Origin of the sequence: Clostridium sp. BSD2780061688st1 H5 (assembly GCF_005845155.1) — a bacterium.
Taxonomy (GTDB): Bacteria; Bacillota; Clostridia; order Lachnospirales; family Lachnospiraceae; genus Claveliimonas; species Claveliimonas intestinigallinarum.
Map to the genome: position 1 here is coordinate 1 of NZ_SPGT01000021.1, position 55,499 is coordinate 55,499.

A 55,499-nucleotide genomic window follows, 5' to 3' on the forward strand; every position below is an offset into this window, starting at 1 on the left:
GATGACTCCTCTATACCATTAAAAGTGAATAATCCCACCCCTGTATATCTGGGGTACAGGCTTATTATACGAGGAGAAAACGGCATAGTTGACAATCACTGTTTTTTCATTCTATACTTTATCTGTTGCCGCGGGGCCGGACGCGGACAGTCCCGGGAAAGGGCAGCCGCCCGTCCGCCCCGCATTTTGTGAGACGAGGAGAATACATATGGAAAAGATCACGACTGTTTTATTTGACCTGGACGGGACCTTGCTCCCCATGGACCAGGATCTGTTTGTAAAATCATATTTCAAAAGGCTGGCTGAAAAGATGGCCCCCAGAGGCTACGACCCGGAGGGCCTGATCAAGGCCGTGTGGGGCGGCACCGCCGCCATGGTACAAAACGACGGCAGAGCCACCAACGAGGAGGTATTCTGGGACTTCTTCAGCAGCGTCTACGGTGAGAAAGCCCTAAAGGACATCCCCGTCTTCCAGGAGTTTTATGAGGTGGAATTTCAGGAGGCCAGACAGGTGTGCGGCCACAATCCGCTGGCGGCCCGCTCCGTGGCACTCTGCCGGGAGCTGGGACTTCGCAGGGTCCTGGCCACTAATCCCCTCTTTCCCTCCATCGCCACAGAGAGCCGGATGAGGTGGGCCGGCGTCTCGCCGGAGGACTTCGAATACTACACCACCTATGAGAATTCCGTCCACTGCAAGCCCAACCCGGACTACTACAGGGACATCCTCGCCCACTGTGGCCTGCGTCCCCAGGAGTGCCTGATGGTGGGAAACGATGTATCAGAGGACATGATCACGGAAACACTGGGAATGAAGGTCTTTCTTCTTACGGACTGCCTGATCAACAAGGAGGGACGGGATCTGTCCGGCTATCCCCGGGGAGGCTTTGAGGATCTGATTTCCTATTTGGAAAAACTGAGATAAGGAGGCGTGCGGCTTTGCAGACAACAATCAACAATCTCTTTTCATTCATCCGGCTCTCTCCCACCAGCTTCCACACGGTGGACACTATGAAGGCCGCTCTGCAAAAAGAGGGCTACATGCAGCTGGAGGAGAGCCGCCCCTGGGCACTGGCTCCGGGAGGAAAATATTTTGTCACCCGCAATCTCTCCTCCCTCATCGTCTTCCGTGTTCCGGAGGGATCCCCGGACAGCTTCCACATCATCGCCAGCCACAGCGACTCCCCTTCCTTCAAGATCAAGGAGATGCCGGAGCTTCCCTCAGCCGGGCTCTACGTCCGCCTGAATGTGGAGCGGTACGGCGGCATGCTGATGGCTCCCTGGCTGGACCGGCCGCTCTCCGTGGCGGGGCGCATCCTTGTGGAGGAGGACGGGAGGCTTCGGACAAGACTTGTGAACATAGACCGGGATCTCCTCCTCATCCCCAACCTGGCCATCCACATGAACAAGGAGGCCAACGCCGGCTTCAAGCCGGATCCCCAGAAGGACATGCTGCCCCTCTACGGAGACATTGCCCGGAAGGACACCTTCCTCCGCTGCGTAGCGGAGGCTGCCGGGACAGTACCGGAGCGGATCGCAGGCCATGACCTGCTGCTCTACTGCCGCATGCCGGGGATCTGCTGGGGCGCGGCAGGGGAGTACATCTCAGCTCCCAGACTGGATGACCTGCAGTGCGTCTTCGCCTCCCTGACCGCCTTTCTAAAGACGGAGAGGGAAAGCGGCAGCACCTCTATCCCCGTCCACTGCGTGCTGGACAACGAGGAGGTAGGCAGCGGCACAAAGCAGGGCGCCGCCTCCACCTTTCTCAAGGACACCCTCCGGCGGATCTGCCTTTGTCTCGGAAAAACGGAGGAGGACTATCTTGCCATGCTCTCCTCCAGCTTCATGCTGTCGGCAGACAACGCCCACGCGGTGCACCCCAACCAGCCGGAGAGATCGGACGCCGTAAACCGTCCGGCCATGAACCAGGGCATTGTGATCAAGTACAACGGAAACCAGCGGTATACAACGGACGCTGTCTCCGCCGCCCTCTTCAAGACTATCTGCCGCCGGGCAGGAGTTCCCTTCCAGACCTTCCTGAACCGCTCCGACATGGCAGGAGGCTCCACTCTGGGGAACATTTCCAATGTCCAGGTAGCCCTGAACACAGTGGACATCGGCCTGGCCCAGCTCGCCATGCACTCTCCCTTCGAGACGGCCGGAGCCTCGGACACAGACAATATGATCCGGGCCATGGAGGAATTTTTCCGGTGCGGTATCCGGTGCCTGGGCGACGGCTCATACGACATCATCTGATCAAATGCCTGGTTTTTCCAGGCATTTTTTATTATTAACAAATCATTCAAAAAATTCACAATTTATTTACTGAATAATAGTGGTTTTTCACAACAGAAGTGCTATAATAGGTCTCAAATCGTTATTTTTTCAATACAGGAATGGAGGAAAGATCAAATGGACAATCAATTGGCACTACTGACACTTTGCGGATCGATCATTGCTCTTCTTTTTGTGGCAAGCCGAGCGAAGAGAGTCCTGGGCTTCTCTGAGGGCACTGACCAGATGAAAAAGATCTCCGCATCCATCCACAACGGGGCTATGGCCTACTTAAGGCGCCAGTACAAGATCCTGGTGTGCTTTTTTGTCGTCATGTTCGTCATCCTCTTTGTCATGTCAGCTCTGGGACTTCTGACATGGTTCGTTCCCTTTGCCTTTGTGACAGGAGGATTTTTTTCCGGCCTCTCCGGCTTTGTAGGCATGCAGATCGCCACCAGGGCTAACGCCCGGACGGCGGCCGCCTGCCAGAGCAGTCTGAACAAGGGACTGAATGTGGCCTTCTCAGCCGGGTCTGTCATGGGCTTCACGGTGGTGGGACTGGGACTTCTGGATATCTCCATCTGGTACCTTCTGCTCCGCCTCGTCTTCCATCTTCCGCTGGAGGACCTTACAAGCACTATGCTGACCTTCGGAATGGGAGCTTCTTCCATGGCTCTGTTCGCCCGTGTGGGCGGCGGCATTTACACCAAGGCAGCCGATGTGGGCGCCGACCTGGTCGGAAAGGTGGAGGCCGGCATCCCGGAGGATGATCCCAGAAACCCGGCTGTTATCGCGGACAACGTGGGCGACAATGTGGGCGACGTAGCCGGCATGGGCGCTGACCTCTACGAGTCCTACGTGGGCTCCATCCTCTCCGCCTGCTCCCTGGGCGTCATCGCCTTTGACAAGGTGGCCTCTGTGGACAGCGTCAACGCCGTGGTAATCCCCATGGTCCTGGCCGCTGTGGGCGTGCTGGCATCCATCATCGGCTCCCTGCTGGTAAAGACAGGGGAGAGCACAGACCAGAGCACTCTTCTTAAGGCTCTGCGCCGCGGAACCAACACGAGCGCCCTGATCATCGCGGTCATCGCCTTCCCGCTTGTATGGTTTATCCTTGGAAGGGAGTTCATCGGCGTGTACTTCGCCATCCTGGGCGGACTGCTGGCAGGCGTGCTGATCGGCTTCTTTACCGAGTACTTTACATCTGATACATACAAACCGACCCAGAACCTGGCAGACAAATCCGAGACCGGCTCCGCCACCATCATCATCGGCGGGCTGAGCCTTGGCATGCTGTCCACCGCGGTTCCCATCATCATTATCGCCGTGTGCGTCATGGCTGCCTACGCCTTCTCCGGCGGCTTTATCGAGTCCACAAGAGGCCTCTACGGCATTGCCCTGGCAGCTGTGGGTATGCTCTCCACGCTGGGTATCACGCTGGCCACAGACGCCTACGGTCCCATCGCTGACAACGCCGGAGGAATCGCCGAGATGGCAGGTCTGGAGGAGACCGTGCGCCAGCGCACCGACGCCCTGGACTCCCTGGGCAATACGACGGCCGCCACAGGAAAGGGCTTCGCCATCGGAAGCGCTGCCCTCACCGCCCTGGCTCTCATCGCCTCCTATGTGGAGAAGGTGCAGGAGGTAGGCGGCAGCGATGTGGTTCTGGACATGAGCGTCATGAACCCCACCGTTCTTGTGGGCATCTTCATCGGCGCCTGCCTGCCCTTCGTCTTCGCAGCACTCACCATGTCCTCTGTAGGCCGCGCGGCACAGAGCATCGTTGTTGAGGTGCGCCGCCAGTTTAAGGAGATCAAGGGCCTGATGGAGGGGAAGGCTGACGCGGACTACGAGACATGCGTGGACATCTGCACAAAGGCCAGCCTCCACGAGATGATCCTCCCCACTCTGCTGGCCATCGTGACCCCTGTGGTGACGGGACTGATCCTTGGCTACAACGGCGTTATCGGCCTTCTCACAGGCTCCACGGCAACCGGCTTCCTGATGGCCATCTTCATGGCGAACGCGGGCGGCGCCTGGGACAATGCCAAGAAGTACATTGAGAGCGGAAAGCACGGCGGCAAGGGAAGCGAGCAGCACAAGGCCGCTGTAGTGGGCGACACAGTAGGCGATCCATTCAAGGATACGTCAGGGCCCTCCATCAACATCCTCATCAAGCTGCTGTCCATGGTTTCCATCGTGTTTGCAGCGCTTGTTGTAAACTATCATATATTCTGACAGAGACGAAAAAAAGACCGGGCGGAAATGCCCGGTTCTTTCATGTCTCTTTCACTTATCTTGTCTGTGAGATCAATATACCAGTGGAAGATTAAAGAGAAAAATATTTTTTATTTCCAGATCCAGCACATGCCGTTGTAGAAGTACTGCTGCGCATACTCCCCGCTGTGGGTGCCGCCTCGCCTAAAGTAACTGGCTCGCTTGCTGTGTCTGACTCCTCAGCCCGGGGCTGCACCTTCTCTATATCCTGCTCCTGACTCCCGCCAGGGAAAGAGAGGACATAGAGAACAGGAAAATACAAAGCGCTGTCTTTTGCATGGAACATCCATCTCCTTGCCTGCATTGTATTTTCCTTCACTCCACAGTCTCCAGGGTGACAGAGCCGCTGCCCTCAATCTTCAGCTCCCGCTCTTTCTTTTCAAGATACAGCCTCGTGGTGAACACCATCTCACCGCCGTTGACAAAGATCTCGGCGATGGAGCTGTCCACCAGGATGAGGAGCCGATCCACAGGTTCCTCCAGACGCCCGGTGCGGGCTTTACGGCCGCCTCCGCAGGCGGAGGGCTCTCCCTCTTCATTTATATAGGATAGTGTCACTGTGTCCCGGTCCGCCTGTATGGCAAGTCCGTTCCCGGGTGTCCCAAGGAGGACTCCCGCGCTTCCGCCGCTAATGTCCCTGATATCCAGCCGGACTGCCCGGCTGCTCCAGCGAAACGGCTCTCCGCCGCTTGGGTCTTCTTTCCTCCAGGGGAGACCAAAAATCTCCCGGACCGGCCGCTGGATGACCCGGCCCCTCTCAAGGGTCAGCTCCCTTGGCAGGGTGAGGCAGTGCTGCCAGCCGTTTTTTACAGACAGGTTTGCGTGCTCCTCCTGGGTATCCGGGACACCGGCCCAGCCGATCAGAATGCGTCTGCCGTCCTCCGCCTGAAAGGTCTGGGGCGCGTAGAAGTCAAATCCCATATCCCACTCTGTGAATGTCTCCTCCGGTCTGCCGCCGGACAGGAAGCCCCATCCGGACTGGTATCTGTTCTGGAACCGCTCTTTTTCATGGGCCAGCCCCTGTGGGCTGAAGGAGAGGATTTTCCTCTCTTCCTCCCCCTCTCCGAGGGAAAAGATGTCCGGGCACTCCCACATGTAGCCGAAATACTGCTTCGGGAAGATCTCCCGCTCCAGCGACCAGCTGTGCATATCTGCCGAGGAGTAGACAAGGACTCCCCCCTCGTCCCGGCGCTCTCCGTCTTCCTTCCAGGCTCTTCTCCTTGCGCCCAGCACCATGTGATACCGGCCCTCCTCCTTCCACACCTTGGGATCCCGGACATGCTGGGTGATGTCCGCCGGGTAGTCCTTCATCTCAAGGACCTTCTCCTTTTGGGACATGTGCTGTCCGTCCGGGCTCTCCACCAGGATCTGGGTGGAAATCCTCCCCGCGTCAATGTAGTCGTAGTCCCCGGGGAGCTTCACGTTTCCCGTGTAGAAGAGGTACAGCCTGCCATCCTCCACCAGCGCGGAGCCGGAGTAGACGCCGCCTGCGTCCTCCGGGATGTCTGTGGTCAGGACAGGCTCTTTGTACTCCCAGTGGAGGAGATCCTGGCTCACACAGTGGCCCCAGAAGCCGCCTCCGCCGTTTACGCTTAAAGGGGAATACTGAAAATAGGCGTGGAAGATGCCCTGGAACTGGCACAGTCCGTTGGGATCGTTGATCCAGCCCACCGGGGGCATGATGTGAAATCTTGTCCGGAAGGGACAGCTCTTCACTGTCCCTTCCATAGACTGCTCCTGCTCCCGGGCCTTTTCCATCATTTCCTTTGTCTTTTCATTCATAGTCATTATCCCTGCATAGCGACAACCGCGATCCTGTCGCCTGCCGCCACGGTCCTTTCCGCGTCTCTTACCAGCTGGGTGCCCTCCACAGGCTCTGTGAATATCAAGCAGGCGGCTGTGTCATACCCCTCCGCTTTGATCTTCTCCATGTCAAAGTCCAGCAGATAGTCGCCCTGTTTCACCTGCTGTCCCTCGGTCACATGGGCGGTGAAATATTTTCCTCCCAGATTGACTGTGTCAATGCCCACATGGATGAGAAAGCCGCTGCCGGCCTTCGTCCGCAGGGCAATGGCGTGCTTTGTGTCCATGACCATCTCCACTGTGCTGTCCGCAGGGGCGTAGATCTTCCCCTCCGCAGGCAGGATAGCCACCCCGTCTCCCAACACCTTCTGGGCAAAGGTGGGGTCGTTCACCTTCTCAATGCCGACCAGCTCGCCCGGCACGTAGGCCTTTATCTCCTCCGGGAAATCCGCCGCCTTGTCGGATACAGGCTGCCCGGATACCTGCTGGGCAGATGTCTCCTCCGCCGGCGATGCCGCTGCACCAGGCGCCGTCTCCTTCGGTGCCGTCCGTGCGGGTTCCTGGTTTGCCTTTCCCCTGAAGCCTATGCTCAGGAGTATGGTGAAGAGGAAGCCCGCTGCCAGAGCCACCACGTGGGCGATGATATAGTTGATATAGCCGTTGTGGGCCGGGTCCGCCAGGGCAAGTCCGGGCACCACAGTGGTTCCGAAGCCGAGGGCTGCCAGGTCTGTGACGTAGACGATCACGCCGCCCACTGCTCCGCCCAGGCAACCGCCGATGATGGGGTAGCGATACCGCAGGTTCACACCGAAGAGAGCCGGCTCGGTGATGCCGAACAGTACAGAGATAAAGCTGGGTATACAGAGCTCCCTCGTCTTAGCCTCCTTAAAGTGCCCCGCAAGATAGCCGAGGACAGCGCCGCCCTGGGCGATGATGGCCACAGACATGAGGGGATTTAGGAAGTTTCTTCCCGTATCCACCAGGAGCTGAGACTCGATGGCACCGAACACATGGTGCAGTCCGGTGATGACGATGAGCTGCTGCACGCCGGAGAAGGCGGCGTAGCCAATCACGCCCAGATTTTCCGTCATCCACACGAGCACGGCCGTAATCCCGTTTGCCAGCCCCCGCCCGATGGGCCCGATGATCATGAACAGCAAAAACGAGCTGACCAGGGTGGTCAGAAGGGGCGATACGAGAAGACGGATCACCTCCGGTATCTTCCGCTCAAAGAAAATGTCCAGCTTGGCTGTCACGATGCCGATGAGCAGGGCCACGATGATGCCGCCCTGGAAGCCGATGAGCTCCACCGGCAGTCCGAAAATGTGCAGGGTCGTGACCTCCACTGTCCCCTGGGCCGCCGCGCTGGCGTCCGCCAGGCTGTTGGTCAGCATGATGCAGCCAATGACAAGTCCCATGATGGGCCGGCCGCCGAACCGCTTCACTGTGCTGTAGGCCACGCAGAGGGGCAGGAACCCGAAGATGGCGCCGGATGAAATATTGATCAGCCTGGACAGGCCATAGAGCGTGTCGTTGTTCTGCACAAACTCAATATTTCCAAGCACACTGGAAAGACCGGTCAGAAGAGCCGCCGCCAGGATGCCCGGCATGATCTCGATAAACACATCCGATAGGGCCTTGACCGCTCTCTGGAGAGGGTTCATCCTCTTGTTTGCCTTTGTCTTCAGGTCTCCCAGGCTCATGCTGTCCATGTGCAGGTACTCCGCCAGTACCTGGCACACATCGTTGACCAGGCCGGCTCCGAAGATGATCTGCAGCTGGTCTCCCGCCACAAACACACCCTTTGCCAGGTCCACCTCCTCGATGGCCTTTGTGTCCGCCTTGTCGTTGTCCTCCAGCACGAGGCGCAGCCTGGTGGCACAGTGGGCTATGCCCAGGATGTTGCTGCGCCCGCCGCAAAGGCGGACAATGTCTTCCGCTATCTTCTCATAGCGCTGTCTCTTTTCCGCATCCATTACTATTCCTCCTATTCCCTGTATCATGCGTATGTTTCCGCGAACAAACATCTTGTCGAGAGCTCTCTTCCATTTGTTCTTGTAATTATGATTATAGTTGGATATACTAAAGATAATATAGACAAATGTTGTATATCTATGTTATTTTGTTGGTTCTTTCCACAGAAGGAGGCTCTATGAAGGATTACATTTTTTCCAACGACTTTTCCAGAAACCTGGACGCCATGATCTACACCTGCGGCTACGAGACGTGTCGGCCCTCCCACAGCTACGGCCCCGCCGTGCGCAGCGGCTACATGATCCACTATATCCTGAAGGGGAAGGGCGTCTACAAGACCGGCGGACATATCTATCCCCTGTCGGAGGGGGACGCTTTCCTCATTTGCCCCAACGAGCTGATCTACTACGAGGCGGACAAATACAATCCATGGACCTACACCTGGATCGGCTTCCAGGGCGTGAAGATGGAGCAGTACCTGAAGCGCACCTCCCTCCTCGACACCCCCTGCTTCCACTACGGGAAGGACGACCGGGTCCGGCTCTGCCACGAAAAGATGTTCGAGGCCTCCAAGCTGCCCCACAACCGGGATCTGATGATGAACAGCGTCATGTACGAGTACCTGTACCTGCTGGCCAGCAAATTTCCCCGGACCTACATTCCCCCGAAGGAGAAGAAGATCTCCTACGTGGAGGAGGCCCTCCGGTATATTGAAAACAATTACGACGGGGATGTCAACATCCAGGTCATCGCTGACCACCTGAACATCGAGCGCACCTACCTGTACCGCCTCTTCAAGACCATCACCGGGGTCTCACCCCAGGAGTACCTGCTGGACTTCAGGCTCCGCCGGGCCTGCAGCCTTCTGGAGAGCACGGACCTGTCCGTCAGCTACATAGCCCGTTCCGTGGGGTACGAGGACGCCCTCTATTTCTCCCGCCTTTTTAAGCAAAAAAAGGGGCGCACCCCTATCCGATACAGGCAGGAGTGCACCCGCGAGAAGCCTGCGCCTTCATCAGACCCACAGACCCCCGCTAAAGAGCGCTGAAAGGTGCAAAAAATGCACCGAAAATACTACAGCTCGATCAGCTCGTACTCCCGGGAGCCAACTCCCAGGTCTGCGGCCGCCTCGATGGTGTGGATGCCATTGCGGCTGTTCACCCGCTCCATAAAGTGGTCGCGCCCCGGATCATCGGAGTTCATGACCAGATCAATGCAGGCCTGGTCTATGGCCACCGGGTCTGTGGAGGCCAGGATGCCGATATCCTTCATGCACGGATCCTCCGCCACAACGCAGCAGTCACAGTCCACAGAAAGATTTTTCATGACATTGATGAACGCGATCTTTCCAGCAAAATGATCCACCACACTGGAGGCTGCGTCCGCCATGGCCTCCGGGAAGACAACGCTGGACGCGTGCTGCTTCCATGTCTCAAACCGGTCGTCTGTCTTTCCGGCAGAGTGGATCAGCGCCTTGCCCGCCCGGGATGCACAGCCGATGGCGAGCTGCTTGAGGGCTCCGCCGTAGCCTCCCATGGGATGTCCCTTGAAGTGGGCCAGCACAAGCATGGAGTCGTAGTTCTCAATGTGCTTCCCCAGCTTGTTCTCCTTCAGGATCTTTCCGCCCGGAACAGGCCATACCACATCCGGCCCCTCCGCGTCCATCAGATCCACGTCAAAATATTTTGTCCAGCCGTGCTCCTCCAGCAGCTGAAGATGAGAGGGAGTATTGTCACGCACGCCGCCTGCCGCGTCGCCGTAGGCTGTATTGCACTCCACAATGGTTCCCTTGATCTTGTCCACCATAGGCTTCCAGAATTCAGGGCGGAGGAAATTCTGGTTCCCCTTCTCCCCGGAGTGAACCTTCACAGCCACCTTTCCGGGAAGCTCCACGCCCAGCGCATTGTACATTTCAACCACCTTCTCAGGTGTGATCTCTCTTGTAAAATATACTTTTGATTTCATGATCTCATTTCCCTCGCTTTCCTGCCGTCCGCACATGAGATGGCATCCGTATTCTGTTTTTATTCTAGCACCTAAAGTTAGCTTAAGGTCAAGCTCTTTCCAGGCAAAATTTTATCCAGGGATAAGAAGATGTGATATTCAGAAAAAGAATACCTTCCAGGCATAGAAGAGGATAAATTATAAGCATTAGACATCTCGCCTTCTCCATACTACAATGAAAACATCCAGAAAGGAGGCGTCAAATGACCATTGATGAAGTGAGCAGGTGCTGCGGCATCCCCCTCAAAGTCCTGCAGGAATATGACAACACGGACCCGGAGCGTCTGAGCGTGCTCATCACCCTGCACCAGATCGGCTTTGAGAGCGCCGAGATAGAAGCCTACATGAAGCTGCTGGAAAAAGAGGACAGCGATGGCCAGCGCCTCCGGATACTTGAGCGGAAGCGGCGCAGACTTCTCGATGAGATCCATTTCCAGGAAAAGCAGCTCAGCCAGCTGGACTATCTCCGCTACAGCATCCGCAAAAAGCAAAGTAAAAAAACAACTATTTAAGGAGGCATTTTTCATGAAAATTCAGGACAAAGAGACTTTTGACAAGGCGAATGTATTCGGGCAGGGTCAGGCAAACACCGCCTACGCCCAGTATTTTATCGGAAATTCCTATTTAAATCCGCTGACTGACCCAAAGGAGTGCGGCGTCGGCCTGGCCAACGTCACATTTGAGCCGGGATGCCGCAACAACTGGCACATCCACCACGCAAAGACAGGCGGCGGACAGATCCTCGTCTGCACAGCTGGCAGCGGCTGGTATCAGGAGGAGGGCAAGGAACCTGTCAGCCTGGAGCCCGGCACGGTCATCGTCATCCCGGCTGAGGTCAAGCACTGGCACGGCGCCAAGGCTGACAGCTGGTTCTCCCACATCGCCTTTGAGGCTCCCGGCACAGAGACAAGCAACGAGTGGCTGGAGCCGGTGGACGACGAGACATACGCCAACCTGGGCTAAACTGAGCAAAACGGAAATAACTTGGTGATTGCCTTACAGCGGGATTTATCTTATACTTAACTGTGTTGAAAAAATATTGGGAAACACAGTTGAAAGGAGACTACTCACATGAATTTTATATATCCCGCTGTCTTCCGCAAAAGGGAAGACGGAAAGTACCACGCGACCTTCCCGGACCTGGCGTGCTGCGAGGCTGTCGGCGACACCCTGGACGACGCCATCGACAATGCCAACGAGGCGGCCCGCAATTGGATCTCCGTGGAACTGGAGGAAGAGGAGCCGGACATGCCCTGCGTCTCCGACCTGGAGGACATCCCCGTCGGGGAGGGCGATATCGTCCGCAACATCTCTGTCAATATCCGCTTCTACGAGGGCTGGGACGAGTAGAGCCGGCCGGACAGGAAGCTGTACAGGTTCCGGTTTGTCGTCTGGTTGATCCTGCTGTCCTCCAGGAATTCCCGCAGGGGCTCCTGGAGGCTGCACTCGCCGCATATATCCACGCCGATCACCTTCTGGTTCGCGAACACGCCTGAGAGCAGCCTCTCCAGCGTTCTGACCGACATGCCTCCCTGGTTCCAGTTTGTCCTGGCTCCATACCGGTCCAGCACATCCTTGTCTATGGAAATGTAGGCGGGGAGGCTCATGTCGATCCTTTTTATCTCATTTTCAGCCGTCTGCTCGCCGGCCTCCTGGAGGCTGACGCAGACGGCCTTCTTTCTCATCCTGTCGGGAAGCTCCCGGACTGTCTTTGGATCCGGCCCGATGAGTATCATCTGTCTCAGATACGGATTTTTCCACAGCAGCTCGCCCGCCCAGCTTCCGCAGCTGGTCAGCTCATGGATGAGGGGCTGCTGCATGTCGCTGTGATGGTTGAACAGCACCAGGGAAAAAGGGATCCGGATCTTTTCCACAAATAATTTTGTCACATAGTGGTAATTCCCATTGTCCAGAAAATGAATGCCCTCCGGCCCAAAGCCCTGCAGGCGCCGCCGGATCTCCTCCTGTGCCTCCGGGGAACAGTACATGTCCGTCCCCCGGATGTCGCTCATATCGATCCTTGTGATATCGTCTGCCTCTTTTTCAATTCCCTCCGGGTAGATATGGGTAAAATCAAGCAGCAGGTTCTGTGTCTTTTCCAAATCACTCCCTCCCTCTGTCCTAGCCCTGGGCCGCAAAATTACCCGTGTAGAGCTGGTAGTATTTTCCTTTCTTCTCGATCAGCTCGTCGTGGGTTCCTCTCTCGATGATGCGCCCCTGCTCCATGACCATGATGCAGTCGGAGTTCTTGACCGTGGAAAGCCTGTGGGCGATGACAAAGGTGGTCCGCCCCTTCATCAGGGCGTCCATGCCTGCCTGCACCAGCTTCTCGGTTCGGGTGTCGATGGAGGATGTGGCCTCATCCAGGATCAGGGCCGGCGGGTCTGCCACAGCCGCCCGGGCGATGGCCAGAAGCTGCCTCTGGCCCTGGCTCAGATTGGAGCCATCGCCGGTGAGCATGGTGTCATAGCCGTCCGGCAGACGCCGGATAAATCCGTCCGCATTGGCCAGCCTGGCTGCCCGGATACACTCCTCGTCTGTGGCGTCCAGCTTTCCGTAGCGGATGTTGTCCATGACTGTCCCGGTGAACAGGTGGGTGTCCTGGAGCACCATGCCCAGGGACCGGCGCAGGTCCGGCTTCTTGATCTTGTTGATGTTGATGCCGTCGTAGCGGATCTTTCCGTCCGCAATGTCGTAGAACCGGTTGATCAGGTTGGTGATGGTCGTCTTGCCGGCTCCCGTGGCTCCGACAAAGGCAATCTTCTGTCCCGGCTTCGCGTAGAGGCTAATGTTGTGGAGAACGATCTTCTCGTCTGTGTAGCCGAAATCCACATCGTCAAACACAACGCCGCCCTCCTGCCTTGTGTAGGTGACTGTGCCCTCCGCCTTGTGGGGGTGCTTCCACGCCCACAGGTTGGTGCGCACGTCGGACTCTGTAAGCTGCCCGTTCTCGTCCTCCTTGGCGTTGACCAGCTCCACATAGCCCTCGTCCATCTCCGGCTCCTGATCCATCAGGTCAAAGACACGCTGGGCGCCGGCTGCGGCGTTGACAACGAAGTTGAGCTGCTGGCTCACCTGGGTGATGGGGTTGGTAAAGCTCTTGTTCAGTCCCACGAATGTAACCACTGTTCCGATGGTGACGCCGGCCAGGCCGTTGATGCCCAAAATGGCGCCTACGATGGCAACCAGGGCGTAGCTGATCCAGCCGATATTGGCGTTCACAGGCATCAGCAGGTTGGCGTACCGGTTGGCCTTGTTGGCGCTGTTCCGGAGCCTCTCATTGACCTTGTGGAAATCCTCCATGGCCGCCTGCTCGTGGCAGAACACCTTGACTACCTTCTGGCCGTCCAGCATCTCCTCGATGAATCCGTCCACGGCTCCCAGGTCGATCTGCTGGCGGACATAGTATTTTCCGGACAGCTGTGAGAACTTGGATGTCACAAAGAGCATGACCGCGGCCGTCAGTATGGAGATCACGGTCAGGGCCGGGTTCAGCACGATCATGGTGACCAGGGTGGCCGCCATGGTGATCACAGAGTTAATGATCTGTGGAACGCTCTGGCTGAGCATCTGCCGCAGAGTGTCCACATCGTTTGTGTACACGGACATGATGTCGCCGTGGGCGTGGGTGTCAAAATACTTGATGGGCAGGGACTCCATCCTGCGGAACAGGTCATCCCTCAGATGGAGCATCGTACCCTGGCTCACATTGACCATAATGCGGTTGTAGGCAAAGGCCGTGATCACACCGCCCGCCATGATGCAGGCCAGGCGGAACAGGTCAGAGGCCAGCCCACTGAAATCGTCCGTCCCGTTCTGCAGCATGGGCGTGATATAGTCATCCACCAGCGTCTGGGGGAATGTGGCCCCCACCACTGTCGCGATGGCAGTGAGCAGAATACAGACAATGACAATGAAAAACGGAATTTTATAGTAATGGAGCATGTACCGGATGACCCTGCTGATCAGCTTTGTCGCTCTGGCTGACCTGGCCTGGGACTGCTGCTCGTTCTTTTTCTCATTCATAGACATAGATCCTCTTCCTCCTTTCTGATTTACGCCGGCTGGTCGAAGTCGCCGCCGCCCTCCATCTGGGAGCTGTAGATCTCCTGGTAGATGGCGTTGTTCTTCAGCAGATTTTCATGAGTGTCAAAGGCATCGACCCTGCCCTCGTCCAGCACAAGGATGCGGTCAGCGGACTGTACGCTGGAAATCCTCTGGGCGATGATGATCTTTGTGGTGCCCGGTATCTTCTTTGCAAATGCCTCCCGGATACTGGCGTCTGTGGCTGTGTCCACGGCACTTGTGGAGTCGTCCAGGATCAGCACCTTGGGCTTCTTCAGGAGAGCTCTGGCGATACACAGTCTCTGCTTCTGTCCGCCGGACACATTGGAGCCGCCCCGCTCGATCTTTGTCTGGTAGCCTCTTGGCATCCTGTCGATGAACTCGTCAGCGCAGGCTGCCTTGCAGGCCTCGATGCACTCCTCCTCGGTGGCCTCCGGGTTGCCCCAGCGCAGATTGTCCAGGATGCTGCCGGAGAACAGGGTGTTCTTCTGGAGCACGACAGACACCTGATTTCTCAGAACCTCTGTGTCGTACTGGCGGACGTCCACGCCGCCCACGCAGACAGAGCCCTCGTCCACATCGTAGAGACGGCAGATCAGGTTCACCAGGCTGCTCTTTCCGGAGCCGGTGCCCCCGATGACGCCCACGGTCTCGCCGCTTTTGATGTGAAGGTCAATGTCGGAGAGCGCGTTCTTGCCGCTTCCGTGCTTGTAGGAGAAATTTACGTGGTTGAAATCAATGCGCCCGTCTTCCACTTCCATGACGGGATCCTCCGGGTCGTGCAGGTCTGCCTTCTCGTCCAGCACCTCGCCGATACGGCGGATACTGGCCATGGACATACTGATCATGACCACCACCATGGAGAGCATCATAAGGCTCATGAGGAGCGCCATGATATAGCTGAACAGACTGGTCAGATCTCCGGTTGTCATGGAGCCGCCCACGATAAATTTGGCTCCGAACCAGGACACGGAGATGATGCAGAAGTAAACCGCCACCATCATGGCCGGGTTGTTGAAGGCCAGGAGCCCCTCCGCCTTGACGGACAGGTCGTAGAGCATCTTTGAGGCCTTAGAGAATTTCACATTCTCGTAATCTTCACGGACAAACGCCTTCACAACGCGGATGGCAGTCACATTTTCCTGGACGCTGGCGTTCAGGTCATCGTACCTTCTGAACACCTGTCTGAAGATCTTCAGCGTAACCACCATGATGGAGCCGATGACCACCAGAAGGAAGACAACCGCGATCAAGAACATGGCGCTCAAATGCGGGCTGATGATCAGGCACATGGCAAAGCTGAAGATCAGGTTCAGGGGAGCCCGGACAGCCACACGGATCACCATCATGTAGGCGTTCTGCACATTGGTGATATCTGTGGTCATACGGGTCACAAGCCCCGGCACGCTGAATTTGTCGATATTTGAAAATGAAAATGTCTGGATATTGGCGTAGATCGCCTCACGCAGATTGGCCGACAGTCCCGAGGAGGCGCTGGCCGCGTTCTTTCCGGCCATGGCGCCGAAAAACAGACTCAGAAACGCCATCAGGACCATCAGGCCGCCGTAGCGGTAGACGACGCCCAGATTGCTGGCCTCCAGACCTCTGTCTATGATAATGGCGGTGACAAAGGGCATCAAGATTTCCATGATAACTTCAAGAGCGGTGAGGCCTATACATAGAAAGGTGTCCCGCTTATACTGTCCCAGCTGCTGTAATACTTTTCTCACTGTAAGTTAACCTCCTGTCTTTTTTCGATTGGCTGTGTTCCATTTCCGTCAGATGCACCAGAAGCTTCCTCTCCAGCTTCCACAGCTGCTCCTTCTCCCGCTGCTCCAGCACGCTGCAGATCTCGGTCTCCATCTCGCCGGCCCTCTGAAGGAGCTTGGCGCCTTCTTCCATGAGCTTTTCTGTGGGAAGGATCTTTTTCTTCCGAATGTCAGCCGGATCCTCCTGGAAGAGAATGTAGCCTGTCTTTCTCATCTTCTTGAGCAGGGTGGAAAGCGTCGACTTGGATAATCCGATCTCGTGGCACAGCTCTGTGAGGTAAGTGCCCTCCGGGTGATGCCGCAGGATGTAGACCATAAAGTACGCCTGCACTCCACTCATCTCCGGATTACCCAGATGAGCGTCCAGCTGCGATGTCAGATCCAGCCCGATCTTCTTCATCATAAAGAGCAGCTCTTCCGTTCTGAACTTTTCTGTCATCTTTAATCAACACCTCCTGTATGCTTCCGGGTGGAACTGTTCGCGTAAAAACTGTTCACAGCCTTATCTTTTTCCCATACAAGATTTTATCGCTGAATACTGGAAATGTGAAATTCAAAAATGTTATAATCTATAAAAGAATTTTATTATACAGGAAAGGAGTCTTTTATGAATACAGTACAGTTGGAATGTTTCCTGGCGGTAGCGGAGCATCTGAACTTCTCAAAGGCGTCCAGGGAGCTGAAGATCACACAGCCCGCTGTCAGCCATCAGATCCAGTCCCTGGAAGAGGAGCTGGGGGTGAAGCTCTTCGTCCGCACCAGCAAGAGCGTCGCCCTGACCCAGGAGGGCATCCTCTTTGCTCCCGACGCGCAGCTGATCCTGCGGACCGCCCTGTCGGCCAGGGAGAGGCTGGGACGCCACGAGCACTTTATCCCCCTGGAGCTTGGATGCCACAACAGCATGGAGGCGGATCTCTTCCCCCCGGTCCTCCAAAGGCTGGGGGAGGAGTTTCCCCTGCTGCGGCCCAACATCCGCCTGGTCCCCTTCCCCTCTCTTCTCAGTCTGGTGGAAACTGACCAGATCCACGCCGCCCTCGGCATCCGGCAGGACCAGAAGAAATCCATCCTCCTCTTCCGGGAGCTCTGCACGGTTCCTTTTGCCTGCATCTGTCATCCGTCCCACCCTCTGGCGCAGCACGAGTCTCTCCGGAAAAGGGATCTGACCGGGAATTTTATCGCCTGCTCTCCCCGGCAGATCCACGACACGATCTTCACTATACAGAACAGTATCCTGGCCGGACTTCCGCCGCAGCAGCGCTATGTGACCGGAAGCATCGAGAGCGCCTTCACCCTTGCGAAGGCCCGGTTCGGCTACACGCTGTACCCGGACATACCCCGTGCCAGGGTGGAGGGACTGCGCTACATTCCCGTCACCGGCCTGCCCCAGGTCACCTTCGGCGTCTACTACCAGCAGAAGAACGACCACCCGGTGCTGCGCCGCTTCCTCACCCTGCTGACGCAGAGCGTCCAAAGCTGAGGCTGAAATCTCTTCTCTTTTCGGCCCTCAAAAGGGAGCCAAAGACAGGCAGGAAACACCATGAACAACAAAAAGGACTTAATTCCACAGCCTCTCAGAGACTGCATGGCATTAAGTCCTCTTCTATATCATTTTCTATTTATCCTGCTTGTACTTTTTATACTCCTTCAGCTCTCTTCGCATGTACCTCGCCAGCTCCCTGTGGGACATGCCCCCGTACTTTTTCCGCATGTCGGCGCGGCTCTGACCTGTCTCCATGTCCTCCCTCCCTTTCTTTGGATCAGGCGCCCCTTAAGCAGGATTTCTCCTACAGTACCCTCTCTATATTTCTGTTCATTTTCCGGGCCGCGGAGGCCAGTGCCTTCTTCTCCTCGTCCCCTGTCAGGGGGATTTGTCAGTCGTTTCTTCTCCGGGCATTTCTTCCCCGGCCTTGTCACTGTCCTGCGGCCCGCCGGCATCAGGGCCGATGGAGTCCGGCTCCTTTATGGCTTCATCCTCCGCAGCCACACCCTCCTCAGTCATGTTTTCCGCGGCTCCATTTTCCACTGTCTCATTTTCCGCCGCCTTATCTTCCACTGCCTCGTTTTCTGCGGTTCCATCTTCTTCGGTCCCGGCTTCCACAGTCACATTCTCCAGCAGCACCCTCCCGGACCTTCCGGCCAAAAGAGCCTGGACGTCAGAGCCCTCCTCAGAGAGGATGGTCAGATTTCTGACCAGCGTATACTGCAGATTGCCGAAAAGAGGGCCCTGCAGACCTGTGATCTGGTGTCCGTTTCCATCCAGCACACCCATAAACCGCTCCGGGATATAGCTTCCGCCGGACAGCTCCAAACCGCCAAAATCCAGGTCCTCATCCAGCCGATAGTACCCGTATGGGTTGTCCGCGGCCAGCCGGACCAGCTCCTCCGCCGAGGAGACAGTGTGCACAGCAGGGCTCTGGTAAATGCCTCCCTGGCTGAAATCGCCGGTCACACGCTTGACGATACCGTAGAGAGTCCGCTTCAGATCGGTGCTCCTTTCCGTATTGCCATTAGCCGCGTCCTCCTCAAAGGCCGCCCGGAACCGGGCGATGATCTCATCCTTGTCAAAATAGGGGATCTCATCCACCCTTTGCGCCGCCTCCCTGTAGCGCCCCAGCTTGTACGATTCCCACGTAATGCCCGGGTCGCCGGTGATCTTTCGCAGGGCGTCTAGGTCGTTCTCACTGAGAGCAGACATATAGACCATGTAGCCCTTCTCGTAGCCTGCCAGCCCCAGCATCTCCTGTCCCAGCCGCTTGAAGGAGTGGGTGTCCGGCGAGCCCTGGTCGTTGTGCGACTGGTACCAGTTCATAGTGTAAAAGGACTCAAATCCGTAGCTTCCGTCTGTGGCCGTCCCTACCTTCTCCGGGTAGGACGCGCCGGTCCGGATGGAGATCCGGTTGTCCCACAGGGCCTCCATGCTCCTTAGATCCATGGAGGCGGCCTCCTCCTCTGTCAGTCTCCTGTAGACTGTGCTCATGGAGGCCTCTCCTCCGGGCGTGTGCTCCGCCGTCACGGCCACCGCCGCCTGCTGCCGGGGCGTCAGCTGGAAGAAGGCCTGGGCCGCCAGATAGTCCAGAGCGTAGCCTGTGTCAAACATCTCCCTGTAGTAGCTGTGAACCTTCTCCGCAGAGTCGATCCTCTCATAGCTGAAGTTGTTTGTCATCTCTGTTCCCATGTCATTGACCCTGGAAATGTTGAATACCATGATGCCGTCCCGCATCTCCTGAGCTATGTTGCCATCCGCATGGGCCTCCCCGCCGGTCCCTTTTCTCCTGCCGGCGCCGCCGTAAAAATATCTGCCGTCCTGGTTGTGGGCCGTCTCGTGGCTGAAGGTAAAGAAGATATAGTCGCTTGTCCCTAGCGCCGGGGTGTGCATCCAGATGACGATGCTGCCGTCCGCCACAGCGGCGCTGTCGTTGAGGGCGCTGAGCATATGCCCTGCCTCGTACACCCACTTCATGACCGGATCCGCCGTAGTCCCCTTCTCCTGTATGCCCGGGGACACAGCTCCGCCTCCCGGGAAGCCCAGCCTGGTATCATACTGCACATTTACAAAGCTGTTCAGCTGCCGGGCCGCGCTGCTCATCCACCTGGAGGAGACGCCGTAGAAAATCCCCATCTTCTCCGCATAGGCCTTTGCTGTCTGCCGGATGCGCTCCCTCTCCCGGCCATCCTTCACAAGATACTCCGGATACCGGTTCATGCTGCCCACAAGGAGCTGGGAGGGCACGGAGATCATATACATATCCTCCTGAGGAGCTGTCAGAATATGGAGCACCAGGCTTTTTCTCCTCTCCTCCAGGCCGCACAGGTTATCCCATACGCGCCATCGGATCAGGCCCTTCTCATCTCCCTGGGCCGCCTGCTCCACAAGAACACCCGCAAAGCTGTCACTGAACCAGTCGTTTGGATCCTCATAGCCGGCAATGCCTGCGGACAGGCTGCCCAGGAAATCTGTCAGCTCCTGGCCTGTATGATTTTTCAGCACACTGCTGTAGAAAGCGTGGGCCTGGTTCGTATCCCGCTGCCCGGCAGGGGCGGATAAAAGCTGGTCTGTCAGCGTTTCCGCTGTCATGTCCTTCGCGATCTGGTCTCCGTGGAAAAAGAGGAGCTCGCTCAGATAAACGCCGCCGTAGCTGATCCGGTACCACTTGTCATAATAGTTATATGCGTAGAGGCTCCTCTTCAGCCGTTCCGCATCCTCCATCCTCTCCCGGGCCAGCTCCCGCACAGCCGGGTGGCTGCTGTAGGTGGGGTATCTGTCCCCGGAGGAGAAGAGCTTCTCCAGCATCCCCTCCATGTCCGCTTTGATTTTTTCATTATAATAATCCCCGTAAAGGCGGCTCTCCTCCTCTTCTGTCAGCGCTGAGATGTCCGACGCGTAGTCCCAGGCGGCAGCCGAAGCGGCAATCCCGCTCAGAAACGAAGGGTCCATGTCCGATACATATCTGGGGAACTGGTACCCGTGGGATCTTCCCTCCACCTGGTAGAGGGCGGCCACATTCCCGGTGAGCCGCCGGAAGGAGACCTGATATTCCAGTCTCTCTCCGCTCTCAAGGGCAAGCCGGACCGTGCGGACCTCCTCCGGCCCGCTCCTTTGTATTCCCGTTACCAGCTCTCCCCTCCCGTCAAGGGGGAGGACAAGCCGGATCTTTCCTGCCACCAGAGGGTCACTGTCAGGAAGCCGATTGCCCTGCTCCACCCACAGCCGGGTGTCCGACAGGGGCATCAGCTTTGCCCGAAATATTTCCGGAAGAACTCTGTTATCTTGTCAAAGGGGATGATATCCTTCCTGTCATAGAGATCCGTGTGCACCGCACCGGGAATGAGCATCAGCTCCTTGTTGTCTCCTGTCAGCTTCTCGTAGGCATCCCGGCTGAAATAGCAGGAATGAGCCTTATCCCCATGGACAAGGAGCACAGCGCTCCTGATCTCCTGGATATACTGCAGGATCGGCATGTTCAGGAAAGACAGGGAGGAGGTCACGTTCCATCCATCGTTGGAGTTGAGGGATCTGGCATGATATCCCCTGTCTGTCTTGTAATAGTCATAGTAATCCTTCACAAAGAAAGGAGCGTCTTCCGGAACAGGATCCACTACGCCGCCTGCCCTGGCGTAGGTGCCGTTCTTATAATCCTCGGTCCTCTGGGCATTCAGAGCCTGGCGTGTCTCGTGTCGGGCCTCCTCGCTGTCCGCAGCATCAAAGTAACCCTTGGCGTTGATCCGGGTCATGTCGTACATGGTGGAGGATACTGTGGCCTTGATCCTTGTGTCGATAGCAGCTGCATTTAGAGCCATGCCGCCCCAACCGCAAATTCCAATAATCCCGATCCGCTCCGGATCCACATTGTCCTGAACCGACAGGAAGTCCACTGCCGCCTGGAAATCCTCCGTGTTAATATCCGGGGAGGCCACATACCTGGGCGTTCCCCCACTCTCCCCTGTAAAGGAGGGGTCAAAGGCAATCGTGAGAAATCCTCTCTCTGCCATCTCCTGTGCGTACAATCCGGAGGCCTGCTCCTTCACCGCCCCAAAGGGCCCGCACACAGCGATAGCCGGCAGCCTTCCCTCCGCCCCCTTCGGCGCGTACAGGTCAGCCGCCAGGGTGATGCCGTATCGGTTATGGAAGGTCACCTTGCGGTGATCTACCTTCTCACTTTTTGGAAATGTCTTATCCCATTTTTCTGTCAGCTTTAATACATCTTCCATATTGAACTTTCTCCTTCTCTCTACTTTTAGATCTGTATTTTTCAGTGACATACAATTTAATTTGACAGAGCCTCTTATCTCTGATAAACTCATCATATAACCTAAACTTAACTTTAGGTCAAGATTAAATTTTTAAAAATTTTTAAGGAGGCAGTCATATGTACTACACCATCGGTCAGGTGTCCAGAATGTTCGATCTGCCCGTATCCACCCTCCGCTATTACGATAAGGAGGGGCTCTTCCCGAACATGCAGCGCTCCTCCGGCATCCGCAGATTTGCGGAGACCGAGCTGGAGGCCCTGCGTGTGATCGAGTGCCTGAAAAAGTCCGGCATGGAGATCCGGGATATCAAGCAGTTCATGGAATGGTGCACAGAGGGCAGCAGCACCTACCCTAAGCGCCGGGAGCTCTTCCTGCGCCAGAAGGCCGCTGTGGAGGCTGAGATCCGGCGGCTGAGCCAGACCCTGGACATGATTAATTTCAAATGCTGGTATTACGAGGAAGCCATAAAGGATGGCAATGAAGAAAGGGTGGGCTCCATGAGGCCAAAGGAGATGCCGGAAGACATCCGCCGGGCCTATGAGAGCGCCCACCCTGAGATTTTCACACAGGAAGACTCCTAAAAAGTTTGCTCTCCCGCTCAGTCCGGGTTCCGGCGTTCCGTCCCGCTCCCGCGGGAGGCTGCCAGATAGAAGATACCCGTCACCAGGGTGATCAGACTGACCACCGCCCCGGTGATACCGTTCATCGTGGAATTGAAGGCCTCCTTCCCGATGGAGAAGGAGGCGAACATAGCCGTCTGAAGGGACAGGATGGACACGGCGGCGTCGGCCAGGCCGATGCTGCGGATGATGATCCAGGACTGTTCCTTTTTTCTGCCCGCTGAGACAGTATTCCAGATGGCCAGGCTGATCTTTGTAAAGGCGTAGGCAGCCGCCACGTAGATGGTGTAGCCCGGATAGGATTTCCCGCCCTCCAGGTTGATCAGGAGGATGACCGCTCCGCCCAGCACAAAGGACATGATGACAAACATAATGCCGTAGTATTTCCGTATTTTTCTCTCCGGGGTCTTCTTTATCTTAATCTTAATGCGTCCCCGCCCGTCCAGCCCGGTCTCCTCCAGGTGCTGGGCGATCCAGTAGGCCCGCATGATCCCCAGGAGCAGATAGTAGGCGCACAGGGTGCCGAGCCAGGCGGAGTCAGCTACCGCCGCCACCACGCCGCTGTACAGGGCAATAGCCACATTGACAGGTATCCCCATTGCGGCGGCCAGGCCTGTCCGGTACTTTTTGTCCTCTATCCAGCGGTTCGCAGGCCGGACTTTCCTGGCAAGCTCCCGCAGGAATCGTTTCAGCCTCCGCAGGTCTCTGAACAGATAGCAGCAGGAAAAGGCAAGGGTCACAGCCGCGGTTCCGTAAAAAACAACAGCGGCCTCTTCCGGGAACATCCCCACAAGGGCCGCACATGCGATAGACAGAGCGGCAAAGACAGCGGTGGCCAGATATAAGAGTATCCTCCACACCGGCCTTAAGGCCGGAAGATGCGGTTTTTTCACGGTATCACTCCCAGACAAAACGACTCATCGTATTTTTTCCGCCCTATCTTACATTCTTTTTGTTTGAGAAATGTTTTTGAAATGTTTCTGAATTATGAATTCAGTCTTCCTTAAACCCCTGCAGCAATCTGACCGCAATGGATTTTATAATATCGTGGATGGAGAGGAACACATAATTTGCATGGGCCAGCTCCATGGCCTCCCTCTGCTTATCCGTCACGACCGTGTACGGGTACACTCCGAAGAGGAACGGGAAAAAGGCATAGATAAAGCCCTGCCTGTCATCCGCCGTCATATAGGGGAAGAACTTTTCCAGGCAGCCGGCAACGGTCCGCATGGAATTCCCATACACCTCCTTGAACGCGACAAGGTTCTCCATCCTGCTGTTGCTCTCCATGTCATAGTGATTCATAGACATCAGCTTCAGCAGCCTTTCCCGCCTTTCCAGAGAATGAGCCAGCTCATCGGAGAACTGCTCGACAGTCATTTCCTCATGGCTCTCCTTCATGGAATTCAGATCCCGGATCCAGGCCTCGTACTCCCTTTGTATCAGCGCAAGAAAGATCTCTTCCTTTGTGTGGAAATAATAATAGATCAGGGTGCGGGAAAAGGATGTCTTCGCTCCCACCTCCTTGAGGGTCACATCCTTAAAATTCATGGTCTCGTAGAGCTCTGCGCAGGCGTTGATGATCTCTTCCTTTCTCGCCCTGGTCAGCTCCGGGGATCCTTTCGGCATAATTGACACGCTCCTTTTCATCATTTTTCCATGATTTTTCATGGCCTTACTGCAATTTATTATAGCGATATCCTGACATTGTGTCAAATGGCCGTCCCTTTGTATCGCGCTCTCCCTTTCTCTTAACTAATTTATGCCTGGGGATCCTTCTTGAAGGACAGGCATTTTCCGATGACTTCGCCGGTCTTCAGATATTCATAGGCCGGGAAATCAAAGAGAACCGGCTTCAGGGTCTGATAGTTGATCTTGCCCGCCTCAGTCAGATGCTCCTCCTCCACATAGGTGTTGTCAATAGTGCAGATGAAGCTCTCAAATCCGTTTGTATTGTAGACATCCACCACAGAGCACTCCATTGTCAGGGGAGCCTTGCTGATCACCGGCGCGCCGGACTCTCCCAGCTCATATGCAAACACCTCCGACTTGTCAGTCTTGCCTCCGCTGACTGATCCCACAAAGTCCGCCTCCGGAAGCATGCTCTCGTCTACAAGGTTGACGGTCAGCTTGCCGCTCTCCTTGATGAACTGATTGATATAATGAGCAGAGGCCAGGCTGACCAGAATTCTGTCGTGTCCGATAATGCCCACATGAGCCACAAGCGTCCAGGTCGGTTTGTCTCCCGCCATGGCGCCTGCCACTACAACCGGAGTCGGATATAAAGCTAATGCTGATCCAATGTTTTTCTTCATATTGATTACCTTCCTTTCCGTTTTTGACATTGTGTCAACACCTGTAATATAGCATTGTTTTGACATTGTGTCAATATGCGCCCCAAAAAATATCCGCACATTCTGTCCAAAAAAATATCTGTACATTCCGAGTTTACTGCAGACCCTTCCCGAATTGATATAATTCCTCCAGCTTCTCAGGCGATTTATTCTGCCTGTCACAGGCCGTGAAAATCCCCATATCTTCCAGCTTCAGGTAATTCAGGAAGGAATTCTGATATTCGTAAAAGCAGCCGCAGTATACGTGGTCGCTGCCGGAGGAGAGGATCAGGGCCGCCTTCTTCAGATGCTTCGGCTTATCCAATGCGTAGATGCGGTTGATGGCGCACTGGAGCTGCCCGGTAAATCCGTGATAGTATACCGGGGACGCCAGCACGATCATTTCCGCCTCGTCCAGCAGCGGGTAAATCTCCTGCATGTCATCCTGCTGGATACATTTCCCGTTGCCCTTGCCGTGGCAGTACTCGCAGGCAAGGCAGCCTGCGATCTTCTTTCTGCACACGTCGACAACCGTCACCTCATGGCCGCTTTCTCCGGCTCCCCTCGCAAAGGCTTCCACCATGGCGGCCGTATTCCCCTGCGGCCTGGGGCTTCCGTTAAACACAATGATCTTCATCCTCTACTCCTCCAGTGAAAAAGTCACGGTCACATCACCGTTCCCCAGCGCGCTTTCCCAGCCTGTCAGGTCGTCAATCCGGCCCAGCCTTGTGTAGCTCCAGGAATTGGAGCCGTAGAAGATCACGATCTGATTTCCCTGATACAGCACAATGTCCCCGGCCTGGGTCGTAGTCTGGCTGTTGCTTGTCGGGAGACTTGCTCCCAGGCTTCCCACCTTCTCAAAGCCGGCATAGTCGCTCATCTGGATGGTGACCGGATTTTCCCCCATCATCTGCACCAGCGCGTCCACCGTCTCGTTGTCCTCCAGGGTGGCAGTAAACTGGCTGCCGCCCACCTCCACAGTCATTTTTCTGTCCATAGCTGTCTCCTCCTTGTCATTTTGCCCCGCAGACTCCTGCCCTGCGGGCTCTGTTCCCACCTGTGTTTCATTTTCTGTCTGGCTGTGGCTGATTTCTTACAGGAACGCTCCATTGCATACCTGAAGAACCTGTCCCTTCACGGCTTTCCCCATCTTGCTGGCCAGGAACAGGCAGGCGTAAGCCTGATCCATGGGGTCACATTCCGGGCCGGGGAAGTATACAAAGTGCCCGCTGTACTCAAGCATCTTTGCCCCTCCCGGCTGCTCTCCCGCCTTATTGGCCAGATGGGCCGGTGTGACGGTGGCTCCCGGCGCAACGGCATTGCAGCGGATGTTGGTGTCGATCAGGCGCATAGCCACGTTCTTGGTCAGCGTGTTCAGGGCGCCTTTCGTGGATGTGTAGGTTGCGCCGCAGAACGGCCTTGTCCCGTTTACAGAAGAGATATTGATGATCACGCCGTCATTTTTCGGAAGGAAAATCTTCAGCGCCTCCCGGATATACCTCATGGGGCCTCCCAGATTGGTGTCCATGACGTACTTCATCCACTCGTCGTCCGTCTCGTCGATCATTTTCTGCTCACCGATGCCGGCGTTGTTGATCAGGATGTCCACATCCCCGAATTCTTTCAGGGCCGCCTCAAACACCTTCTTTGTATCCTCCGTGGATCAGACATCCGCCACCACGCTGGCTCCTTCCTCCGCAAAAGCTCTGCCATGGAGCGTCCCATTCCATAGCTTGCCCCTGTGATGATCGCTGTCTTTCCGTCTAATAATTTTGCATCCATAATTTTTGCTCCTTTCATTTCAAATCAATTTTATAAGTCACGCAAACCTCTCAAGGGTGAGGAAATCATGGCCTGCGATGATTTCCACGCCTTCTTTCCGAAGCTCTCTCATCCGGTCAAAGGTTCGGGTAAAAGCCCTCAGATCATCGCACAGACTGCTAATCCCGTATATTCCCTGTCCCAGGCCCTCTATACACTCATATAGAGGAACCGCATCCGATGCCAGCAGCCGGGGGCCCTCCGCCGTATCCACAAGAACTCCCTGAAGTCCCGGCGTATGCCCCGGCAGCAGGAGGAGCCGGATCCCGTCGCAGAGTGTCTGCTCACCGTCTATGATACGCCATTTTGTCTTCTGCCTCGCCCAGGGAGGGATTGTCCCGGTGTCAAAGGTCTCGTACATACCTCTGAATTTTGGCAGAGGATACACTGCATTTAAGAGCTCATTTTTCTGGACAATAAACTCAGCCCGTGGAAACAAATGGTTGTTATGGCAGTGATCCCAGTGCAGATGTGTCAGGATGACCGTGTCGATTTCATCCGGATCGACTCCCCTTTTTCTGAGCGCCAGATCCGGCCGCTCCTCCTCCTCTCTCCTGCAGGGCGCATGGCCATACCGGCGCATCTGCCCGGGGTCTCCGCCGCCGGTATCCACCAGAATTTTCCGTCCTCCTCCCTCAATCAGGAAAATCAGGATCGGAAATTCTTCCTTTGTCTTATACTCTTCCTGATCGGCCGTAAAGCCTCCGCGGTAATAGAGCAGACTTCCGGCCTTTATCGGCGTGATCCTGTACCTTTCCATATGCTTCACCTCCTTTTTCCATGCGCACTCTCAGGGTGATCAGCACAAAGGCACAGGCGATGAAGAGGATGCCTCCCAGGACAATGTACCGCGTCCCCAGACCGGACAGGAAGAAGCCGCACACGGAGGTCCCCACTGTCGTCCCAAGGTTTGTGGAAGCGAGAAAGAGCCCGTTGGCAAAATCCGGCGCCTTCGGCGCTGCCGTCGCAAGCCAGTACTGGTTGATATTAGCCGCGGCACCGGCAAGCACGCCCCACACAAAGGTCAGGACTGCCATCGGAACGGTAAAGGATCCGAGAAAGAACAGCACCGCATACACTGCCGCCAGCAGGAAGGGGAAGGTGACCACAAAGCCCAGCGGACGGCTGCTCAGCATCCTGCCCGCGATCAGGTTCCCTATGATATTGGACAGACCGTATACAAGGAGAAGGATACTGATCAGTCCCGCGGACAGCCGGGTCACTGTCTCCATATATTCAGAAAGATAGCTGTACACGCCGAACACAGAGCCATTTAAGAACATTACTCCTAAAATAGACAGCCACGTCCTGCCCTCCCTGAGCACGCTCAGCTGAGACCCATAGGACAGCCTTTCCTTCACCGGGAGATCCGGCACCACAAAGATGGTGGCGATCAGGGCCACTGCATTGACCGCTGCGAAAAACAGCATACCGACTCTCAGGGAGGTCATGCTTGAGATATAGCTCACCACAGGCACTCCCAGGACCATGCCCGCGGACACACCTATCATGACCCTGGACACGGCCTTCGGCGCGTCCTTTTCCGGCACCGATGAGCCCGCCACTGACATGGCCATGGATACGTACACCGGCTGGAAAAACGCCGGGATCACCCGGGTGACAAGAACCACCGGGAAGGCCGATGCAAAGGCCGAGATCACATTGCATACCGTAAACACGCTCAGGACAAGGAGCATAACCTTTTTCCGGTTTACTCCCGAGAAAAAAGAGGCATCGTGGGGCCTGATATGGCCACCACAAGTGCAAACATGCTGACAAGCAGACCCGCCGTCGCCACCGTCACCCCATAATTCTGGGAAATCAGAGGAAGGATGCCCACCACCCCCATCTCCGTATTGATAATGCTGAAAACTCCTATTGTCAAAATTAAGATCAAGCCTTTTTTCATTTCAACAAAACCTCCTGCATATTTTCTACAAGTTCAATATAGCAGGTTTGATTAAGAATAACAAATACTTATATATGATACATATCCATAGCTAAAAATTATTCTTTTTTGGGGTTTGGCATTGTGATTTTGACAGAAAGTCTATATAATATTAGAAAAATCAAATCTTCGTACAGCGCCAGATGACAGAAAGGAAGACATTATGGAACTGCGTGTCTTCAACTATTTTCTTGCGATCGCAAGGGAGCAGAGCATTGTGCATGCCGCCGAGACTCTTCATCTCTCCCAGCCTACACTCTCCACACAGATCAAGGGGCTGGAGGAGGAGCTTGGCAAGCAGCTTCTCATCCGGGGGACAAAGGGCTCCCGGAAGGTCACGCTCACAGAAGAGGGAATGATCCTCAGGAAGCGTGCGGAAGAAATACTGGATCTTGTCAGAAGGGCAGAAAATGAGATCACCATGAGCGATGACATTATCATGGGCGATGTCTATATCGGCACAGGGGAGACAGACGGCATCCGGGTAATTGCCAGGGCAGCTCAGACACTGCAAAGCCAGCATCCCGGCATCCACTACCACATCTCCAGCGGGAACGCCGCCTATGTCTTTGAGTACCTGGACAAGGGACTCATCGACTTCGGCATTGTGTTCGGCGACGTGGATCTGACAAAATACAATGCGCTGGAGACCGCTTATTCGGAAACGTGGGGCGTTTTAATGCGCAGGGATTCCGCTCTCGCAGACAGAGAGAATATCTCTCCGGACGACCTCAAGGACAAGCCTCTCATCCTTTCCCAGCAGGAATACCAGGGCGGCAGCCTGACGCAGTGGATCGGCAGCGAACCCTCTGACCTGAATATCCTAGCCACCTACAACCTGCTCTATAACGCCTCTCTCCTTGTGGACGAAGGCCTGGGCTACGCCATAGGCTATGACAAGATCGTCAACACCAGCGGCAGCCGGCTCTGTTTCCGCCCGCTGAAGCCGAAGCTGGAAAACAAGATGAGCATTATCTGGAAAAAATATCAGCTGTTTTCAAAGCCCGCCGAAAAATTTCTCGAAGTGCTGCGGGACTTATTGACGCCGCAGGACTCCCCGGATGAATCCTGACCGCTAATCGCAAAAAATGCAGACAGACTGTGAAAATCCAGTCTCTGTCTGCATTTTTTAATATCCTCTCTACATCGCGTGCTCCCTGTCCAGCTGAAAAATCAGGTAATCGAGACAGGATATCTTCTTTTCTTCTGTATGCACATGATTTAACAATGTTTTTCGGTGCTCCTCCAGCAGCGCCCTCTGCTTCTCCGCGCCATCTTCCTTTTCATAAGAAAAAAATTCTCTGATAATCTCCGCATTGCAGCCGGCAGCCTTCAGGTTCTGCTCCACCTCATCCTTTGACAAACGATACATGATCCCGTTTCACCTCTTTTTCGGCTTTATTAACTAAGGATACTATACGTCTCCCGCCTCCGGATAGCAAATACTTATATCTTATAATTTTAAATAGGTTTTTTCTATCTTAATCTCTTCAGCACATCCCCGACATCCCCGTCAATACAGACAGACTGCTCCGCTATCTCCCTCGGCGCGGCCGCGTCCCCGTAATTGATACAGGCGTACACTGCCTCCGGGTTCTGGCGGGTCATCTTCCAGAAGGGGTACTTGATGATCACCGGGGTGTTGTAGCCCACCCCCAGCTCCAGGTAGAGGATCTTCATCCCCTCGTGCTCCCTCTGGAAGCGGCTGTATCTCTCAGCCGCCCTGTACCACCCCTCGTCCTGCACAAAGCTGTCGTCTGCCCGCAGGTTCATGGTCATGGGCCTGCCGCAGTGGGGACAGTGGGGAACCAGCTCGGAGGGGATACGCATATTTTCCTGGCTCTCCAGCATCTCCCGGACCGCCTTCTCGTTGTCCCATGTCTCCTGGCAGCAGGGCTCCATGCACTGAAAGAGCCCGTAGTCTCCCTGGGTATAGAACAGCCTCTCCTTGTCAAAGCCCGCCTTCTGGAAGCAGTGGTCCACGTTGGTGGTGAGGACGAAATAATCCCTGTCCTTCACCAGCTCCAGCAGCTCCTCATACACCGGCCTGGGCGCATCCACATACCGGTTCAGCCAGATATGGCGGCTCCAGTAGGCCCAGTACTCCTCCAGCGTACTGTAGGGATAAAACCCTCCGGAATACATGTCATGGAAATGATATTTATTTTCAAAGTCACTAAAATATTTCTCAAATCTCTCGCCGCTGTAGGTAAAGCCGGCGGATGTGGAAAGTCCGGCCCCGGCGCCGATGACAACCGCCTCTGCCTCCTCAAGGGCTTTCTTCAGACGGTGTAGCTTCTGTTCATCTGTCTCTTCTCTGGCCTGTGTCAGTATACCTGTGAACATCTTATTCTGCCTCCTCCTGTGCTCTTCTATGTTCTGATTGTATCACAGATGATTACAAGCAAAAAGCGCGCACTTTTTTGTTACCTGGTTACTCCAAGGTAACCCACAGACCTCAGGCAGCGCCATCTCCCGGCAGCTCTGTCCCGGCAGATCCATCTCCCCTGTTGCGCCCTCCGGGATACTACACTATAATCAGAATGTAACATTCTTTTTTAAACTATTAAGTGAATTATAGACTACGACAACAGTTGAGGTAATCTGTATGAAGACAAAAGAAGAATTGCCGGCCTGCCCGGTAGCCACCACGGTCCAGCTCATCGGCAGCAAGTGGAAGCTGCTGATCCTCCGCAACCTTTTTATGCGCCCCTGGCGCTTTAACGAGCTCAGGAAAAATCTGGAGGGCATCAGCCAGAAGGTGCTGACGGACAGCCTCCGTGCCCTGGAGGAGGACGGGATCGTCACCCGCACCGTCTACCCGGAGGTACCTCCCAGAGTGGAGTACGCCCTCTCCCCTCTTGGCGAGTCCATGAAGCCCATCCTGGACGCCATGGAGCAGTGGGGAACGGAATATAAAAAGAAGCTGCAGTAAGAAAAAGGCCCATTTCAGCGATCTGATCCATACAAAGACGCAAGAAAAAATCAGAGGAAAGCCAGGGCCACAGTCCCGGCGGTCAGAAGGACGAGCCCTGCCCCGGATCTTCGGCCAAGCCTCTCCCCGAAGACAAAATAGGAAAATACGGCCGTCACAAGGACGCTCAGCTTGTCGATGGGCGCCACGATGCTGGCCGGCCCCTCCTGGAGGGCCCGGTAATAGCAGAGCCAGGACGCCCCCGTGGCCACCCCGGACAGGCAAATAAAGAGGAGCTCTCTTCCCGGGATATCCCGCACCTCCTTTTGTCTCCCCTGGACAAACACCATCATCCAGGCCATGACCAGCACCACGCAGGTGCGGATGGCGGTTCCCAGGTTGGACTCCACACCTGTGATGCCTATTTTCCCCAGGATGGCAGTCAAGCTGGCGAAAAAGGCGGAGCCCGCGGCATAGACAAACCAGCTTCCCCTTCTGTCCTCCTTCGCCTCCTCCACATCCTTTTTCTCGATCATGAGGAAGATGCCCGCCGCTATGACGGCCACGGCCGCCGCCTTGGCCAGCGAGATCCCCTCCCCGAGAAAGATGAGGGCCAGAAGGATGGTGAGAACCGTGCTGGACTTGTCCACCGGCACCACCTTGTTGATATCCCCTGTCTGCAGAGCCTTAAAGTAGCAGAGCCAGGACGCCCCCGTGGCCGCCCCGGACAGGATGAGGAACAAAAAGGTCTTCCCACTGACATCCCGTAGCTGGTCCACCGAGCCGGCGGCCAGCGCGATGCCCCACGAAAAGACCAGTATGACCACCGTGCGGACCGCTGTGGCCACTGTAGAATTCGTTCGCCTGATCCCGCATTTTGCCAGGATCGATGTGACTCCGGCAAAAAAGGCGGAGCCTGCGGCATAGAAAAGCCACACCTTTTATTCCCTCTTTCTCAAAGATTAGGCGCTGCCGTTAACAGACAGCTATCTGATTTCTTTTATAATAGCGCTTCTTCCAGCTTCTGTCCATATCCATATATTTTAAAAGGGGAACCGGCCGCCCTAGTTCATCAGCCTGTTCCCCCTCTCGCAGATTTCATAAATCTCGTCATATTTTTCCTCGATCAGAGGATTGATCTTCTCCGTCTCTCTGCGCACCCCTCTTCTGTACAGGAACCAGGGCGCCACCCAGCCGAGAAATCCCGGAATGGCCAGGATGATGCACAAAATAAGGCGGGGCGGGTCTGCCGTCACCGCAAAGGTAGACCCGGCCATGAACGCGGTCCCGATGACGCCCACAGTCAGAGCCATCACAGAGGGGCGGGAGGTCTTTGCCTTCTCCAGTCTCCCGATCTGTTCCGCGCAGGCCTCAAAATTGCGCTGGAGCCTGGTCAGCTCCGTCTTGTTGACGATCCTTCTGTCCCGCTTCAGGCGCAGCACCGTTTTCCCGTGTCCACCCCTACCTGCCCTCTCCGGGTATTTTTCCAGGGTTCCGGGCATGACATTCTCATCCGGCTCCCACCCGAAATTTTCATAGCTGTCTATGAGAAAGGAGACCTGCCCGGCATCAGCCAGCACCTCCTTGTACTCGTAGGCTGTAAATCCTCTTCTGCTCTCTCCTGTCAAAGCTCCGTCACCTCCACGTCTTTCTCATCCCCGTCTATCCTGTTCCCTGTTATCCTGTTTCTGTCTTCTCTCTCCTCTGTCCTGGGCAGCCTCACTGTAAATACGCTCCCCTCTCCCTCTTTGCTCTCCACCTGTATCTCTCCGTTCATGAGGATGAGGATCCTGCGCACAAGGGCCAGCCCCAGGCCATTCCCCTCTCTGGAGTGGGAGGTGTCCCCCTGATAAAATTTGTCAAAAATGTGCCGCAGGCTCTCCGGGGCCATACCGCATCCTGTGTCGGCTACCGACACCTCCACATACCCTTTTGCTGTTCTCTGCCGCACGGTCACCGTGCCTCCGGGCTCTGTAAATTTGCCCGCATTGGAGAGCAGATTGTTCCACACAAGCTCCAGCAGGCTCCTGTCTGCCTGCACAAAGGCCCTGTCCTCCATCTCTATCTCCAGCTCCAGATCCTTCTCGTCCCACAGCTCCTCATACTGGAGGATACACTCCTCCAGCTGGGCGCACAGGTCGCAGGTCTCCATCTCCGGGTCAATGCGCTGGTTCTCCAGCTTGTTCAGTCGGAGGATATTGCTGATCAGGTCTGACAGCCTGCCCGCCGCCTCCTCGATATTCCTGGCATATTCCTGTCTCTCTTCCGCTGTCCCATTCCCCGTCCGGAGAAGCTCCGCATAATTCTTGATGACGGCGATGGGTGTCTTCATCTCATGGGAGACATTGGACACAAAGTCTGTCTTCAGCGTCTCCACGCTCCCCAGCTCCTCCACCATCTTGTTGAAATCCAGGATCATCACATCCAGATAGTCCAGCCTGTCCGCCGTGTGCACTGTGGGCACATACACGGAGAAATCGCCCCCCGCCACCTGCCGTGTGGCCTTTGCCAGCCTGTGGAGGGGTGCCTCATACGTATCTTTGATTTTTTTTCTTGTAAACAGAGTCAGCCCCACAGCCACAGCGCCCCAGTAGAGCATGGGAACAGCTGTCTGGATGATCTCATTCCATCCCCTTTTATTCGTCAGGACGAGGAGCCCCTCGTGAATTCCGGACATCAGAAAGAGCACGCCCAGATAAATGGCAAAAAGGGAAACCGGGAAAAGGCTGTCCTTTATGACGCGTCTGACCTCCCCGCCCTCCTGTCCTCTTATAGATTTCCCGTTCTCGTTTCTCATTGCAGCACCGCCTTGTAGCCCAGGCCGCGCACAGTGACGATCTTAAATCCATCGCAGCCCGACAGCTTGTTCCGAAGCTTCGTCATATACACGTCCACAGCCCGGGGACTCGTGTCGCTGTCCACATCCCAGAACTCATCCATAAGCTGGGCCCTGGAAAATGTCTTCTTCGGATAGGAGAGAAGCTTGTAAATAATGTTGAACTCCCTGGTGGTAAGCGGGATCTCCTCCCCGTCCACCTCAGCGCTCATGCCGTCCGCGTCCAGTGTAAGGTTCCCCGCTGTAATCCTTCTCTCCATCTCAATATTGGCTCTCCGAAGAAGCGCCCGCACCCGGAGCACCATCTCGTCCAGATCCACCGGTTTCACCATGTAGTCGTCTATCCCCAGCTGGAACCCTTTTTGCTTGGAGGGAAGATCGTCCCTGGCGGACATGAAGAGAATGGGGATCCTCTGGTTCACCTTCCTCACCGTCCTGGCAAACTCAAAGCCATCGATCCCCGGCATCATGATATCTGAGATGATGAGCTCATAGAGCTGACCATACATCTCCTCGTAGGCGTCCTCCGCGTTCAGGCACCCCTTCGCCTCAAAGCCGCTGTCTCTCAGATATGTGCAGACGATATGGTTCAGTCTCTCGTCATCCTCCACCACAAGAATGTGTATCATCGTCCTATCCCTCCATTTCTTACGTGCTCTCAGTATGAATACAGTGTATTACTGAAATGTTTATATTTTGTTTCTGAATTATTAAAAAATCGGCGGTGGGCAGTTTTATGCCTTATAAACAGCCTTAGACATGTAATGAACTTCTTGCGCCATACCGTCCGGTGTGCTATAGTAAAGATGTAGAAAGGACAGCCGCCACAAAGTGGTTGACCTACATATGGTGTAATAGAATTACCACCCCTTTGGTCAAAGTTTCGGGGTGGTTTTTCTATGCTTTAAAACATTATCTGATAAACGTAAATACGAATGTCAGCAATGCGAGGATAAACATTCCAAAGGCCATGAGGTCTTTAAAATCAAAGTACTTCTTGCACCATACCGCCCGGTGTGCTATAGTAGAGATGTAAAAAGGACAGCCGCCACAAAGTGGTTGACCAGTTAATGAGTAATAGAATTACCACCCCTTTTAGTCAAAGTTTCGGGGTGGTTTTTCTATGCTTTAAAACATTATCTGATAAACGTAAATACGAATGTCAGCAATGCAAGGATGAACATTCCAAAGGCCATGAGATCCTTAAAATCAAAATGTTTCTTGTCCATCAGCATCACCCCCATTCTATGTAGAATAGAGGTCAGCCACCCTGTAACACGGTTGTCCTTGTAGACATATTACCACAGACAGTAACTATCAGGCAACCATATGTCTTCTTTTTATGTAATTTTCTCAATCGTCAGATACCTGCTTCTTGCCCCACTCCACCCGTTATGCTATAGTATAGACGTAAACGGGGCAGTCGCTATAAAGTGGTTGACCGGTAAGTTTAGTTGTAAAACCGCCCTTACTCGCCAAAGTACAAGGGCGGTTTTTCCATGCCTTAAAACATTATCTGATAAACGCAACTACGATCTTTACTTGATTTTCTCCGTCGCCAGATACGCTCCCAGTACCATGAGGACAAACGCAGCCGGGAAAAAGCCTCCCGGAAGCTCCCCGAAAATGAGGAAAGAGAACAGCACGCCGATAAACGGGGCTATCCCGTAGTAGGCGCTTGTCCTCGCCGCACCCAGACAGCGCTGGGCATATACATAGAAGAAAATGCTCAGCCCGTAGGACACAAATCCCAGCAGCAGGACAAGGGGGATATCAGAAAGCGCCGGGAAATGCTCCCCGGACAGGAGGGCGATCAGCAGTGCGCCCATGCCTGAACCCAGCCCCTTGACGACCACGATTTCCAGCGGGTCACTCCCGGACAGCATCCTGGTGCAGTTGTTTTCAAAGCCCCAGCAGACGCAGGCCGCAAGCACAAGGAGGGAGCCCGCTGAGAAGTCAAGACTGCTCATATCCTCAAAGGACAGCAGCATGCTGGACAGAGTGATCAAACCCACAGCCAGTCCCAGCCGGCGGCTGATTTTCTCCCTGAAGATAAAAAAGGCCACAACAGAGGTCGCAACAATCTCAAAATTATTGAGCAGGGAGGCGTTGGCCGACGTGGTCATGGTAAGGCCGAACATGAGAAAAACAGGCGCGGCAATATCCAGAGCGATCATCCCTGCCGTGTAGGGCAGGTCCCTTCTCGCAAGCCGCTTCTCCTCCCCTCCTCTGCCTGTCCCCCTGCGGGCAATCCCCAGAAGGAGCATGCCGGCCCCGGCCCCCAGATACAGAAGGCCCGCCATCATGGCCGGCTCCACGTCCTCAAGTAGCAGCTTGGCCACCGGGGCGTTGACTGCGTAGAGAGCTGCTGCCAGCACAGCCCAGAAAACAGAAAGACTTCCTCTTCCACTCTCTTTCACGCTCCCACCCCCTATTTGACAAACCGGTCGATAGCTTCCGAGAGGTCCTCCATCACTTTCCTGTCCCCTGTCTCCACAGCATCCACAACGCAGTGGTCGATGTGGTCCTTTAGGATGATTTTTCCTACATTATTCACAGCAGACCTGACTGCCGCGATCTGGATCAGTATCTCAGAGCAGTCCCTCCCCTCCTCCACCATCTTTTTGACCGCTTCCATATGGCCTATGGCCCGGGAGAGACGGTCCAGGACCTTTTTCGTCTCCGTGTGGGTGTGAGTATGGATGTGGGTATGGATATTGGCATGTGTGTGAGTATCAGTATTCGCCTGTGTGTGGGATTGGTTCATGATATCAGCCTCCTTTTTATATCCCCCCATGGGGGATATAAAAAGGATAGCACAATTGAAAAAAGGATACAAGTGATATGGGAATTCTTATCGATGCGCAGGGCTATCTTGTCTCCTGCTCAAATACAGACACGACATACTCGGCAATCTCGCAGTCCTGCTCCTCTGTGCCGCCGCCTACGCCGATGCCTCCTGCAATCTTTCCGTCCACAAAGAGAGGGTATCCGCCGGACACAAGCGTGATCTTCGGATCATTGCTCTGGATGGCCATGAGGGATGCTCCCTCCGCCGCGCATGCCGCCACATCCTTTGTCTTGCACTGTGTCACTGCCGCTGTGTAGGCCTTTCCCGGCACAAGGGTGATACTGAGGACCAGGGCCTCTCCATACCGGCGGTACACCCTCGGGAGCCCGCTCTCATCGCACACAGCAAAGCTGATGTCTATGCCCACCTCCCTGCTCTTTTCGCGGGCTGCCACGCACAGCTTATCGCACAATTCATCTGTTAAAATCATCTGTCATTCCTCCAATCTTCTGTTCTGATGATCATTTTAACAGTGAATATCTCGCTGCGCTTGCCCGTTTCTACAGAAAATTTGCCTGTTTCTTCGAAAGGATGTCCTCCTTTGGCGACGCGCCGAACATTTTCCGGTAATCTCTCGCAAACTGGGAAGAGCTCTCATAGCCCACTTCCATGGCCGCCTCCGTGGCGTTTTTGTTCTCGTCCATCATAAGCCTCCTGGCCTCCGTCAGCCGCAGCCTCTTCTGGCACTGGAGAGGCCCCATCCCCACGGCGCTCTTGAATTTCTGGTGAAAGAGGGACACGCTCATATTGTTCTGCTGGGCCAGCTCCTCCACTGTGAAGGATTTCCGGAAATTTTTCTTGATCCAGCTGTTCGCCTCGTATATCTCCCCAGCCTGGGAGATATTGATGACGCTGGTAAGGAACTGTTTCCCGCAGGACCCGCAGAGCATGTGGAAGATGAGCTCTCTTCGGATGTGGGCGGCCATGAAGGCAGTGGCGTCCTCCTCTGGAAATGTCAGCACATGTCCGGCAAGGGGCGTGTCAATCTAGGATATGGAATACTGTCCCGCCTCGTAGTCCATGATGCCGGAGGACGTGTAGAGGCGCATGGACCCATCCGCCACAATGTAAAGATAGGAATTGTCTGTCCGTGGCATGGGTATCGTCTCCGATGCGACGCGGTATACCTTCATATAGGGGACTGAGGTCCTGTTCTCCCCCTCTTCCAGGGAAAGGCTCCGGAGCCCTTCCGCCAGATTTCCTTTGTACTTTGCTCTGTGCTTTGTCATGTCCTTCCTCCCCATATTCTTCCGCCCTCGCGGCGCTTTCTGTCTTTCTCTATCTTATCACAGGGACCTGAAAAACTGCAATCGCCCCGGTCCGCCTCGTATTCCGGTCTGCCTCCGTCCCAATCCGTCTCGATTTTCTTTACCAATGTGGCGCAGGCCGCAATACATGGTATAATGGTTTAATCTGATGAACCAAAGGAGGAACGAAACAATGATGACTATCATGGAAGCAATCAGACAGCGCCACAGCGTGCGCCAGTACACAGATAAGCCCCTGGGGGAGGATGTGATCCGCCCTCTGGAGGAGGAGATCACCGCCTGCAATAGGAAAAGCGGCCTCCACATCCAGCTCGTGACAAATGAGCCCAAGGCTTTTCAGGGATTTCTTGCCCACTACGGAAGCTTCAGAGGAGTGACCAGTTACCTGGCACTGGTGGGCAAAAAGGGCCCGGATCTGGAGGAGACCTGCGGGTACTACGGGGAGAGGCTTGTGCTGAAGGCCCAGCAGCTGGGGCTGAACACCTGCTGGGTCGCGCTCACGTACAGCAAAGTGTCCTCCGCCTTTACTGTGGCTGCCGGCGAAAAGCTGTGCGCCGTCATCGCCATCGGCTACGGAAAAACCCAGGGCGTTCTCCACAGGTCAAAGGCCATGGAAAAGGTGACAAAGACAGACGGCCCCGCGCCGGACTGGTTTACAGCCGGCGTCGAGGCCGCCCTTCTGGCACCCACAGCCATGAACCAACAGAAATTCCAGTTCACTCTGGCAGAAGACAAGGTATCCGTCAGAGCCGGCATGGGATTTTACACAAAAATAGATCTCGGCATTGTCAGGTACCACTTTGAGGCAGGCGCCGGGAAGGAGCACTTCACCTGGGCCTGATGCTCCGGGCCTGGTTCTCCGGGCCTTACGCCTACTGGTCAAACCGGATATGGAAAAGCCGGTACACCTCCAGGAGACTGCGGATATCCAGTATCTGACTCTCCCCTCTGTCCATCTGGCTGATCCGGATCAGGTCCTCGTCCTCCAGCCTGAAGAGATCAATGTCAAAATTCTCCTCGATCCGCTCTGCGTGGACGGACTTGGGAATGGCGATAATATTGCTCTGGCGAAGCCATCTCAGGATTACCTGGGATGGCTTTTTCCTGTACTGCTGCCCTATGGCCTCCAGCGTCTCATTTGTAAAGATCCCGTCTCTCCCCTCCGCAAACGGGGCCCATGCCATGGGGGTGATGTCATAGTGGTACATGACCTCCCGCAGCTTTTTCTGCTGGCAGAAGGGGTGGAGCTCCACCTGGTCCACAGCGGGCACGACCTGGCTGTTCAGGATCAGATCCACCAGCCGGTCCGCCTCAAAATTGCAGACTCCAATGGCCCGGATCTTTCCTTTTTTGTACAGCTCCTCCATGGCCCTCCAGCTCCCGTAATAATCCCCGTAGGGCATGTGGATCAGGTACAGATCCAGATAATCTGTCTGCAGGTTCTCCAGCGTTTTTTCAAAGGAGCGCATAGTCTTTTCATATCCCGCATCCTGTATCCACACCTTGGATGTGAGGAATACGTCCTCTCTGGCTATGCCGCTCTCCTTCACAGCCTCGCCCACAGCCCTCTCATTTCCGTAGCAGGCGGCTGTGTCGATGAGGCGGTACCCTGTCCTAAGCGCTGTCAGGACGCTCCTTTTGCACTCCTCCTCGTCTGTGATCTGGAACACTCCAAAGCCCAGCTGGGGCACATTCACATGGTTGTTCAATGTGAGCACTTTCATCTTTCTTCTTTTCCCTCCATTTTTTCCTCTATTGTGAGCGTCGCCCGGATGTTTCCCTTTCCCAGAACATCCCTCAGCTCCTTTTCAGACAAATTCTGCACTTTCCCAAGACGCGTGAAATTCCATGTGCTCGGCGCATAGTAGATGACCAAAAGATTTCCCTCTGACAGGATCACATCTCCGGCCTCCGTCGTGATATGCTCATCATTTGCGGGAAGCTGCGCTCCCAGACTTCCGAACTTTTCCATGTGGGCAAAGTCCTTCATTTCCAGCGTCAGCGGGCCGTCCCGCAGCAGCTCCTCCACGGCTCTGGCGGAGCTGTTCTCACATAGCTTCACCTGTATGTCGGTTCCGTTTACTTCTATATTCATGTTCATGCCCGTCTTCTCCTTCTTCTATGATCTGTCCGCCGTCCCGTCAGGCACATTCCCGCGAGGCAGCGCATTCCTGCTCGATCCGTCCCATGGCGCTGTCGTCATCCCGGATCACTTCCCCGACAGAGGGAACCTGTATAATTCCGGCCTTCGGGTTCTTGATACTGAGGACCGGCGTGGTGATCCTGGCCTCCACTTCAGATTTCTCAAAGCACAGATCCGTGTCCACCATTTCACAGTCCACCAGCTTCAGCCCCTGACAGTAGCAAAGCGGCTGCGTGCCAATGATGCGGCAGTTCTCGAATGTCACGCCTTTGGAATACCAGCCCAGATACTCTCCTTTTACCGTGCTGTTTCTGACAACTACGTTTTCCGCGTGCCAGAAAGCGTCCTTTGTGTCAAATGTACAGTGGTCAAAGACTGCGTTTTTGATGTACTGGAAGGAGTATTTGCCTGTCAGCTCCACATCGGTAAAGGTCAGATTTTCAGAGCGCATCATAAAATACTCGCTGGAGGCCTTTGTGTTCTCCATCCGGATATTTTTCACGGACCATCCAAACTCCGGAGAAATAATATCTGAATTCCTGATCACTATATCGCTGCACTCCCGGAGCGCCTTGATGCCGTGCAGCTTTGTGTCCGCGATCTCCACATGGTCCGAATACCACAGAGCCGCCCGGCATTTGTCCGTCATCTCGGACTCCGTGATCCTAAGGCCATGGTCATGCCAGAATGGATAGCGCAGGTTAAAGTAACAGCTCTCCACCTCAATATCCGATGACTCCTTACAGGCGCTTTCCCCATCTGCCGGGCCGTCAAACGAACAGTGGCTGATCGTGATCCCATGGCTTCCATAAAGAGCCCTCTCCTCATCAAAGGTTTTATCCTCTATAAAAGTTCTGTTTTCTTTCATTACAGCGACACTTCCTTTCTGTTTTCTGTTTTTATTATATAAAGCAGGCTCAATAATTACAAACAGTTGATAATCATACATTTCCATCGTTTACAGGAATGGTAAAAAGAGCTATACTGGATGGAAGAAAACATGCGGATCAGCAAAAAAGGAGAATGCTATTATGATTGAAACGAGGCTTCTGTACTATTTTCTCGCCATCGCCAGGGAAGGGAGCATTACAGCCGCTGCCAATGCCCTCTTTGTGACCCAGTCCACTCTGTCCAGACAGATGATGGAGCTGGAAGAGCAGCTTGGGAAACAGCTCTTTATCAGAGGAAAACGCAAAATCACTCTGACAGAGGACGGTATCTTCTTCCGGGACAGGGCCAGAGAAATTCTGGAGCTTTTGGAAAATACTGAGACAGCCATGCGCGCGGACGCGGAAAGCCTGTGCGGCGACATCTGTATCGGATGCGGTGAGACTGTGGCCATGGACACACTGGCCGGCTTTCTTGAAAATTTCCACAGGAAGCATCCGGATGTCAAAATACATACCTTCAGCGGCGATGCCGATGCCGTCCTGGACCGCATCGACAAGGGGCTCTGCGACATGGGGCTTCTGCTTGGGCCGGTCCGCCAGGAAAAATACGAATATCTGAACATACACCAGAGGGACATCTACGGTCTTCTTATGCCGGCGGACTGCGATCTGGCGTCCCAGGAGGCTGTCAATATCGATCAGCTGAAGACCCTGCCCATGATCCTCTCCGATCAGACCTTTTCCGGGCATCAGGATCTGGACTGGTTTGGTTCTGATTACTCTGTCTTCCACGTCGTTGCGACCTACAACCTGATCTACAACGCAACCTTCCTGGTAGAGCACGGCATCGGCTACGCCCTCTGCCTGGACCGGCTGGTAAATACAAAAGGGCGGAATCTCACCTTCCGCCCTATCACTCCGGAGCTGTCCGTTGATCTGTATATCGTCACGAAAAAGTACCAGACGCTCTCGCCGGCGGCGGGGGCCTTTTACCGGTACTTAAAGGAGCAGGTCATCTGTTAGGCAGCGCATCCACCTACAGTCCCCGTCCCAGCTCATAGGCCATCTTCGGGTAGGGACTGTGCTTTGTCATGGACGGACTTCCGCAGCCTCTGCCCAGCACCATGCCGCAGTCTTCAAAGTCCAGATACCGCACCAGTGTCTGGTAGTGGCTCTCCAGCGCGTCAAAGGTCCAGCCGTCGCTGTTCCAGGCCACGGTCAGAAGGGCGGACTTCATGTGCTTTCTTGTAATTCTGCTGTTGTAGGCGCAGAACCTGTCCACCACGATCTTGAGCTGGGCGGACATGCCATAGTAGTAGAGGGGCGTGACAAAGACCACCATGTCCGCCTCCAGCATGGCTGCCCGCACCTTCTGGTTGTCGTCCTTCTGCACGCAGGGCCCCTCGTACCCGCAGGCCACACAGCCCGTACAGGGATGGATGGTAAGATCTGTCAGGTCAAACCTGCGGACCTCATGCCCCGCCTCCTTTGCTCCTCTTGTAAATTCCTCTGTCAGGATATTTGTTGAGCCCTTTTTGTTGGGGCTCCCCTGTAAAATGACGATCTTCATGTCTGTTCTCCTCCGTTTCTGGCTGCCGCTTCCGGCTACAGCTTCTGGCTGCTGCTTCCAACTACAGCTTCTGGCTGCCGGTAGACCAGACATGGTCCTCCTTCGCCTGCTCCGCTGTGTTCTGTGCCATGACTCCCACCAGCCTGTGGGGCACGTAGGGCTCCTCCAGATAGTCTCTCTCCTCTTTTGTCAGGCAGATCCTGGTGGCGTTTTCCATGCCCTCCACATGGGACAGCTTCGTGGCTCCCACCACCGGGGCTGTGACCTTGGTCAGCAGCCAGGCCAGGGAGATTTCCGTCATGGACACGCCTCGTTTGTCCGCGAGCTCAGCCACCCGGGCGATGATCTCACTGTCCTGGGCTGCCGTGCCGTCATATTTCAGCTTTGCGTAGCTGTCCTCCTCCAACCGCTTCGAGGTCTCTCCCGGCCGCTTGGAGAGACGGCCTCCCGCCAGGGCGCTGTAGGGCGTCATGGCAATGCTGTCCTCCCGGCAGAGCTTTGCCATCTCCCGCTCCTCCTCCCGGAAGATCAGGTTGTAGTGGCCCTGTACGGAGACAAATTTGGCAAATCCCTCCCGCTCTGCCAGGGCGTTTGCCTTGGCCAGCTGGTAGGCATAGCAGTTGGAAATACCGATATATCTGGCCTTGCCCTCCTTCACCACATTGTTCAGCCCCTCCATGATATCGTAGAGAGAGCTCTCATAGTCCCACATGTGGTAGATGTACAGATCCACATAGTCCATGCCCAGATTTTCCAGGCTCTTGTCTATCATCTTCTCGATATGGGCCTGGGGTGTGACGCCGGCCTCCACCTCCTGGGGCGTGCGGGGCAGGAACTTGGTGGCCACCACCACCTCATCCCTCTTTGCGAAATCCTTCAGCGCCCGGCCCAGGTACTGCTCACTGGTGCCGCTCTGGTAGGCGATGGCCGTGTCATAGAAATTGATGCCCGCCTCCAGACTTTTTTTGATGATCTCTCTTGTGTGCTCCTCATCGATGGTCCAGGAGTGCTGCCCCTTCCCGGCGTCTCCAAAGCCCATGCACCCCATGCAGATGCGGGAGATATTCAAATCAGAGTTTCCCTATCTTGTATACTGCATTTTCATCCCTCCATTGACTTTACTTACATTCTGACATAGTGTCAGCGCAGATGCAAATACTTGTTATGAATACAGCTTCATAGCCGGAAAGCATGAAAACGCGCCAAATCCCATTTTAAGCTTCAAACAATCCCCCTGACGATCGTATGGATCCTGTTCATACTCATACTTTCCTTTTACTGAGCTGTTTTGTATATGCTGCCATCTCACGGGCCACATAGAAAGCCACGATCACCTCTGTGGCAGGCATGGCAAACCAGATCGCATTTCCGCCGAGCACAGCAGGAAGCAGATAAATGAGAACGCCGCTTATGACGAGCCCTCTGGCCACCGACGCGATGAAGGCCGCCCTCGGCTTCATCAGAGCCTGAAAATAGTATGTGGAAAAGATGTTCAGCGGCAGGAGCAAAAAGGAGAGACCGTAGCACCGGAAGATGGAAGGCGCGATCCCAAGTACCTCCGCCGTGGGCGTCATGAAGAACCGGATAAACACATTGGGCAGCAGCATCGACAGAGCCGTCCAGAACAGGCTGAAAAAGGCCACTGTCCCCAGGGCGTATTTCAGCGTCTCCCGTATCCTTTCTCCCTTTCCCGCTCCAAAGTTGGTGGATATGATAGGCTGCGAGGCCTGTCCCACGCTGTAAGCGCAGCACTGCACAAAGGTGCTGATATTTACAATGACACCGTACACCGCCAGAGCGTTTGTGCCAAGCCAGACCATGATCTGGCGGTTGAAAAGGATGGTCAGTATGCCCATGGCCACATCGATGAAGAAGGTGGGAAATCCGGTCACCGCGATTTTCTTTAATTTACAGAGAAGCCTCTCCGGACGCGCCAGCCGGAGGGTGTTCTTCTTACTACAGAAGTGTGACAGCATGGCCAGGAAGCTGATGGCAGAGCCGATGGCTGTGGCAAGCCCCGCGCCGTAGGCTCCCATATCGCAGGTGAACACGAAGAAGTAATCCCCGAAGATATTGAAGATACCACCTGCCAGCACAGCCCCTGTGGCCAGCGCCGGATTTTTGTCGTTTCTTAAGTAGGCAGCCAGCATCTGGTTAAAGAGGAAAAACGGGATGGCTGCCTTGATCGGCCGCACATATTCCCTGGCCAGCGTCAGCGTCTGATCCTGGGCCCCAAAGGAGACCAGGAGCTGCCTGTCAAAACAGATGATGGCAGCCCAGATAATCAGCGCCAGAATGACAGAGCCGATCACAGAGGCCGTAAAATACTCGTTTGATGTCCGCATATCCCTGCCCGCTTTTCCCCGGATAGTGCTGAAAAGGACGGATCCCCGATCCCCATCAGAAGTCCGAAGCTGTAGATAATGTTCCAGACCGGTGCCACCACTGCCAGGGCGGCTGACCCCTCCGGGCCGTGATACTGCCCTACCATGGCCATATCCACGATAGAGTAGATAGACGTGATCAGCGCGCTCCCGAAGGCGGCTGACAGATACTTGAAATAAATGGTCTTGATCTTCCCGCTCAGAAAATCCATTTTCTCATCCTCCTGCCGTAAAAAATGTACCTCTCCCCGAAAGAGCCCCACCGGAAAAGCCGGGATACAGTCCGCAAAGAAAAACCGGATAAGGGACAAGCGTAAGGCTCGTCTCTTATCCGGTCCATCATTTCCGCCCAATGACTTTCCCTCCGAGGAACGGGCATTCAGCCCGCCTCTTATCCGGCTGTCCGCATGATCCTGTGCTCCTGCGGTCAGCCCTCCGAGAACTGTAGGTTAGTGTATCACAGGGGATTTTGTTTGTCAAACAGGGCCGGGCCTTTGCCTTTTGTCACCCTTTTAATATCCCAGCCCATCCAGCCAGGAGCGTATCTCCTCCCGGGCATCCATGGCGCCTGATGCGCTGATGGCGAGTCCCTCCTTAACGTCCGCATCTGGCTGGAGCTCCTCGATCCGGCTGACGGTATCGGAAAATCCGCTCCCCCCTGATGTGACAAAGGGAATGACCGTCTTCCCTGACAGATCGTACTCCTCCAGGAAGCTGTACACAGCCATAGGCATATCCCCCCACCAGTTGGGGTACCCCAGAAAGACCGTGCCATAGTCCTCCAGGTTCTCGATGTGGGTCTCCAGCTGGGGACGAGCGTCCTCCCGCTGTTCCTCCTGCCCCTGATCTACCGTATCGTCGTAGCTGTCGGGATATTTTTCTACGGTCCGGATGGAGAAAAGCTCCCCTCCCGTCTCCTCCCCTATCATGTGCGCCACTGCCCCGGTGTTGCCGGTCACTTCCCCGTTCCAGCTCTGGATGCTGGCGCTGGCTGAAGCATCGATCCCCTCCGGCAGGTCCGCGTTCTCCGCGTAGGTAAAGTAAGCCACCAGAGTACCGCCCGCCCCGCTGTCCCGGGCCTCTTCATTTTGCGTCTCTGCTGTCTGCGTCTCTTCCCCGGCGCTCTCCTGCGCCGTCTCCTCCCCGCCGCAGGCGCTCACAGACATAGCTGTCACGCACGCCAGCAGCAGCGCTGCTATTCTTCTCTTCATATCGCTGTTTTCCTCCTTTTGCGAAACAATTTACAAAGTAAAAAAGCAGGTACAGCCCGCCGGAAATAGCTTTCCTTTGTCTGTACCCACATTATAATTGAGCAAAGTTCCTATGTCCAATACCTGATATCTTTGGATCATTCATGCTTTTTAGGCATGATTTTCTTTATAGCTTACAGGCTTTCTACCCAGGTCTTCAGCTCGCCCACAGAATGGCTTCCGTTCAGAAGACGGCCCTCCTTAAGCACTGCGCCCGGGCAGCTGGGAGCCAGGGACTTCACCGTCTTCCCAAATCCGCTTCCGCCGGAGGTGGCAAAGAGGATGATCTCTTTTCCGCTGAAATCATAGCTCTCCAGGAATGTATTGATGATCGTGGGAGCTACATACCACCAGATAGGGAAGCCCAGGAAAATCCTGTCGTGGGACGCAATATCCGCATCCTTGTCCGCAAGCTCCGGCCTGGAGGACGGGTCCCGCATCTCAATCGTACTCCTGGATTTCTTGTCCATCCAGTTCAGATCCGCCGAAGTGTAGGGCACAGCCGGTTTTATCTCATAGAGATCCGCCCCCGCAGCCTGTGCAAGCCTCTCCGCTGTCCTTTTGGTTGTCCCGCTGGCTGAAAAATACGCTACAAGTGTCTTGCTCATATGATCGTTCTCCTTTTAAAAGCACGTGTTCTCTTTTTACAGTCCTATTATAGAAAAATCCCCTTTCGATGTCCAATACTTAGTTTTTATCCCCTCCCATGCCCTTTGGGCATAATGTATTGACCGCCCTGACCCCCTGCCCCCTGCCGCCTCGCCTCCCACGCCTCCACACATTCTCCTCACTCCCCTGTTTACATCCGTCCCCAACTTGGCTATACTGAAACAATACAGGCGTCCGCCGCTTCGGCGGACAAAAAAGGAGGGCAGCGCACCGTGACACGCGAGGAAGCCTGCCGCATCCTGGGAGTCTCCCCGGGAGCGGCGCCGGACCAGATCAAAAAGAAATATCGCCAGCTCATGCACCGGCTCCACCCGGACGCAGGGCCCTCTGAAGAAGACCTGCATCTGGCCTGGCAGGTCAACGCCGCCTACGCCCTTCTCAAGGGGACCGGGCCCGGAGGCCGCTCCTCCCAGGCCGGGCCGGAGGCCGCATCAGGCGTCTTCCGCCGCAGGGATGCCCATCACAGTCCACACCGAAGCGCTGCCCGGCGCAGCGCCTGGGACGCCCCGGTCAACCGGCACGCCTATCGGGAGCGGGACATCCTGTGCCTCGCTGAGGACAGCGGCGGGGAGGTGATCGGCACCTTCACCGCCGCCAGGGGACGGTACTTCTGGACCACGGAGGAGGACTTTCCCCTCTTTCTGCGCAGCATCTACCTGTGCGGGAAGGAGCTGCTGGACGAGGTCAACGCCTCCCTGGGGAGAGCCTCCTCCCCCTCCTGCCGCAGCCGGTTCCATGCGGACCTCACCTATCTTCTGGCCCAGCAGTACATAGACGCCACCTCCCTCCTTAAGGAGCTGGCAGTCAAAACCACCTCTGACCGGGAGGGGCAGGACATTTACTATTTCCCCGCCATGCTGGAGACAAAGGGCCAGGAAGGTTCCGGCCTCCCAGGCTCCCTGCCGGCGGAGGCGCCCCTCTTCCCGGCAGGTGTGAGGGACCACCGCCTTTTCCTGAAGGACAGCGCCGGGCAGGAGGCAGGATACCTCTCCTTCTCGGACGACCGGCTGTACTATGTCCTGGTTCCTCTCTTTGAGCAGAGGCGGGTCCTGGTTCGTCTCCGCGCGGCCTGGGAAGGCGAAAGCGCTTCCCTGGCAGTCGGGAAAGGAGCCGCCGCCAGGAAGAAAAGAGGCGCCGGATACCGGCGCCTCCACCTGTGGCTGAAGTTCAAAAAAGAAGAAGACAGAAGCCGGCTGCCTGAAAGCCTGAGCCTTCAGATCAGCCAGCTCCTGGAACACTACAGGGCTTCCCTCTCCTGACCGGGGCGGGAGGCCTTGTCCATCTCGTACACCGTGTCCGCCAGGTTCATGGTGGATTTCCTGTGGGACACAAGCACCACGGTCCGGTCCTTCCGCTCCTCCTTCAGAGACTTCAGGATGATCCCCTCGTTGAGAGAGTCCAGGTTGCTGGTGGGCTCGTCCAGGAGAAGGAAGGGGGCATCGTGGAGAAAGGCCCTGGCAATGCCGATCCGCTGCCTCTCTCCCCCTGAGAGGGTGTCGCCCAGCTCTCCCACCTCCGTCTCATAGCCCTTTGGCAGGGACAGGATGAAGTCGTGTACAGAGGCCTTTTTCGCCGCCTCCACGATCTCCTCCATGGACGCCCCGGGCTTTCCCACGGCGATATTGGCGGCGATGGAGTCGTGGAAGAGGCTCGTCTCCTGTGTCACATAGGACTCCATCCCCCGCAGGTCCGCCGTGTTGATCTCTCGCACATCCTTTCCGGAAATGAGGATTTTCCCCTCCCGGACGTCAAAGAAGCGCATCAAAAGCTTCAGGAAGGTGGACTTTCCGGAGCCGCTGGCCCCGTGGATGCCAATCACCTTTCCCCCTGGTATCTCCACAGAATAATCCCGCAGGATCTCCTCCTCCCCGTATCCGAAGCTGACCTTCTCGGCCTGAGCTCCCTCAAAATCTGTGTGCTCCCTTCCGCATACCTCCTCTACCTGGGGCTTCTCCTCCAGGATGGACAGGACCCGCTCGCCTGCTGCCAGCGTCTGGTTCAGGTTGTTGGACAGGTTGGAGAGAGCTGTCACCGGGCCAAAGGAGCCCATCATGGCAATGGAGGCGATGACCATGCCCACCAGATCCGCCTCCCCGGCCTGCTTCATGGTGATCATGAGAAGGAGCATGGCAAGAGAAAAGAGCAGGATGACCAGGTTGGTGACAGACCTCTGGGCTGCCTCCAGGCGGTTCAGCTTTTTCTGCAGAGCGCCCAGGCTGTCTGACCGCTCCTGCATCTGCCTTCTTCTCCTCTCCCCCTGGCCGTACTGGATGGTCTCGTCCAGCCCCCGCAGGGAGTCCAGGATAAAGCTGTTCAGGTCACCGAAGGCGCCGCGAAATTCCATGCCGGCCCCGCCGCCTCTTTTGCCGAACACAAGGGGGAGCACAGCCCCCACCGCGATGTAGCCTGCCAGCGCCAGCATCGCCCCCGCCGGGGAGAACTGCCCGATGAACAGCGCCATCACAAGGGAGGTGGCTATGGCGATGGCTATGGGGGAGATGGTGTGGGCGTAAAACACCTCCAAAAGCTCAATGTCCGATGTGATGACCGAGATCAGATTGCCCTTGTCCCGCCCCTCCAGCCTGGCCGGGCAGAGCCTTCTCAGGGCGGCAAACACCTTGTGCCTGATGATGGCCAGCAGCTTAAAGGCAATAAAATGGTTGCAGTACTGCTCCCCGTAGTGGAGCAAGCCCCTGGCCACTGCCAGGACGATGAGAAGGACAAACAGTGTCCCCGGCTCCGCCCCCAGGAGAAGCCCCGCCGTCCCCGGGTTCAGCTCCATGCCCGCGGCCGCCAGCAGGATGTGCAGCAGCCCGAAGCCCGCCAGGATGGTGAGAAAGATGGCGCACAGATATCCCAGCGTGCCCAGAAGGATCGCCAGGAGCATGACCGGCAGAAGCGGGGTCACCAGGCCCACAAGGCGTCCCATGATCCTGATGCCGCTGCGCCGCACGGGGGTGTTTCTCACCTCACCGCTGCCCGGCTGCACGCTGTTTACTTTTCCGGTTTCCAGGCTCATACTGCCGCCTCCTTTCCGTACTGTTCTTTTCCATACTGCTCCAGCTCCATCTGGGTCCTGTACAGCTTCTCATACTGTCCCCTCCTCTCCAGGAGCTGCCGGTGGGTGCCGGACTCCGCCACCCTGCCGTCCTGCATCATGTAGATCCGGTCGGAACCGGTCACATTTGCCAGCCGGTGGGAGATGAGGATGACCGTCTTCTGCCCTGCCAGGCGGCGGATCACATCCATGATCATCTCCTCGCTCTCCGCGTCAATGTTGGAGGTGGCCTCGTCAAAGATGTACACCGGCGTGTCGTGGAGCAGGGCCCTTGCCAGGGCCAGTCTCTGGCACTGGCCGCCGGAGAAGTTGCTGCCCTTTTCAAGGACAGGGGTCTGCAGCCCCTGCTGCCCTGCCAGGAAATCCCACAGGTTGGCCTTTCTCAGGGCCTCCTCCATCTCCCCCGGCCCGGCGTCCGGCGCTCCCATCCGCAGATTGTCCTCCACTGTGCCTTTAAAGAGCCAGCTGTTATGGCTCACCATGGTGATCTGTTCCATCAGGCTTTCCTCCCGGATATGGGACAGCTCCTTTCCCTGTATCCTCACGCTGCCCCCATAGCCTCTGTTCCTCCCCATGAGGATGCCGGCCGCCGTGCTCTTGCCGCAGCCCGAGGCCCCCACGATGGAGGTAAAGCTCCCTGCCGGGAACTCCATGGACACCTGGTCCAGTATCTGCCTGTCCTCCCCGTAGGAGAAGCACACGTTCTCAAATGCCAGGTCCGTCTCCGCCTGCCAGGATTTCCTCTCCCTTCTCAGGCTCCGGCAGATCCAGCAGGGCAAAGATCCGGTCGCTGGCCGCCATGCCGTTCATGGCGATGTGGAAGAAGGAGCCAAGAAGGCGCAGGGGAATGAAGAACTCGGAGGCCAGAAGAATGAGCATCAGCGCTCCGTGAAGGCTCACCCTTCCCCCCGCCAGCTCCCACAGGGTGACGATCATGCCCACCGCCGCCCCTCCGTAGGCGATGATATCCATGACGCTGGTGGAATTGAGCTGCATGGTCAGCACCTTCATGGTGACCCGCCGGAATTTCTGGGACTCCGCGTCCATCTCCCGGGCCTTCTCCTCATCCGCCTGATAAATCTTCAGGGTAGTCAGGCCCTGGAGATTTTCCAGGAAGCTGTCCCCCAGCTCTGTGTAAATGCCCCAGTATTTTGCCAGCAGACGCTTGGCGAACTTCTGCACCGCCACAATGGAGATGGGGATGAGGGGCACGCAGACAAGGAGCACCAGGCTGGCTCTCCAGCTCACAAAGGAGAGGACGGCAAACAGAGTCACCGGCGCCAGGAGGCTGTAGAAAAGCTGGGCCAGATATCTGCCGAAATAGGTCTCCAGCTGCTCCACTCCCTCCGCCGCCATCTGCACCACCTCCGACGTGGCTGTCTTCTCCCGGTAGGAGGCTCCCAGCCGGAGGAGCTTTTCATAGATTTTGTCCCGCAGGATCCGCTTCACATCCACACTGGCCCGGTAGGAGGCAAAGGAGGCCTGCCTGTCACAGACAAACCGCAGGGCAATGGCGCCCAGTGCCAGACCGCCCCATGTAAGGGCCGAGGAGCCGGTCACCTGCCAGAAAATTGCCTCCTCCAGCAGCATGGACACGCTGCAGATGACCAGGATCTGGCAGAGGAGGGAGAGCCACTGCCATAGCACCTGAAAGTAAATGTATTTCTTTGCCTGGGACAGAAGTCCCAGAAGTCTTTTCTTAATCATAGGCCTGCTCCTGCCCCTTTCTGTCTTCTCTGGGGATGGTCTTCACCCGGAAGAAGAAATAAATGACATGGCACACCCAGACAATGGCCAGACAGATCCTGCCCACGGGCACATTTCTCATCAGGATAAACCCAATGGCCATGACCACAGTCACGGTCCCCACAATGGAGCATTTCGTCTGCATGGTCATGCCCTTTCCCCTGACAAAGCTGTCCAGGTGCTTCCTGTACAGACCGGTTCCCAGGAACCAGTCGTGGAGCCTCCTGGAGCTCTTCGCAAAGCAGAACACAGTGGCCAGATAAAAGGGGACTGTTGGCAGGATAGGCAGCACAATGCCCACTGTCCCCAGTCCCAGACAGATAAATCCCGCGATGATCCACAGGAAACGAATCGGATTTTTGTTGTTCATATAGCTTTCTCCTGTCTCTTTCGCTCACCGCCCTCAGACGGTGAGCACAAATTTCTTTCCTTCTACATTTGTCACGCCCAGGGAGATGCCGTACAGCTCCCGGATGCACTCCGGCGTGATGATCTCCTCCGGCGCGCCCCAGGCGGCCACCCGTCCGTCCTTCAGCCCGATGATGCGGTCCGAATAGTGGATGGCCTGGTTGATGTCGTGGAGGACCATGATGATGGTGATGCCGTACTCCCGGTTCAGCCTCCGGACCAGCTCCAGGATCTCAATCTGGTAGCGGATGTCCAGGTAGGTGGTGGGCTCGTCCAGGAAGAGGATCTTCGTGCTCTGGACCAGCGCCATGGCGATCCACACCCGCTGTCTCTGGCCCCCGGAGAGCCTTCCCACCTCCCGATACCTGTATTGTTCCACGTTCGTCACTTCCATGGCCCACCGTATCTTCTCCTCGTCCTCCTGGCTGCGGGCCTGCATCATTTTCATGTGAGGGGTCCTGCCAAAGGACACCAGCCGCTCCACTGTGATGTCATCGGCGGAGGTGTTGTACTGGTGCACGATGGAAACCTTCCTGGCAAACTCCTTCAGCGCCAGGTTCTGGATATTCCTCCCCCCAAGGAAGATATTTCCCTTCCTGGGGCAGAGGTTTTTTGTCATCAGGTTGAAAAGGGTGGATTTCCCGCACCCGTTGGCCCCCATGATGGTGGTTATTTCTCCCTCCTGGATGGTAAAGGAGGCGTCTCTTAGCACTTTGTTCTTCCCGTAGGAAAAATACAGCCCTCTCACCTCCATAGCCGGCTTCTTCTTGTCCTCACGCTGCATATTTCTTTGACCTCCTAAGCAAAATGATAAAGAACGGGCCGCCGATCACGCTCATGATGATGGAGGCCGACACCTCGTAGGGCGCCGCCACGGTCCTTCCGATGGTGTCCGCCAGAAGGAAGGTAAAGGCACCCGCCAGCATGGAAAAGGGCACCAGGGCCCGGTGGTCGCTGCCCACCAGGATGCGCCCCATATGGGGCACGATGAGCCCTAGGAAGCTGACGGCTCCCGCCACTGCCGTGGAAATGCTGGCAAGGAGCACTGCCACCAGGGAGATCAGGATGCGCATCAGGTTGACATTGACTCCCAGCCCCCTGGCCGTCTTGTCCTCCAGAGTCATGAGATTGCACATTTTGGAAAACAGCACTGCCAGCACCAGCCCCACGATGACGTAGGGCAGAAGGGTCTGCACATCCTCCCAGGTCTTCTGGGTGATGTTCCCCTCCACGATGGAGGCCACCCCGGAGGAGTTGCCCCCTGTCATGGAGTTCAGGGCGTCCGAGAGCCCCGAGAACATAGCGCTCACCGCCACGCCTGTAAGGATGATGCGAAGAGGGCTTAAGCCCCCCTTCCAGGACAGGCTGTACACAAGGAAGAAGGCCAGCACGCCTCCCCCAAAGGCAAAGAGAGGGGTAAAGAAATAGAGGGCCGGGAGAAAGGCCGTGACCAGCACCGCCATAAAGCTGGCCCCGCTGGAAATGCCGATGATGCCCGGGTCTGCCAGGGGATTTTTCAGCACTGCCTGGAAGAGGACGCCCGCCACCGCCACCGCCGCCCCCGCAAAGAGGGAGATGACGATCCTGGGAAAGCGCAGGTCATAGATGGCCGCCACGTTCTCGATGCGCTCCACAAAGAGCCCTCTTATCAGCTCCCCAAAGGACACCTGCAGGCTCCCGATATTGATGGAGGCGAATACCAGCGCCGCCAGGAGGACTCCCAGGATGATAAAGGAGAGGGCCGCCCTGGCTGTCTTCTTCTTTTTCCGGCTCTGGTCCATCCTCCGGGCCTCCTCCGGTACTGTCAGTTTTTCTTCGCTCATGGCTCACCTCTCCTTACTTAGTAATCTCCTGCAGCGTCTCCTCGTCCGTCTTCCCGGTGGCTTCGCTCTCCTTTGCCGCCTCCGCAGCCCTGTCGCTGTTTTCCTTTGCCTGCTCCGCGTCGTCCTCGCTCTGGGGATAGAGCATGGGCTGGAGCTCCTCCAGGGCCTCCGGATAGTTGAAATTAGCGCTCATGCCAAAGAGCTCGTAGGTCAGGTCATAGACCCGCCCCTCCTTGACCGCCGTGAAATGCTGCCATATGTCGTTTGTCTCAAATTCCTCGTTGAACATCTCGATGATCTGATCCGGCAGCGCGTGCGCGGCCCGCAGGATCACATCCGGCTCCCTGGACTTCATATCCTCTGTGTTCACAGTCAGGAATTCCTGGTCCGTGCCGGCATACACATTCTCGCCTCCCGCCAGCTCCACCAGACTTCCCACGTAGGAGTTCTCTGTGGCGATGATGTAGCTTCCGGGAAGCCCCATGAGGATCAGCACCTTAGGGCTCTCCTGCCCCTCATTGCGAGTCACATAGTCCTCATAGAATTCCGTAAATTCATCTACCAGCTCCCCGGCCTGCTCCTCCCTGCCGAATATCTCTCCCAGCTCCTGGATGGACCGGTACATCCCCTGCACGCTGCGCAGGTTGAGGAAAGCCCAGTCCGTATCAATGGCCTCGTACTTTGGCTGGAGGTCCGACTGGAGGCTGGAGGGACTTAGTATCCAGTCCGGGGAGAGGGAGGCCACGATCTCCATGTCCGGGCTCATGGCCGTCCCCACCTGCTCCACCCCCTCGTACCGCTCCGGCAGGGAGGATATGGTGCTGGTGCACACGCCCACAAGGTCCAGCTCCAGCCGGTCACAGATGTCGGCTGTGGCGGGGGAGGTGGCTATGATGCGGGGCTCCTCCCCCATGGCCGCCACCTTGGCCTTGGCCGACTCCACAGCCGCGCTCCCGCTCTGGTCCACGCACCCTGCCAGGAGGCTCAGTGTCAGGGCGCCGCAGGCCAGCGCGCCTGCCGCCCTTCCAACTGCCATCCTCCCGGCCGTCTTTT

General features: G+C 55.9%; 59 protein-coding genes and 1 pseudogene (1 of these 60 running past the window's edge). 14 read left to right on the forward strand and 46 right to left on the reverse strand.

Going from position 1 to position 55,499, the window contains the following annotated elements:
- Positions 1-208 precede the first annotated feature (208 nt).
- The 3 genes from FGQ86_RS12350 (at position 209) to FGQ86_RS12360 (ending at position 4,509) form a co-directional block, all read left to right on the forward strand.
- The gene (locus tag FGQ86_RS12350) at positions 209-922 is read left to right on the forward strand and encodes an HAD family hydrolase (protein ID WP_033124339.1); all 714 of its coding nucleotides are present in this window, start codon (positions 209-211) and stop codon (positions 920-922) included.
- Positions 923-936: 14 nt separating this feature from the next.
- Complete coding sequence (locus tag FGQ86_RS12355) at positions 937-2,253, forward strand: M18 family aminopeptidase (protein WP_138304341.1); 1,317 nt, start codon at positions 937-939, stop codon at positions 2,251-2,253.
- A 156-nt stretch (positions 2,254-2,409) separates the two neighbouring features.
- The gene (locus tag FGQ86_RS12360; RefSeq protein WP_033124341.1) at positions 2,410-4,509 is read left to right on the forward strand and encodes a sodium-translocating pyrophosphatase; all 2,100 of its coding nucleotides are present in this window, start codon (positions 2,410-2,412) and stop codon (positions 4,507-4,509) included.
- Between the two features lie 354 nt (positions 4,510-4,863).
- Here FGQ86_RS12360 and FGQ86_RS12365 read toward each other — a convergent pair whose 3' ends face one another.
- Entirely contained in the window at positions 4,864-6,330 is a 1,467-nt protein-coding gene (locus tag FGQ86_RS12365; protein WP_033124343.1) for a glycoside hydrolase family 32 protein, read from the reverse strand.
- A 5-nt stretch (positions 6,331-6,335) separates the two neighbouring features.
- Complete coding sequence (locus FGQ86_RS12370; RefSeq protein ID WP_033124344.1) at positions 6,336-8,327, reverse strand: PTS transporter subunit IIBCA; 1,992 nt, start codon at positions 8,325-8,327, stop codon at positions 6,336-6,338.
- A gap of 176 nt (positions 8,328-8,503) precedes the next feature.
- Between FGQ86_RS12370 and FGQ86_RS12375 the strand changes: the two genes are divergently transcribed.
- Positions 8,504-9,373 (forward strand): AraC family transcriptional regulator, encoded by an 870-nt coding sequence (locus tag FGQ86_RS12375; RefSeq protein ID WP_052083743.1) that lies wholly within the window; start codon positions 8,504-8,506, stop codon positions 9,371-9,373.
- A 26-nt stretch (positions 9,374-9,399) separates the two neighbouring features.
- Here FGQ86_RS12375 and FGQ86_RS12380 read toward each other — a convergent pair whose 3' ends face one another.
- Positions 9,400-10,290 (reverse strand): DUF362 domain-containing protein, encoded by an 891-nt coding sequence (locus FGQ86_RS12380; protein ID WP_138304343.1) that lies wholly within the window; start codon positions 10,288-10,290, stop codon positions 9,400-9,402.
- Positions 10,291-10,532: 242 nt separating this feature from the next.
- Between FGQ86_RS12380 and FGQ86_RS12385 the strand changes: the two genes are divergently transcribed.
- From FGQ86_RS12385 to FGQ86_RS12395, 3 genes are all read left to right on the forward strand, one after another.
- The gene (locus FGQ86_RS12385) at positions 10,533-10,841 is read left to right on the forward strand and encodes a hypothetical protein (RefSeq protein ID WP_033124345.1); all 309 of its coding nucleotides are present in this window, start codon (positions 10,533-10,535) and stop codon (positions 10,839-10,841) included.
- A gap of 13 nt (positions 10,842-10,854) precedes the next feature.
- Positions 10,855-11,292 carry a cupin domain-containing protein gene (locus FGQ86_RS12390; RefSeq protein WP_033124346.1) on the forward strand — a complete coding sequence of 146 codons (438 nt, stop codon included), beginning with the start codon at positions 10,855-10,857 and terminating at the stop codon, positions 11,290-11,292.
- 108 nt (positions 11,293-11,400) lie between these two features.
- Positions 11,401-11,679: a type II toxin-antitoxin system HicB family antitoxin gene (locus FGQ86_RS12395; RefSeq protein ID WP_033124347.1), complete on the forward strand. Its 279-nt coding sequence runs from the start codon at positions 11,401-11,403 to the stop codon at positions 11,677-11,679.
- On the opposite strand, the gene FGQ86_RS12400 is transcribed toward FGQ86_RS12395, so the two are convergent.
- From FGQ86_RS12400 to FGQ86_RS12415, 4 genes are read right to left on the reverse strand one after another with little or no spacing between them, the layout of a single operon-like run.
- Positions 11,658-12,431: an arginase family protein gene (locus FGQ86_RS12400; protein ID WP_243127265.1), complete on the reverse strand. Its 774-nt coding sequence runs from the start codon at positions 12,429-12,431 to the stop codon at positions 11,658-11,660. The genes FGQ86_RS12395 and FGQ86_RS12400 overlap by 22 nt on opposite strands.
- A 19-nt stretch (positions 12,432-12,450) precedes the next feature.
- Positions 12,451-14,355 carry an ABC transporter ATP-binding protein gene (locus FGQ86_RS12405; protein WP_033124370.1) on the reverse strand — a complete coding sequence of 635 codons (1,905 nt, stop codon included), beginning with the start codon at positions 14,353-14,355 and terminating at the stop codon, positions 12,451-12,453.
- A 29-nt stretch (positions 14,356-14,384) separates the two neighbouring features.
- On the reverse strand, positions 14,385-16,124 hold the full coding sequence (locus FGQ86_RS12410) for an ABC transporter ATP-binding protein (protein WP_138304345.1): 1,740 nt from the start codon (positions 16,122-16,124) through the stop codon (positions 14,385-14,387).
- Positions 16,090-16,602, reverse strand: a complete 513-nt coding sequence (locus tag FGQ86_RS12415; RefSeq protein ID WP_138304347.1) for a helix-turn-helix domain-containing protein — start codon at positions 16,600-16,602, stop codon at positions 16,090-16,092. Before FGQ86_RS12415 ends, FGQ86_RS12410 begins: the two co-directional genes overlap by 35 nt.
- Before the next feature lie 168 nt (positions 16,603-16,770).
- Here FGQ86_RS12415 and FGQ86_RS12420 point away from each other — a divergent pair, with 168 nt between their 5' ends.
- Entirely contained in the window at positions 16,771-17,640 is an 870-nt protein-coding gene (locus FGQ86_RS12420) for a LysR family transcriptional regulator (RefSeq protein ID WP_033124351.1), read from the forward strand.
- A gap of 135 nt (positions 17,641-17,775) precedes the next feature.
- Here FGQ86_RS12420 and FGQ86_RS16615 read toward each other — a convergent pair whose 3' ends face one another.
- The 3 genes from FGQ86_RS16615 to FGQ86_RS12430 form a co-directional block, all read right to left on the reverse strand.
- Positions 17,776-17,898, reverse strand: a complete 123-nt coding sequence (locus tag FGQ86_RS16615) for a hypothetical protein (protein ID WP_255349841.1) — start codon at positions 17,896-17,898, stop codon at positions 17,776-17,778.
- A 123-nt stretch (positions 17,899-18,021) separates the two neighbouring features.
- Complete coding sequence (locus tag FGQ86_RS12425) at positions 18,022-20,892, reverse strand: ZmpA/ZmpB/ZmpC family metallo-endopeptidase (RefSeq protein ID WP_138304349.1); 2,871 nt, start codon at positions 20,890-20,892, stop codon at positions 18,022-18,024.
- Positions 20,892-21,872: an alpha/beta hydrolase gene (locus FGQ86_RS12430; protein WP_138304351.1), complete on the reverse strand. Its 981-nt coding sequence runs from the start codon at positions 21,870-21,872 to the stop codon at positions 20,892-20,894. Before FGQ86_RS12430 ends, FGQ86_RS12425 begins: the two co-directional genes overlap by 1 nt.
- 158 nt (positions 21,873-22,030) lie before the next feature.
- Between FGQ86_RS12430 and FGQ86_RS12435 the strand changes: the two genes are divergently transcribed.
- Positions 22,031-22,495, forward strand: a complete 465-nt coding sequence (locus FGQ86_RS12435; RefSeq protein WP_033125020.1) for a MerR family transcriptional regulator — start codon at positions 22,031-22,033, stop codon at positions 22,493-22,495.
- Between the two features lie 17 nt (positions 22,496-22,512).
- Here the strand turns inward: FGQ86_RS12435 and FGQ86_RS12440 are convergent, their stop codons facing one another.
- From FGQ86_RS12440 to FGQ86_RS16505, 10 genes are all read right to left on the reverse strand, one after another.
- Complete coding sequence (locus FGQ86_RS12440; RefSeq protein ID WP_033125019.1) at positions 22,513-23,427, reverse strand: hypothetical protein; 915 nt, start codon at positions 23,425-23,427, stop codon at positions 22,513-22,515.
- A 100-nt stretch (positions 23,428-23,527) separates the two neighbouring features.
- On the reverse strand, positions 23,528-24,163 hold the full coding sequence (locus FGQ86_RS12445) for a TetR family transcriptional regulator (RefSeq protein WP_033125018.1): 636 nt from the start codon (positions 24,161-24,163) through the stop codon (positions 23,528-23,530).
- 131 nt (positions 24,164-24,294) lie between these two features.
- On the reverse strand, positions 24,295-24,849 hold the full coding sequence (locus FGQ86_RS12450) for a flavin reductase family protein (RefSeq protein WP_033125017.1): 555 nt from the start codon (positions 24,847-24,849) through the stop codon (positions 24,295-24,297).
- Between the two features lie 133 nt (positions 24,850-24,982).
- Positions 24,983-25,504: a flavodoxin family protein gene (locus FGQ86_RS12455; RefSeq protein WP_138304353.1), complete on the reverse strand. Its 522-nt coding sequence runs from the start codon at positions 25,502-25,504 to the stop codon at positions 24,983-24,985.
- Between the two features lie 3 nt (positions 25,505-25,507).
- Positions 25,508-25,864: a cyclophilin-like fold protein gene (locus FGQ86_RS12460; RefSeq protein WP_171031567.1), complete on the reverse strand. Its 357-nt coding sequence runs from the start codon at positions 25,862-25,864 to the stop codon at positions 25,508-25,510.
- 96 nt (positions 25,865-25,960) lie between these two features.
- Complete coding sequence (locus FGQ86_RS12465; RefSeq protein WP_207670738.1) at positions 25,961-26,509, reverse strand: SDR family oxidoreductase; 549 nt, start codon at positions 26,507-26,509, stop codon at positions 25,961-25,963.
- Complete coding sequence (locus FGQ86_RS16325) at positions 26,491-26,649, reverse strand: hypothetical protein (protein ID WP_207670739.1); 159 nt, start codon at positions 26,647-26,649, stop codon at positions 26,491-26,493. The genes FGQ86_RS12465 and FGQ86_RS16325 overlap by 19 nt, the downstream gene beginning before the upstream one ends.
- A gap of 37 nt (positions 26,650-26,686) precedes the next feature.
- Positions 26,687-27,448 (reverse strand): N-acyl homoserine lactonase family protein, encoded by a 762-nt coding sequence (locus FGQ86_RS12470; RefSeq protein ID WP_052083920.1) that lies wholly within the window; start codon positions 27,446-27,448, stop codon positions 26,687-26,689.
- On the reverse strand, positions 27,363-28,385 hold the full coding sequence (locus FGQ86_RS12475) for an MFS transporter (RefSeq protein ID WP_243127266.1): 1,023 nt from the start codon (positions 28,383-28,385) through the stop codon (positions 27,363-27,365). Before FGQ86_RS12475 ends, FGQ86_RS12470 begins: the two co-directional genes overlap by 86 nt.
- Positions 28,386-28,399: 14 nt before the next feature.
- Positions 28,400-28,597, reverse strand: coding sequence for a hypothetical protein (locus tag FGQ86_RS16505; protein ID WP_243127268.1), 198 nt, complete (start codon positions 28,595-28,597; stop codon positions 28,400-28,402).
- A 202-nt stretch (positions 28,598-28,799) separates the two neighbouring features.
- Here FGQ86_RS16505 and FGQ86_RS12480 point away from each other — a divergent pair, with 202 nt between their 5' ends.
- Positions 28,800-29,708 carry a LysR family transcriptional regulator gene (locus FGQ86_RS12480; protein WP_138304355.1) on the forward strand — a complete coding sequence of 303 codons (909 nt, stop codon included), beginning with the start codon at positions 28,800-28,802 and terminating at the stop codon, positions 29,706-29,708.
- 69 nt (positions 29,709-29,777) lie between these two features.
- Here FGQ86_RS12480 and FGQ86_RS12485 read toward each other — a convergent pair whose 3' ends face one another.
- Together FGQ86_RS12485 and FGQ86_RS12490 are read right to left on the reverse strand one after the other, a co-directional pair.
- Positions 29,778-30,008, reverse strand: a complete 231-nt coding sequence (locus FGQ86_RS12485; RefSeq protein WP_033125014.1) for a hypothetical protein — start codon at positions 30,006-30,008, stop codon at positions 29,778-29,780.
- 104 nt (positions 30,009-30,112) lie between these two features.
- Positions 30,113-30,982, reverse strand: a complete 870-nt coding sequence (locus FGQ86_RS12490; RefSeq protein WP_138304357.1) for a Sir2 silent information regulator family NAD-dependent deacetylase — start codon at positions 30,980-30,982, stop codon at positions 30,113-30,115.
- 262 nt (positions 30,983-31,244) lie between these two features.
- Here FGQ86_RS12490 and FGQ86_RS12495 point away from each other — a divergent pair, with 262 nt between their 5' ends.
- Positions 31,245-31,571: a helix-turn-helix domain-containing protein gene (locus tag FGQ86_RS12495; RefSeq protein WP_138304359.1), complete on the forward strand. Its 327-nt coding sequence runs from the start codon at positions 31,245-31,247 to the stop codon at positions 31,569-31,571.
- Between the two features lie 50 nt (positions 31,572-31,621).
- On the opposite strand, the gene FGQ86_RS12500 is transcribed toward FGQ86_RS12495, so the two are convergent.
- From FGQ86_RS12500 to FGQ86_RS12540, 9 genes are all read right to left on the reverse strand, one after another.
- Positions 31,622-32,488: an EamA family transporter gene (locus FGQ86_RS12500; RefSeq protein ID WP_138304361.1), complete on the reverse strand. Its 867-nt coding sequence runs from the start codon at positions 32,486-32,488 to the stop codon at positions 31,622-31,624.
- Between the two features lie 126 nt (positions 32,489-32,614).
- Positions 32,615-33,178 carry a DUF2207 domain-containing protein gene (locus tag FGQ86_RS12505; RefSeq protein ID WP_138304363.1) on the reverse strand — a complete coding sequence of 188 codons (564 nt, stop codon included), beginning with the start codon at positions 33,176-33,178 and terminating at the stop codon, positions 32,615-32,617.
- Positions 33,175-34,347: a HAMP domain-containing sensor histidine kinase gene (locus FGQ86_RS12510; protein WP_138304365.1), complete on the reverse strand. Its 1,173-nt coding sequence runs from the start codon at positions 34,345-34,347 to the stop codon at positions 33,175-33,177. The genes FGQ86_RS12505 and FGQ86_RS12510 overlap by 4 nt, the downstream gene beginning before the upstream one ends.
- Positions 34,344-35,015 carry a response regulator transcription factor gene (locus tag FGQ86_RS12515; protein ID WP_138304366.1) on the reverse strand — a complete coding sequence of 224 codons (672 nt, stop codon included), beginning with the start codon at positions 35,013-35,015 and terminating at the stop codon, positions 34,344-34,346. The genes FGQ86_RS12510 and FGQ86_RS12515 overlap by 4 nt, the downstream gene beginning before the upstream one ends.
- A 909-nt stretch (positions 35,016-35,924) precedes the next feature.
- Entirely contained in the window at positions 35,925-36,806 is an 882-nt protein-coding gene (locus tag FGQ86_RS12520; RefSeq protein ID WP_033125009.1) for a DMT family transporter, read from the reverse strand.
- 11 nt (positions 36,807-36,817) lie between these two features.
- Positions 36,818-37,153, reverse strand: a complete 336-nt coding sequence (locus tag FGQ86_RS12525) for a metal-sensing transcriptional repressor (protein ID WP_138304368.1) — start codon at positions 37,151-37,153, stop codon at positions 36,818-36,820.
- 103 nt (positions 37,154-37,256) lie between these two features.
- A complete protein-coding gene (locus FGQ86_RS12530; RefSeq protein WP_052083915.1) occupies positions 37,257-37,667 on the reverse strand; it encodes a heme-binding protein in 411 nt (136 codons plus the stop codon).
- 70 nt (positions 37,668-37,737) lie between these two features.
- Positions 37,738-38,199, reverse strand: coding sequence for an AraC family transcriptional regulator (locus FGQ86_RS12535; RefSeq protein WP_138304370.1), 462 nt, complete (start codon positions 38,197-38,199; stop codon positions 37,738-37,740).
- A 24-nt stretch (positions 38,200-38,223) separates the two neighbouring features.
- Entirely contained in the window at positions 38,224-38,466 is a 243-nt protein-coding gene (locus FGQ86_RS12540; RefSeq protein ID WP_138304373.1) for a hypothetical protein, read from the reverse strand.
- A gap of 211 nt (positions 38,467-38,677) precedes the next feature.
- Here FGQ86_RS12540 and FGQ86_RS12545 point away from each other — a divergent pair, with 211 nt between their 5' ends.
- Positions 38,678-39,346, forward strand: coding sequence for a nitroreductase family protein (locus tag FGQ86_RS12545; protein ID WP_347562518.1), 669 nt, complete (start codon positions 38,678-38,680; stop codon positions 39,344-39,346).
- Between the two features lie 31 nt (positions 39,347-39,377).
- Here FGQ86_RS12545 and FGQ86_RS12550 read toward each other — a convergent pair whose 3' ends face one another.
- From FGQ86_RS12550 to FGQ86_RS12560, 3 genes are read right to left on the reverse strand one after another with little or no spacing between them, the layout of a single operon-like run.
- Positions 39,378-40,229 (reverse strand): aldo/keto reductase, encoded by an 852-nt coding sequence (locus FGQ86_RS12550; protein ID WP_138304374.1) that lies wholly within the window; start codon positions 40,227-40,229, stop codon positions 39,378-39,380.
- Complete coding sequence (locus FGQ86_RS12555; protein ID WP_207670740.1) at positions 40,226-40,606, reverse strand: cyclophilin-like fold protein; 381 nt, start codon at positions 40,604-40,606, stop codon at positions 40,226-40,228. The genes FGQ86_RS12550 and FGQ86_RS12555 overlap by 4 nt, the downstream gene beginning before the upstream one ends.
- A 40-nt stretch (positions 40,607-40,646) precedes the next feature.
- Entirely contained in the window at positions 40,647-41,516 is an 870-nt protein-coding gene (locus tag FGQ86_RS12560) for a DUF3737 family protein (protein WP_033125006.1), read from the reverse strand.
- 163 nt (positions 41,517-41,679) lie between these two features.
- Here FGQ86_RS12560 and FGQ86_RS12565 point away from each other — a divergent pair, with 163 nt between their 5' ends.
- Entirely contained in the window at positions 41,680-42,561 is an 882-nt protein-coding gene (locus tag FGQ86_RS12565; protein ID WP_138304376.1) for a LysR family transcriptional regulator, read from the forward strand.
- A gap of 13 nt (positions 42,562-42,574) precedes the next feature.
- On the opposite strand, the gene FGQ86_RS12570 is transcribed toward FGQ86_RS12565, so the two are convergent.
- The 6 genes from FGQ86_RS12570 to FGQ86_RS12590 form a co-directional block, all read right to left on the reverse strand.
- Positions 42,575-43,108: a flavodoxin family protein gene (locus FGQ86_RS12570; protein ID WP_138304378.1), complete on the reverse strand. Its 534-nt coding sequence runs from the start codon at positions 43,106-43,108 to the stop codon at positions 42,575-42,577.
- A 61-nt stretch (positions 43,109-43,169) separates the two neighbouring features.
- Positions 43,170-44,156, reverse strand: coding sequence for an aldo/keto reductase (locus FGQ86_RS12575; protein WP_138304398.1), 987 nt, complete (start codon positions 44,154-44,156; stop codon positions 43,170-43,172).
- Positions 44,157-44,370: 214 nt separating this feature from the next.
- Complete coding sequence (locus FGQ86_RS16620; protein WP_347562519.1) at positions 44,371-45,453, reverse strand: MATE family efflux transporter; 1,083 nt, start codon at positions 45,451-45,453, stop codon at positions 44,371-44,373.
- The gene (locus FGQ86_RS16735; RefSeq protein ID WP_347562520.1) at positions 45,417-45,704 is read right to left on the reverse strand and encodes an MATE family efflux transporter; all 288 of its coding nucleotides are present in this window, start codon (positions 45,702-45,704) and stop codon (positions 45,417-45,419) included. Before FGQ86_RS16735 ends, FGQ86_RS16620 begins: the two co-directional genes overlap by 37 nt.
- 300 nt (positions 45,705-46,004) lie before the next feature.
- Entirely contained in the window at positions 46,005-46,703 is a 699-nt protein-coding gene (locus FGQ86_RS12585) for a flavodoxin (RefSeq protein ID WP_138304380.1), read from the reverse strand.
- Between the two features lie 173 nt (positions 46,704-46,876).
- On the reverse strand, positions 46,877-47,350 hold the full coding sequence (locus tag FGQ86_RS12590; RefSeq protein WP_138304382.1) for a flavodoxin: 474 nt from the start codon (positions 47,348-47,350) through the stop codon (positions 46,877-46,879).
- 273 nt (positions 47,351-47,623) lie between these two features.
- Between FGQ86_RS12590 and FGQ86_RS12595 the strand changes: the two genes are divergently transcribed.
- Positions 47,624-48,670, forward strand: a complete 1,047-nt coding sequence (locus FGQ86_RS12595; protein WP_171031568.1) for a DnaJ domain-containing protein — start codon at positions 47,624-47,626, stop codon at positions 48,668-48,670.
- On the opposite strand, the gene FGQ86_RS12600 is transcribed toward FGQ86_RS12595, so the two are convergent.
- From FGQ86_RS12600 to isdE, 6 genes and pseudogenes are all read right to left on the reverse strand, one after another.
- Positions 48,649-50,340: an ABC transporter ATP-binding protein gene (locus FGQ86_RS12600; protein ID WP_052083924.1), complete on the reverse strand. Its 1,692-nt coding sequence runs from the start codon at positions 50,338-50,340 to the stop codon at positions 48,649-48,651. The genes FGQ86_RS12595 and FGQ86_RS12600 overlap by 22 nt on opposite strands.
- An 86-nt stretch (positions 50,341-50,426) precedes the next feature.
- Positions 50,427-52,176: pseudogene (locus FGQ86_RS12605) on the reverse strand (ABC transporter ATP-binding protein/permease).
- Positions 52,169-52,585 (reverse strand): YbaN family protein, encoded by a 417-nt coding sequence (locus tag FGQ86_RS12610; protein ID WP_033124999.1) that lies wholly within the window; start codon positions 52,583-52,585, stop codon positions 52,169-52,171. Before FGQ86_RS12610 ends, FGQ86_RS12605 begins: the two are co-directional and overlap by 8 nt.
- A 33-nt stretch (positions 52,586-52,618) precedes the next feature.
- Positions 52,619-53,407: an ABC transporter ATP-binding protein gene (locus FGQ86_RS12615; RefSeq protein WP_033124998.1), complete on the reverse strand. Its 789-nt coding sequence runs from the start codon at positions 53,405-53,407 to the stop codon at positions 52,619-52,621.
- Positions 53,397-54,446: an iron ABC transporter permease gene (locus FGQ86_RS12620; RefSeq protein WP_138304386.1), complete on the reverse strand. Its 1,050-nt coding sequence runs from the start codon at positions 54,444-54,446 to the stop codon at positions 53,397-53,399. Before FGQ86_RS12620 ends, FGQ86_RS12615 begins: the two co-directional genes overlap by 11 nt.
- 13 nt (positions 54,447-54,459) lie before the next feature.
- A protein-coding gene (gene isdE, locus FGQ86_RS12625; RefSeq protein ID WP_242842812.1) for a heme ABC transporter substrate-binding protein IsdE crosses the window boundary here: on the reverse strand, positions 54,460-55,499 show its 3' portion. 19 nt of this gene lie beyond the right edge of the window; the window shows 1,040 of its 1,059 coding nt (coding positions 20-1,059); its start codon lies beyond the right edge, outside the window; the stop codon is at positions 54,460-54,462.

Excerpts from the sequence above, each read along its gene's own strand:
- FGQ86_RS12495 (WP_138304359.1), top strand. The coding sequence starts at position 31,245 with ATGAAGACAAAAGAAGAATTGCCGGCCTGCCCGGTAGCCACCACGGTC.
- FGQ86_RS12590 (WP_138304382.1), bottom strand. The coding sequence starts at position 47,350 with ATGAGCAAGACACTTGTAGCGTATTTTTCAGCCAGCGGGACAACCAAA.
- FGQ86_RS12415 (WP_138304347.1), bottom strand. The coding sequence starts at position 16,602 with ATGACAGAAAAGTTCAGAACGGAAGAGCTGCTCTTTATGATGAAGAAG.
- FGQ86_RS12365 (WP_033124343.1), bottom strand. The coding sequence starts at position 6,330 with ATGAATGAAAAGACAAAGGAAATGATGGAAAAGGCCCGGGAGCAGGAG.
- FGQ86_RS12360 (WP_033124341.1), top strand. The coding sequence starts at position 2,410 with ATGGACAATCAATTGGCACTACTGACACTTTGCGGATCGATCATTGCT.
- FGQ86_RS12515 (WP_138304366.1), bottom strand. The coding sequence starts at position 35,015 with ATGATACACATTCTTGTGGTGGAGGATGACGAGAGACTGAACCATATC.
- FGQ86_RS12450 (WP_033125017.1), bottom strand. The coding sequence starts at position 24,849 with ATGAAGAAAAACATTGGATCAGCATTAGCTTTATATCCGACTCCGGTT.
- FGQ86_RS12550 (WP_138304374.1), bottom strand. The coding sequence starts at position 40,229 with ATGAAAGTGCTCACATTGAACAACCATGTGAATGTGCCCCAGCTGGGC.
- FGQ86_RS16615 (WP_255349841.1), bottom strand. The coding sequence starts at position 17,898 with ATGGAGACAGGTCAGAGCCGCGCCGACATGCGGAAAAAGTACGGGGGC.
- FGQ86_RS12390 (WP_033124346.1), top strand. The coding sequence starts at position 10,855 with ATGAAAATTCAGGACAAAGAGACTTTTGACAAGGCGAATGTATTCGGG.
- FGQ86_RS12455 (WP_138304353.1), bottom strand. The coding sequence starts at position 25,504 with ATGAAGATCATTGTGTTTAACGGAAGCCCCAGGCCGCAGGGGAATACG.
- FGQ86_RS16325 (WP_207670739.1), bottom strand. The coding sequence starts at position 26,649 with ATGGATGCAAAATTATTAGACGGAAAGACAGCGATCATCACAGGGGCA.
- FGQ86_RS12475 (WP_243127266.1), bottom strand. The coding sequence starts at position 28,385 with ATGCTCCTTGTCCTGAGCGTGTTTACGGTATGCAATGTGATCTCGGCC.
- FGQ86_RS12470 (WP_052083920.1), bottom strand. The coding sequence starts at position 27,448 with ATGGAAAGGTACAGGATCACGCCGATAAAGGCCGGAAGTCTGCTCTAT.
- FGQ86_RS12610 (WP_033124999.1), bottom strand. The coding sequence starts at position 52,585 with ATGAACAACAAAAATCCGATTCGTTTCCTGTGGATCATCGCGGGATTT.
- FGQ86_RS12490 (WP_138304357.1), bottom strand. The coding sequence starts at position 30,982 with ATGTTCACAGGTATACTGACACAGGCCAGAGAAGAGACAGATGAACAG.
- FGQ86_RS12425 (WP_138304349.1), bottom strand. The coding sequence starts at position 20,892 with ATGCCCCTGTCGGACACCCGGCTGTGGGTGGAGCAGGGCAATCGGCTT.
- FGQ86_RS16735 (WP_347562520.1), bottom strand. The coding sequence starts at position 45,704 with ATGGATTTTCTGAGCGGGAAGATCAAGACCATTTATTTCAAGTATCTG.
- FGQ86_RS12540 (WP_138304373.1), bottom strand. The coding sequence starts at position 38,466 with ATGACAAAGCACAGAGCAAAGTACAAAGGAAATCTGGCGGAAGGGCTC.
- FGQ86_RS12600 (WP_052083924.1), bottom strand. The coding sequence starts at position 50,340 with ATGGGACGCCTTGTGGGCCTGGTGACCCCGCTTCTGCCGGTCATGCTC.
- FGQ86_RS12430 (WP_138304351.1), bottom strand. The coding sequence starts at position 21,872 with ATGGAAGATGTATTAAAGCTGACAGAAAAATGGGATAAGACATTTCCA.
- FGQ86_RS12380 (WP_138304343.1), bottom strand. The coding sequence starts at position 10,290 with ATGAAATCAAAAGTATATTTTACAAGAGAGATCACACCTGAGAAGGTG.
- FGQ86_RS12350 (WP_033124339.1), top strand. The coding sequence starts at position 209 with ATGGAAAAGATCACGACTGTTTTATTTGACCTGGACGGGACCTTGCTC.
- FGQ86_RS12395 (WP_033124347.1), top strand. The coding sequence starts at position 11,401 with ATGAATTTTATATATCCCGCTGTCTTCCGCAAAAGGGAAGACGGAAAG.
- FGQ86_RS12545 (WP_347562518.1), top strand. The coding sequence starts at position 38,678 with ATGATGACTATCATGGAAGCAATCAGACAGCGCCACAGCGTGCGCCAG.
- FGQ86_RS16620 (WP_347562519.1), bottom strand. The coding sequence starts at position 45,453 with ATGCGGACATCAAACGAGTATTTTACGGCCTCTGTGATCGGCTCTGTC.
- FGQ86_RS12585 (WP_138304380.1), bottom strand. The coding sequence starts at position 46,703 with ATGAAGAGAAGAATAGCAGCGCTGCTGCTGGCGTGCGTGACAGCTATG.
- FGQ86_RS12560 (WP_033125006.1), bottom strand. The coding sequence starts at position 41,516 with ATGAAAGAAAACAGAACTTTTATAGAGGATAAAACCTTTGATGAGGAG.
- FGQ86_RS12530 (WP_052083915.1), bottom strand. The coding sequence starts at position 37,667 with ATGATTTTAACAGATGAATTGTGCGATAAGCTGTGCGTGGCAGCCCGC.
- FGQ86_RS12525 (WP_138304368.1), bottom strand. The coding sequence starts at position 37,153 with ATGAACCAATCCCACACACAGGCGAATACTGATACTCACACACATGCC.
- FGQ86_RS16505 (WP_243127268.1), bottom strand. The coding sequence starts at position 28,597 with ATGAAAAAAGGCTTGATCTTAATTTTGACAATAGGAGTTTTCAGCATT.
- FGQ86_RS12385 (WP_033124345.1), top strand. The coding sequence starts at position 10,533 with ATGACCATTGATGAAGTGAGCAGGTGCTGCGGCATCCCCCTCAAAGTC.
- FGQ86_RS12375 (WP_052083743.1), top strand. The coding sequence starts at position 8,504 with ATGAAGGATTACATTTTTTCCAACGACTTTTCCAGAAACCTGGACGCC.
- FGQ86_RS12510 (WP_138304365.1), bottom strand. The coding sequence starts at position 34,347 with ATGAGAAACGAGAACGGGAAATCTATAAGAGGACAGGAGGGCGGGGAG.
- FGQ86_RS12615 (WP_033124998.1), bottom strand. The coding sequence starts at position 53,407 with ATGCAGCGTGAGGACAAGAAGAAGCCGGCTATGGAGGTGAGAGGGCTG.
- FGQ86_RS12570 (WP_138304378.1), bottom strand. The coding sequence starts at position 43,108 with ATGAAGATCGTCATTTTACAGGGGAGCCCCAACAAAAAGGGCTCAACA.
- FGQ86_RS12485 (WP_033125014.1), bottom strand. The coding sequence starts at position 30,008 with ATGTATCGTTTGTCAAAGGATGAGGTGGAGCAGAACCTGAAGGCTGCC.
- FGQ86_RS12460 (WP_171031567.1), bottom strand. The coding sequence starts at position 25,864 with ATGGACAGAAAAATGACTGTGGAGGTGGGCGGCAGCCAGTTTACTGCC.
- FGQ86_RS12565 (WP_138304376.1), top strand. The coding sequence starts at position 41,680 with ATGATTGAAACGAGGCTTCTGTACTATTTTCTCGCCATCGCCAGGGAA.
- FGQ86_RS12435 (WP_033125020.1), top strand. The coding sequence starts at position 22,031 with ATGTACTACACCATCGGTCAGGTGTCCAGAATGTTCGATCTGCCCGTA.
- FGQ86_RS12620 (WP_138304386.1), bottom strand. The coding sequence starts at position 54,446 with ATGAGCGAAGAAAAACTGACAGTACCGGAGGAGGCCCGGAGGATGGAC.
- FGQ86_RS12405 (WP_033124370.1), bottom strand. The coding sequence starts at position 14,355 with ATGAATGAGAAAAAGAACGAGCAGCAGTCCCAGGCCAGGTCAGCCAGA.
- FGQ86_RS12420 (WP_033124351.1), top strand. The coding sequence starts at position 16,771 with ATGAATACAGTACAGTTGGAATGTTTCCTGGCGGTAGCGGAGCATCTG.
- FGQ86_RS12445 (WP_033125018.1), bottom strand. The coding sequence starts at position 24,163 with ATGCCGAAAGGATCCCCGGAGCTGACCAGGGCGAGAAAGGAAGAGATC.
- FGQ86_RS12370 (WP_033124344.1), bottom strand. The coding sequence starts at position 8,327 with ATGGATGCGGAAAAGAGACAGCGCTATGAGAAGATAGCGGAAGACATT.
- FGQ86_RS12480 (WP_138304355.1), top strand. The coding sequence starts at position 28,800 with ATGGAACTGCGTGTCTTCAACTATTTTCTTGCGATCGCAAGGGAGCAG.
- FGQ86_RS12575 (WP_138304398.1), bottom strand. The coding sequence starts at position 44,156 with ATGGGGTGCATGGGCTTTGGAGACGCCGGGAAGGGGCAGCACTCCTGG.
- FGQ86_RS12555 (WP_207670740.1), bottom strand. The coding sequence starts at position 40,606 with ATGAACATGAATATAGAAGTAAACGGAACCGACATACAGGTGAAGCTA.